Genomic DNA, 57,671 nt, shown 5'->3' on the forward strand with positions numbered 1-57,671 from the left:
CCGATCCGGTAGGCTGAAACCGGCTGCCATGGCTGCGGCCGAGCCAGCGAAACGCCGCCGAGACTAGACGGGGTTTCGACCGCCGCCAGAACTCCAGCGGCAGCGCCGGTATTCACGGTAATTGCTTTCGCGGATGATGGCTGCGGCAGGCTTGCGATCGCCATTGCCAGCAGGAGGAGCCTGAGCCCGGTTATTCCCAGGGCAGATTTTTCTTTTTTCATGACGCCCACCTCTTGACTGTGGACGGTACCAATCTTGTCTCAAATTACTGGAAAGGAAGGTGGATAAGTTTCCTTCAATCGGGAATACCTATTTTGTGTAAAACTTTATTCAAATTTATACTTCTGTTTACCAATCCAGCTCAGCCGGCGGATACCAAACGAAGCGCGGCGCGGCCAATGTATATCAGATTATATATTCCGGGTTTACCACACGTAAAAAATGCCGAGACTTGCATACCGGGATATATGAAATTGATTGCGGGACAGTTGCAAAGCAGAAGTCGTCACTGTCTCTATCCGGGAAATGCCGGAGGGGTTTGGCGATGACGACCAGTAACGATTTAGATACCGTCTCGAATTCTTGGGACGAGCACTCTTCACATGAACATGGCGGCTCGCCATCGCAGGCAGGCATCCAGGTAGCGCAGGCCGCTCAGGCGGCGCCTGCCGAGCCGGTGCCGGTCGATGTCGGCAGTGGCGCACCCGTTCAGCCGGCAGCACCCGCGGAGGCGAAAGCGCCGGCGGCAGCCGCGCCGCATGAATACGTGGCCGACGCCAGCAACATCGTGAAACTTCCGGCGGACGTCTCCATCGACAACATCAAGGTCGACGGCCACAATCTGTTGCTGGAACAGGCCGACGGTTCAGTCATCCTCATCAAGGATGGCGCGCTCAACGTGCCGACCTTCATCATCGGTGATGTCGAAGTTCCGCGCGTTGCCTTGCTGGCGGCGCTTGAAGCAAGCCATGTCGATGTCGCCTTCGGTGCCGATGGTTCCATATCGGCCGGCCCGGGCGGTTCGAACCCAAGCGCGGGCGCAGACTTCTCGGTTCCACCTGGCGGCATTGGCGACGGGTTCGGCCTTTCGGCACTGTTGCCGCCGACGGATCTGGCATTCGGCCAGCCGGATCATCGCGAGCTGTTCCCGTCTCTTATCAAGCCCAATTCCATGCCGTCGATCATCGACCTGACGCCTTCCGTCGAAGGTGGCGACACGATCGTCAATGAGAAAGGCCTGCCTGCGAGTTCCGGCTCAGAAGGCTCGGGCGAGGCGCAGGATCCTGCCCCCAGCACCGATCAGTCCGAGACCAACACCGGCACCTTTACCATCAACTCGCCCGACGGTGTCGGCTCGCTGACCATCGCCGGCCAGGTAATTTCGGGTGCCGCGCTTGCTAACAGCGGATCGACGCCGATCGAGATCACCACCACGCTTGGCACGCTGACCATCAGCGGCTACGACGCCGCCACCGGCCAGGTGAGCTACAGCTACACGCTCGCCCATAGTGCTGTTCACCCTGACCCGGGGACCGATTTCGTTTTCGACAACATGACGGTGACGGTGACCGACACCGATGGCGACACCTCGGCTCCCGGCACGCTGTCCGTCAAGATTGTGGACGACGTGCCGACGGCGCATGACGACGTTGCCACGCAGGCGACCGAGAACGCACCGGTAACGGTGAACGTGATCGCCAACGACGTGCCCGGCGCGGATGGCGTCAACATCGCCGATCCGTCTAAGGTCAGCTATGTGGTGAACTCGCTCAACGGCGGCACCGGCACGGTTGTCTACAACAATGACGGCACCTTCACCTACACGCCTACTGCCGGCGAAGAAGGAACCGTGACGTTCCAGTACCAGATAGTCGACGGCGACGGCGACGCGTCGGTGGCGACGGTGACGATCAACCTGAAGCCGGATTCCATCCCGACCATCGGTGTGACGCCTGAGAACCCCGATGCGTCCGGACACAGCGCGGCCAGCGAAGCCGGCCTTCCGCCGCATGACGGCCTGCCGGCCGGCTCGGGCGAAACCGCGGACGACAATCCCAACAACAACAGCGACACCAGCGAGACCACCACGGGCGCGCTGGCGATCACCACCGGCAACGATACGATCGGCCACCTCTATATGACCGACAAGGACAACACCCAGATCGAGGTGACCAACGGGGCCGGCGGCATTCTGGTGCACGGCCAGTATGGCGACCTGACCATCACCGGCACGCCGGCGACCGGCTACAGCTATTCCTACACGCTCAACGACAGCACCACGGGTAATGGCACGCACGACGACTTCGCCGTGAAGGTGGTCGATTCCGACGGCGACCCTGCCTCTACCACGCTGATCATCGACATCGTCAACGACGTGCCGACGGCGCATGACGACTCGGACGCAGCGCAGTCCGGCGAGAAGGTGACGGGCAATGTCGAGACCGGCGCGAGCACCCATGGTACCGGCGCGGCGGATACGGCCGGAGCGGACGGGATCGCATCGATCGCCTGGATCGGTTCGATAACGAACAGTGGCGTGACGACGGTAACGGGCGCGCATGGCGTGCTGACGGTCTTCGCCAATGGCGATTACAGCTACCAGGCCACCCCGAACACGCCGACCGGCACTGACGTCTTCAACTACACGATCACCGACGGCGACGGCGACACTTCGCCGGCGACGCTGACAATCGACGTAACCGGCAGCCAACCGCGTGTGGTGGCGGAGATTGCGGCGGTGAACGAGGCGGGCATCGACACGACGCCGCCGGCCGGCGACCTTGGCCCCGGGACGGTGGACGGCTCGCATGCGGGCGACGGCTCGGAGACGACCACAGGCAAGCTGACTTTCTCGGATCCAGACGGAGCGACGGTGACCGGTGTTCAGGCCGGCGATATCGGCAGCGACGTAAGCGGCAATGTCGGCACGAACATCAATGGCACGTACGGCATCCTGCACGTCAACGCGGATGGCACCTACACCTATACGCTGACGTCGCCGGAGGCGAATGTCCCGGCGGGTGACGACGGCGCCAATGTGCAGCCCGGGCAGGATGTGTTCACGTTCACAGTGACCGATAGCCTTGGCAATACGTCCACGTCGACCATCTCAATCAATATCACGGACGATGTTCCGACAATCTCGAACGCGGTCGTCGGCAGCTCGGTGACGCTCGACGAGACCAGCAACGGTCCGACGACGGACGGAGTGCTGAGCCCGGCGATCATGACGGCCACGAGCGCCGCGGCGATCGTGACGCTGACGTCGAACTACGGCGCCGATGGCGCCGGCACGACGACCTATGCGCTGTCGATGACGAACTCGGCCTCCGGGCTGGCCACCGCACAGGGCGACCATGCCATCACGCTGGTCCAGGTCGGCGCCACGGTGCAGGGCCAGTACACGGATGCCGGCGGCACGCACACCGCCTTCACGGTGTCGATCGCTTCGGACGGCAAGCTGACGGTGGTGCAGAACGTCGCGCTCGAACATCTGGTCGACGGCTCGACGGCCGCCGCCTATAACGACGCGCTGACCCTGGCGGGCAAGATCGCCGTGACGGCAACGGTGACGGATGCGGACGGCGACACTGCCAGCACCGGCGCCATCGATGTCGGCGGCGCGGTCACCTTCCTCGATGACGGCCCGACAATCTCGAACGCGGTCGTCGGCAGCTCGGTGACGCTCGACGAGACCAGCAACGGTCCGACGACGGACGGAGTGCTGAGCCCGGCGATCATGACGGCCACGAGCGCCGCGGCGATCGTGACGCTGACGTCGAACTACGGCGCCGATGGCGCCGGCACGACGACCTATGCGCTGTCGATGACGAACTCGGCCTCCGGGCTGGCCACCGCACAGGGCGACCATGCCATCACGCTGGTCCAGGTCGGCGCCACGGTGCAGGGCCAGTACACGGATGCCGGCGGCACGCACACCGCCTTCACGGTGTCGATCGCTTCGGACGGCAAGCTGACGGTGGTGCAGAACGTCGCGCTCGAACATCTGGTCGACGGCTCGACGGCCGCCGCCTATAACGACGCGCTGACCCTGGCGGGCAAGATCGCCGTGACGGCAACGGTGACGGATGCGGACGGCGACACTGCCAGCACCGGCGCCATCGATGTCGGCGGCGCGGTCACCTTCCTCGATGACGGCCCGACAATCTCGAACGCGGTCGTCGGCAGCTCGGTGACGCTCGACGAGACCAGCAACGGTCCGACGACGGACGGAGTGCTGAGCCCGGCGATCATGACGGCCACGAGCGCCGCGGCGATCGTGACGCTGACGTCGAACTACGGCGCCGATGGCGCCGGCACGACGACCTATGCGCTGTCCATGACGAACTCGGCCTCCGGGCTGGCCACCGCACAGGGCGACCATGCCATCACGCTGGTCCAGGTCGGCGCCACGGTGCAGGGCCAGTACACGGATGCCGGCGGCACGCACACCGCCTTCACGGTGTCGATCGCTTCGGACGGCAAGCTGACGGTGGTGCAGAACGTCGCGCTCGAACATCTGGTCGACGGCTCGACGGCCGCCGCCTATAACGACGCGCTGACCCTGGCGGGCAAGATCGCCGTGACGGCAACGGTGACGGATGCGGACGGCGACACTGCCAGCACCGGCGCCATCGATGTCGGCGGCGCGGTCACCTTCCTCGATGACGGCCCGACAATCTCGAACGCGGTCGTCGGCAGCTCGGTGACGCTCGACGAGACCAGCAACGGTCCGACGACGGACGGAGTGCTGAGCCCGGCGATCATGACGGCCACGAGCGCCGCGGCGATCGTGACGCTGACGTCGAACTACGGCGCCGATGGCGCCGGCACGACGACCTATGCGCTGTCGATGACGAACTCGGCCTCCGGGCTGGCCACCGCACAGGGCGACCATGCCATCACGCTGGTCCAAGTCGGCGCCACGGTGCAGGGCCAGTACACGGATGCCGGCGGCACGCACACCGCCTTCACGGTGTCGATCGCTTCGGACGGCAAGCTGACGGTGGTGCAGAACGTCGCGCTCGAACATCTGGTCGACGGCTCGACGGCCGCCGCCTATAACGACGCGCTGACCCTGGCGGGCAAGATCGCCGTGACGGCAACGGTGACGGATGCGGACGGCGACACTGCCAGCACCGGCGCCATCGATGTCGGCGGCGCGGTCACCTTCCTCGATGACGGCCCGACAATCTCGAACGCGGTCGTCGGCAGCTCGGTGACGCTCGACGAGACCAGCAACGGTCCGACGACGGACGGAGTGCTGAGCCCGGCGATCATGACGGCCACGAGCGCCGCGGCGATCGTGACGCTGACGTCGAACTACGGCGCCGATGGCGCCGGCACGACGACCTATGCGCTGTCGATGACGAACTCGGCCTCCGGGCTGGCCACCGCACAGGGCGACCATGCCATCACGCTGGTCCAGGTCGGCGCCACGGTGCAGGGCCAGTACACGGATGCCGGCGGCACGCACACCGCCTTCACGGTGTCGATCGCTTCGGACGGCAAGCTGACGGTGGTGCAGAACGTCGCGCTCGAACATCTGGTCGACGGCTCGACGGCCGCCGCCTATAACGACGCGCTGACCCTGGCGGGCAAGATCGCCGTGACGGCAACGGTGACGGATGCGGACGGCGACACTGCCAGCACCGGCGCCATCGATGTCGGCGGCGCGGTCACCTTCCTCGATGACGGCCCGACAATCTCGAACGCGGTCGTCGGCAGCTCGGTGACGCTCGACGAGACCAGCAACGGTCCGACGACGGACGGAGTGCTGAGCCCGGCGATCATGACGGCCACGAGCGCCGCGGCGATCGTGACGCTGACGTCGAACTACGGCGCCGATGGCGCCGGCACGACGACCTATGCGCTGTCCATGACGAACTCGGCCTCCGGGCTGGCCACCGCACAGGGCGACCATGCCATCACGCTGGTCCAGGTCGGCGCCACGGTGCAGGGCCAGTACACGGATGCCGGCGGCACGCACACCGCCTTCACGGTGTCGATCGCTTCGGACGGCAAGCTGACGGTGGTGCAGAACGTCGCGCTCGAACATCTGGTCGACGGCTCGACGGCCGCCGCCTATAACGACGCGCTGACCCTGGCGGGCAAGATCGCCGTGACGGCAACGGTGACGGATGCGGACGGCGACACTGCCAGCACCGGCGCCATCGATGTCGGCGGCGCGGTCACCTTCCTCGATGACGGCCCGACAATCTCGAACGCGGTCGTCGGCAGCTCGGTGACGCTCGACGAGACCAGCAACGGTCCGACGACGGACGGAGTGCTGAGCCCGGCGATCATGACGGCCACGAGCGCCGCGGCGATCGTGACGCTGACGTCGAACTACGGCGCCGATGGCGCCGGCACGACGACCTATGCGCTGTCGATGACGAACTCGGCCTCCGGGCTGGCCACCGCACAGGGCGACCATGCCATCACGCTGGTCCAAGTCGGCGCCACGGTGCAGGGCCAGTACACGGATGCCGGCGGCACGCACACCGCCTTCACGGTGTCGATCGCTTCGGACGGCAAGCTGACGGTGGTGCAGAACGTCGCGCTCGAACATCTGGTCGACGGCTCGACGGCCGCCGCCTATAACGACGCGCTGACCCTGGCGGGCAAGATCGCCGTGACGGCAACGGTGACGGATGCGGACGGCGACACTGCCAGCACCGGCGCCATCGATGTCGGCGGCGCGGTCACCTTCCTCGATGACGGCCCGACGGCAGTCGCGCCGGATTATGCAGTGGTGGCGAACGCAGCAGGCAATCCGGTGACGTTTGCCCTGGACGTAGACCATTCGTTGTCCACCAACTATGCAGCGGACGGCGCCGGCACGGCGATTTTCGCGGCGTCTCTCGATGGCGCGGATAGCGGCCTGACTTCGGGCGGCGCGCACATCATCTACGACGTGTCCCCGGATGGTCATACGCTCTATGGAAATGCTAACGGCGTGGCGGTGTTCACGGTCACGCTCGACCCCCAGCATGCCAACTATACTGTTGATATGGACGGAACCGTTGACAGTCTGACGCAGGTGACTTTCTCCAACGGCAGCTACGATTTCGACGGCGGCAATGGCGCGTGGGCCGGTTTCGTGCCGACCGGTCAGAAAGACTCGGGTACCCCGGTCAATGATAATTCAAGCGATGTGCTTTTCACGCCTTTCGGCACCGGCACGACCATCAACGGCAACGCGAACTCCTTCGGTGCCGGCGGCGGCGCCGGCGGGCAGAACATTGGCGCGCTCGAAGGCGTCCGGGTCGACTTCGTCCAGGATTTGACCGGCAACCCGATGGGAGCTGGCGGCTATGGCGACCCCACAAACCGCGATCACGTGTTCGACAATCACTATACTGCCAACGGCGCCACCTTCACCTTTGGCGACGGGAATACCGACACCGTACTTCAGATCACTGCCAAGGACGACAACACCACGACGGGCACCGACAACAACAAGATAGTCGGCGACGGCGTGCTCGATTCTGTCTCGTCGGTCGCGATCTCGTATGACGGGGAGACGCAGGTCGTCAGTCTCGCTGACATCGGCACCGCCGCAACGGTATATACCGTGGGCAATCCCGGCGGGCTGACGGACAGAACCTACACGGTTCAATTCGTTGATGTGGATCCCACCGCCGCAGTTCATTATGCCGTCCAGGTAACAGGCATAATGGACGACCATGTTTCCGTCGCAACGTTCACGGCCGACGGCTACAACAGCCTGGAATTGTTGAACAAGAGCGGCGACGATTTCGCCATTACCGGATTTGGCGCAGCCGTTCAGAGCACCAACCCCGTCAACTTCAACCTGCCGATCCAGATCGTGGACGGGGACGGGGACTTGGCGACAAGTCTGATCGGCGTGACCCTGAGCGGGAACACGATTGCGGATCACTCGGCGGACGCTGCCGGCGCTTCGCATATCTACACGTCGACGGCGGCGGCGGCCGATATCATCGGGTCTGCTTTCGACGACACCATAACCGGCAACGATGTCGGCAACATGCTGTATGGCGGAGCCGGAGCCGACAATTTGAGCGGAGCCGGCGGCAACGACACGCTCGTCGGCGGCGCTAGCAACGATACGCTGAATGGCGGGACCGGCAACGACCTCCTCGTCGGCGGCGCCGGCCAGGACACGCTGACGGGCGGCACCGGCGCCGACACGTTCCGGCTCGACCATCTCAACATCAAGGATCTGATCGCCGACTACAACGGCGCCGAAGGCGACAAGATCGACCTGTCGTCGCTGTTCGAGACGGCGGCGGGAGGCACCATCGCCGACTACGTGCACTATGACGCCGGCACGAAGATGCTGAGTGTCGACACCAACGGTACGGCCAGCGGGCCCAATTTCGTGGACGTGGCGCAACTTACGAACACGCCTGCCGCCGGAACGATCAACGTTCTCTACGACGACTCGAACCACGCGCAGCACACGGCCACGATTTAGCACTTATGCGTGGCCGTACTCTCATGCTACATATTAGCGAAACATAAAACCGCAGTTTGGAGAGGGACTTAAATGAAGCGTTGTGCAAGATTGCTGGCTTCGGCCGCGGCGCTGCTGTTGGCTGGATCCACTGGCTTCGCCGCCGACATCATCGAAGGGCCGGTGGCCGACTATTGCCGGACCGTCGGCACATCGAACCTGGTGCTGACCGACAACATCGTCGATCTTAAGGCCGAGGTGGTGAAGCTGATGGACGAGTCGGTGGCCGTCGCCAACAGCTCGGAATGGATCAATTCGTCCCGTCCTACCTTCGTCTGGGCATCGGAAGCCAAGGTCGCCTGCGGCATGGCCTATGGCTACCTCAAGACGAACTACAAGGACGAGGACACGCTCAACAAGTGCGAATGCTTCCACGACCGCATGGTCGAGTACATGAACTGACCGGAGGGGATCCGGCAGTGCCGGTTGGCTGACCCGATGGTCGGCGGACGATTGACGAGGGCGATCGCCGGAGCGATCGCATTGACCGGTTTTGGCCAGCTTGCCACGCAAGCCCGCGCCAACTGGCTGGAACGACCTAGCCTGGAGAGACCAGCACCGTTCGGCTTGAGGCGGCCGGTTCGCTGCGACGCCGCCTCCGAATGGACTCGCGCGACATTCAAGGCGTTTGCGACATGCCAGGCATCGCTCTACGGCTTGGAACCGGTGCTGGCGCACGCGGTGATGGAGATCGAAAGCGGGTTCGATCCCGATGTGCACGGCGCCGATGGTGAGGTCGGGTTGATGCAGGTAATGCCCGCGACGGCCCGAATGCTGGGCTTTCGTGGCTCGCTCGACGAGCTTGGCGCGCCGGCGACCAACATCGCGCTCGGCGTCAGATATCTGGCGCAGGCAAACAGCCTTGCCGCAGGCGATCTCTGCACCACCGTCATGAAGTATCGTGCCGGGCACGGCGAAACCCGGTTCTCCGAACTTTCGGTCCGCTACTGCCGGCGTGCGCGTGCAATCCTGGCGAGAGAAGGTTTTGCGGTGGCCGGGCCATTGCCGGTGGCGACGTTCGGATTCTCCGCATTCCCGACAGCAGGAGACGATGGTGCCCCTGCCCCGGCGAGGCGGATTTGTGTGCGCCGACTGTTCGTGCCGGGCCCGCGATACATGAAATGCGCGGACTATCGAAGCGCCGGGCAAGCCAGAATGATCAAGGCGCTCCGGGCAAGACTTTTCGACGGCTGAGCCATAATCCAGCAATTGCAAAGACGGCGAGGCAAGTCTGCCGTAAGATGAACGGATGAGACCGGGACAAATACCCGGCGGGATATGAGGGAGGCATCATGGATTCTGGCCGGCAGCGACACGGTTTGTGGACGTGGGCGATCGTCTTTGCGTTCGCGGGCATGGTGTCGGGCTGCCAGTCGAAAGGCAGCGTCTCGGACGCGCTCGATCCGGCGGCGATCGCCGCACCCGGAGCGCCGGCCGCCGGCACCGCTGCCAGCCCGGCCCAAGCCACGCGATCGCTCGGCACCGGGTCGACGAAGGTCACGATGCTGCTGCCTTTGTCGGCCCCGGGCAACGCCGGCGAAAACGGCCGGAAGATGCTCGATGCGACCAAGCTGGCGATGGCCGACCTTGGAAATGTCCTGCTCACGATTACGGTCGAGGACACCAAGGGCGACAGCGCGCACGCCAGCGAATTGGCTGTGAAGGCGATCACCACTGGAACCGCGATCGTCATCGGCCCGGTCGAACTCGCGGCCGCGCAGCACATAGCCAAGCTGTCGGGATCGAAGCGACCGCCGGTGCTGGCGTTGGCCGACAATTTCGCCGGCGGCCCGGGCGTCTATGCGGTGCGCCTCAACGAGGCCGACAGCGCGGCCGCGGGCGCAGCCGGCCTGGCGGCCAAAGGCAGCAAGAAGTTCGTGTTGCTCGTTGCGGCGGGCGCGAATGCCAGCGTGGTTGAAAAGCGGGTCGCCAACAGTCTCAGCATCTATGGCGCGACGCTCGCCGTCACCGTTCCGTATCCGGCCGGCGATGGCGGCACCAAAGTGGTCAATGATGTGGGCTCGCTGGTCGAGGCTCCCGATGCCATCATCATCGCCAGCGGCGACGACAATCCGGCGCCGATCCTTGCGGCGCTCAAAACGAAAGGCATTCCTGGAAAAGCAATTGCCGTCGTTGGAACCAACCGCTGGCTGGAACATCCGATGGAGCCGCTGTTTGAAGGCTCCTACATCGCCACGCTCGACCCAACGGAAACCGGCCCGATCGCCGACCGCTTCAAGACGACCTACAATTATCCAGCCGACGCCAATGTCGCCTACGCCTATGATATGGTCGCCCTGACAGCAGGAATTGCAAGTTCGGCCGGGCCTGACGGCTTCAGCAAGCAGGTGCTCGAAAATCGGAGCGGATTTCGCGGATCGACCGGCCTGTTCCGGTTTCGGGCGGATGGCTCCAGTGAGCGATCCATGCCCTTCTATCAGGTTCAAAAAGGTGCACTCAAGCTGGTCGCCAAATCGACATCGGGGTATTGAGGGGCAAGGAACCTTGCTTGAGTTGATGGGCTGGCTGAGGCACAATCGCTTGATAGCGCTCGGAAGCCTGCTCCTCCTGGCCGGGGTCTTGTTGATCATCCGGGCCGCAGATCTGCTTCCGAACAATCGGCCAGCGCCACGTCAATCCATCGATCATAGCCAGGCAATGCGACCACCTCCGAGCGCCGCCAATACGCCATGGCGGGGACGGGCACGCAAGATTGCTCAGGACCTTATCGCGCCGCCACAGCTTGATCCGGCGCAAATCGAACGGGTCGAGCCGCGCCTGCCGCTCAGCGACCTTGGTCTGGCTTCGCCTGCAGGGATGCGGATGCCAAAGGATTGGAAAGAGGTCCTGCTGTACCAACCGGTTGCCACCTCGTCGGCAACCTTCGAATCGATGGGGCGCAAGGTAGCCATCAGCGGGATCCAAGGCATTGACCTGGATGAGACCTGTTCCTTTCGTGGCATCGCCTGGCCTTGCGGCCAGCGTGCGCGCGCGACGTTCAATTCCTGGCTGCGCGGCCGGGCGCTGAAATGCGTCGTGCCGCCGGAAATCGATCGTTTTGCCATTGCGGCACCGTGCAGCTTGGGCAAGCAGGATGTCGGCGCGTGGCTTGTTTCCAATGGCTGGGCGACGGCCTTGGCGAGTGGCATCTATGGCAAGGCGGAGGCAGTGGCCAGAGACGCGCAGATGGGGATATTCGGCCCGCCGCAATAGCCGATAATTCGGTGTCGTTGCTTTTGCCGCCGTAGCCTTGCTTTTGAAGGGCTGATTTCGGGCCGATGGTAGGTGATTGCGCCATTACTAAAATTGTATGTTTCCTCGAAACTGAAAGTGCAGCACCTTGGCCTTATGACAGCCGATCAGGCGGGAGATTGGCTAATGATGACACCAATGGCGAATAGCTCGCCCCGGCAATGGAAAGATATCGCATGGCTGACTGCCCTGGGATCGGCGGGCATTCTGCTCCTCTCGGTTGGCCTAAATTATCTGCTTCTGTTCTCGGAAGCCTTGGCGCCCTTCGGCCGCAGCATGGTCACAGCGATCCTGTTGCCGGTCATCGTCGGTGGCCCACTTTTCCTGTTCATTGGACTGCAGCGGACCGAGCTCGTCCGTTATCGAAGAGAACTCAACAAGTCGGCGACCTTTGACAGCCTGACAGGCTGCCTCAACCGGACAGTCTTCACGTCGATGGTCGAAAGGAGAGCAACCAGGCCGGAATCGTCTGGTCCAAGATCTGGCGCCTTCCTGGTCATTCATCCCGAACACATCAGGTCCATCAATCTGCGCTTCGGCCTTGGCTGGGGTGACGAAGCCTTGCGGCTCATAGCCTCGACCATCCAGTCATCGGTACGCAAGGAAGATCTGGTGGGCCGGATCGGAACCTCCATGTTCGGGGTCTTTCTGCCCGGTGCGACAGAAGACGACGCCAGGGAGATCGGCGACCGTATCCGGGCGCGCGTGGCCCAAGCCTATTTCGCGCCAAAAGGAACCGCGGACACGCTGACCATCAGCGTCGGCGGCGTGGTGTTTGAAAACGAGTTGGAATTCGAGGACATGTTCCGATCGGCGGAATCGCTGTTATCCGGCGTCGAACGCCAGCCCGGATTTCAATTGTCGCACCTCCACAACTAGCTGAAACAAGTCGTTGCCGGAGGAACACCGCCGCAAATGTCTTGCCGAACGGCTGCGGCAGCGATCATCTTGGCCCTTGTTGCCAAACCGGACGATTGACCCATGGGCGGTTTCAACCCGTGGGAGGTCTGGTTCCTGACGGTGCTGACGGCATCGCCGCGCATCGCTGGCAGTATTTGCCGGACCGACCAAGTTCTGGCTGCCGCTGGTTGCAGCAACCTTGATCGCCTTGATGGCCGGCTATCGGACCATGCTGCTGCCGCCGAACTCCTGACAGGTCGAGACACCCGCCGCGCGAGTAGCATCAGGTTCGGCGCTCAGGGCACGAGCGACAAAGCTTGAGGGCGCACAGATAGCAGCTGGATCCCCACGGCTCTCTCTTCATCCGTGGGGATCACAAGCACGTCGACGTCGGAACCAGCAAGGCTGATGACCTCGTCGCCTCGTCCATTCAGCTTGTGGTCGATATTAACCGCAAGCCAGCCGGCCACAGCCCCGGCCCTCTCTCGAATATATTGGGCGTTTTGGCCTAGGCCTGCCTTGAACACCAGCGTGTCCAGTCCGCCTATCGCAGCGGCCAGCGACCCGATCTCGCGTGCGATACGATAGACGAAGAGATCGACTGTTTCGGCGGCAAGAGGATCATCGGAGTCGATTAGCGTCCGCATATCACCGGATATCCCTGACACTCCGAGCAGGCCGGATTGCTCGTAGAGAAGGGTGACCAATCGTCCGTCTGCAGCTTCCGGTCATTCAGCTGCGCGCTTTGCCCCAGCCAGCCCACGCGCCTTTCTCGTTCGCCGGGCTTTGGGCTTACAATTCCAATCTCGACATAACCAGCTGCACCATCATCACATGATCAACAGCCTCTCATTCTCTACCAGGCATACTATGACGCCTGGCTGGACCCGGGGACCAAAGGACCAGCCTCAAGACATTCTCAGCCACGACTTCGACGGTCAGCTGCAGTTCAACCGCGTTGGACGTGAGGTGAACACGAGCGCCGTCAACAAATTTCCCAACGACCATCCCGGCCTGGTCGGGCGGGAGCCGGCGACTTTTTCTGTTCGCCGAAATCGTCAAGCACGCCCCTGCTGGGGCGAAGCTTTCTAAAGCACGCTCCAACCACATATTTTAGGAGGGCAGGATGACAGAGCGTGAGCAAGAGATCGTCGCGAATGCATGGGCACTGGCTACGGGCGCACAACAAATCCTAGAGGCGCTTCTCATCATGCTGAAAAAGTCGGGAACGTCGCGCGACCTTCGATTGCCGGGTAGCCGGGAAGTGGACCATCAGTTAAGGGTCCGTAGCTAGAGCGTGATAAAGCAGCAAACACACTATCATAGAAACGGCGCTGCCTAGCAGCTGGTCTGCCGTCAGGCCGGAAAAATAGACAAGATGAAACGCCACCAACGCTCTACCAATCACGGTTCGGAACACTGCCGAAATAACCGTTAGTCGGCGCTAATGTTCCGGTCTGGACTCGCTACCGCTTTGGAAGCATTCTGCACTCGGGGGAGAGGGCGTGGGCAAAGTCCAGCGTCATCAAGGTGCGGATCAGGCCGACCGCTGGCGCAAGAACGCAAAGGGGCGGTGGATGTGGCGACGGCAATGTCTGCCGGCGCTGGTGATGGTTCCCTGACCGGCTCATCCCAGCTGGCTGGCTGAGTGGCACCCGCACGGCCGGCGCGGGGAGCTGCGATATCAAGGGCAACATTTCCACCAGTACCGATGAGCGATTTATCACGTTCCAGGGCAGGAGCATTACTGGAAGACGACGATCAGTTTCAGTACAGCGAGCGCTGGCTGTGCAGCGAGGCAGAGGCATGGGCCGCCGGCTGGCGCAAAGCAAGGCGGTAGCGCGGTAGCCACCACCATGTGCAGGCCCGCCAGCCCGTCATCATGGTCCGAACCTGATCGCACCCGCCGACCTTGGTCTCAACGTCGTTGATTGGCACTGCCACGCGGCTTTCCTTCATTCGCATGGTTCGCAGACATTAGCATGATCGCATACTCTCATCATCCGGCGTCGTCTCCCTCACAAAGCAGCGCCGGTAAGGCTCGGCGCCCTTCTTGTTTGTCCCATGTGCCAAAGGAGGTCGCCGGGCCTGCCGTTGCTCATCTTTGCGGGTTGCTCCTGATGGCTCCGCTTGGCGCCGTGGCCCTGCGTCTTCCTTCGGGTAAGGCCGGCGAGGCGCTTGTCAGACGGCCTGGCATGTAGGATTATGGTCCTCGTTGCGGCGACGCCCTCAATGGAGAGCGCCAATGGCCAGAACAAACCTTCCGAACAGCTTTCCCGGGCTGAAATCGAAGCGCTTCCTGGCGGCAGCCGAAGCGCTGCACAAGAGCATCGCCGGGCCGCTCCTGGCGTACCACAGGGAGCGCTGCCAAGCTCTACCTGAGGCCCATGGACCCCTGTTGAAGTCGATTGAGACGGTCACCTGCCAGCAGGCGCAGTTCATCCGCTGGAACGGGACAGGACCGGCACAGCCCCGGAGAAGCCTCCGGGCTGGTTCTCCTCGCGCAACTCTCGCGCCGCATCACCTCTAAGAGCAGTTCGAAGACGCTTTCGATTTCGCCGTTGATTTGGTCGGCAGGGATGCCAGGCTTCTCGGCCGCTGTCATCAATTGGTCTGCTAAGTCGCTGGCGGCGATCGGATCGCCCCGCGTCACAATCGCGGCGCGGAGGGGTTTTATTAGCTCCCCCTCATCTTGACGCCGGTGCCGGCTGCTCCAAAGTCTTGGGCATGGCTCGGGGAAGTATCAAAGTTGGCGACGAGGTCGCAGTCACGGCGATTGTGCGCGGCCGGGTGACGCCCGATCGCATAAGCGTGACGATCCCCTCCTACGACTTCCCGCATTCTGTTGTCGATTCGACTTCGAAGGCTGTAATTGGCCAGCATATGGAATTGATCGGCCCTGTCACACGCATCGACGGGGGACAAGGTAACCGTCAGCCTCCGGCCATTGGTGACTGTCGAGGCCGAGCACGTGCGCCTTGTCGAAAGACATGTGGCACTTCCACGCGGGCGAAAAAAGTCGCTGGTTGACAAGGCTTAAACTTCGTTGCCGACCCCAGGAACAGCCCACTGAAACTTTCCCCATCACATCGGCTCTGGTCGCCTCCCGCTAACTGCCGGCGCGTTGCGATATCGGCGCAGTAGACGGGTCGGCATTTTCCGAACTTTCCGACATCTCGTCGCGATGACGTTGGCGAAGGCGCTTCAGCAGTTCGCGTGAGGCTTGGATCGCCCTGCGCGATTGATCCATGTTCTGGCGAAACGTGGCGCGTTCCTCCATGGACTTCTGCCACTTCAGCAAGGTAGCCGTAGTCGCAGTGGCCGCTTGAGCGATATCTATGGGCGTTGCAACCATCGCATCCTCCCAAAAAGGCAATGGTAAACGCAATCTTTATAGGCCCGCCGAAACCCTTTCTTCAATCAAAAACGACCGTACAGATTCATACGCCAAATGGCTATTTGTCGGGGCGCTCGACGGCGGCTTCGTCGACCTCGGCCTCCATCTCGTCGTTGACGGTCTTGGTCTTGCCAAAACCGTCCATCGCCACACCGTCAAAGCCCTGCAGCATGTTCCTGCCAGTAAGCTGGCACCTCACGCTCCTTGCCATCCTTGCGCGCTTGGGCGCCGTACATCCAAGCGTAGGTGGCGCGTTCCTGATCTTTCTTAGGCATGGCCATTTGCATCATCCTCCCGGAAATCCAGCAGCCTTGCGTGCCGCAGCTTCTCTTCGCCTTTGAGGGTCTTGACCCAGCCAACCAGTCCGGGCTTCAGCCACTCGGCCTTGTCCTTTTTATGCCCCTTCGGGACCGGGCGGCCAACCTTGCCCTGGACGCGATCCCAAAGCGCTTGCCGCTCATCGGCATTGAAGTTGACGAGTGCGCCGCCTTTGTAGAGGCCCTTTTCAGCCATGATCACCTGGGTAGCTTTGCCGCGCTCGCGCTGTGCACCGATGATTTGCATTTCCTTTTCCTCAAAGCACTTGATCTTGCGCCAAGCGCTCGTTTGCCGCTGCGATATGACTGCCCTTGAGCTTCGAGACCATGCCTTCTAGCCCGTCTCGTCGACCAGGTGGCAAACGGCGTCACCAGTGCGGCATCGCTCCGCTGATTGAATGCGCCCGCCGGCAGGGATCATTTCGTGCAGGATCTCGCCGCGATCTTCGGTCGGCATCCCCGCGCAGGTCATGATGTGTGGAACCCTGCCGGTTGCTGACCGTTCTCCGTCAATGGAAGCCCCGAACCAACAGAGCCAAACGATCCTCGTGGTTGACGGCGACGTCATCGCCCGATGCGTCATCGCGGACTATCTCCGCCACTGTGGCTACAGGGTGATTGAGGCCCATTTCGCACGTGAGGCGCAACAAGCGTTGAACTATGCGGAGTTCGGTGTGGACACCGTCTTGTGTGACGTTGACCTGCCGGGCAACATGAACGGGTTCCAATTGTCGAAGTGGGTTCGCGAGAACAAGCCCGAGGTCAAAATAGTGCTTTCTGCCGCAGTAGAACGAACTGCGATCGCGGCGGGCGACCTTTGTCAGGAAGGCCCGCACCTTGCGAAGCCGTATGAGCCGGCCAACGTAGTGGACCATATCAGGCGACTGCAGCGTGTTTGGAGCTTACGATCCAGGAACCCTGGTGCAAAGCGCAATTGATCTCTGTCAGACGCCGAGAGGCTCGTCTGCATACCAATGGTGATTGGCCCTGCGAACTGGACGCCGCTCAGAGGAAGAACGGCGTATAAGCCGCAGTCCTGCGTGCGGCCGCAACAGTGGACGGTTGTCGCGCGCAGGACGGAGGAAATTCGCCCTCCTGCCGCGGGCGGTGAACGGGATACCGTAGGAGCGTCAGCATAGCGCCGGCCACAGGACGGGACGCGGCACCGACTGTCCCCGCCCGGTAGTCCGCATGTTTTGGTCGAAGCCGACCGGCTGGGATCGTACGCATTTTGGTTCTCGACGGTACGGCCGCTGATCGGCGATGATGCGAGGACCGAGTTGCCTGGAAGAAATCGATCTGGTCTTGCACCTTTTTTGCTTCCTCATTCGCGGGATAGCTTGTGATTTTCCAGCCTGACAGACTCTCCCCTGTCTATAAGAAATTCCCGACGCATGAGCGCACGTCCAACACAGTGCGGGCTCCAATGCTCACCGGCTGCGCGAGAATGGTAACCACCTACCTTGAGGGGAGCGCCACGTGCGTAATCAACGATGCAGGCGCTGCCAACCTCGGCATCCCCGGCAGTAGCAGGCTTATAAATGAATATGTCGTTGATCAACGCTATCGGCGCAGCCGCCGGGAGATGGACAGACCGCGTTTCAGCTAGCTAGGGTATCGATGTTCCAGGCTAAAGGCATTGGCATGTCCGAATTAGAAAAAAGACCTGAATCCCGTAAAGCAGCAACAAAATGCCGAAGGCTATCCAGAAGCCGGGTCGCGTAAGCAATGCCAGATCTTTTCTTAGCTGCTCCATTCACATCAACTAACATGGCCAAGCGTCGTTCCCGTCCGCTGGGGACAAATTTCAACTGAGCTGATAGGCTTCGTCGCATAGTGCCGCGCCACTGCGGATCGAGACACCTCAGCGCCCCGCGTGAGCACGCGCAACTCGATCGGAGGCGCAAGGAGAAAGTTCGGAACGGTTCCAAGAACCCCAAGCAAATTGAGCGCCGCAGCGGACGATAAGGTTCACGCATATCCCGGCGAACATCCGCACAGCAATGGTCAATATCAACGGCAGAAGGGCGTCCGAAAAGAAACTCATCTCTGCGTCACCGCCTCATCGAGAGTCACCGCTGCGGCATCCTGAATACAGGTCGGCGACCCGAAGAGCATGCATTGCGCAAGATTTTCCAGATGAACTGATGCCGAGACCGGCCCAAGCGTCCACCCTAGCCTCCAGCCGGTCATTGCATGAGACTTCGACAGGCTGTTCACAATTATCGTCCGCTCTCTCATTCCGGGACTGAATGCTATTGAGAGGAACTCGCCGTCGAACACTGTGCTGCGGTAAACCTCATCGCTGATGATCCACAGATTGTGCCGCTCGGCAAATGTGGCAATGGTTTCCAGATCCTCCTTGCCGAACACATATCCGCCGGGATTGTTTGGGGAGTTCAGCAAGATCGCCCGCGTTCGATCTCCTACCGCTGAACGGAGAATATCCTCGGATGCCTTCCGCCGCGCATTTTGCAGCGATAGTTTGACGGATCGGACCACTGCTCCATCGGCGCGTATTGCCGCTTCGTATGTAGATACCAAGGCTCAAGGCAAAGCACCTCGTCGCCAGCTCCGGCAACGGAAGCTTAGTGTGATTGAGCGGCCAGGCGGCCGGTCCCAATTCGTTCGAATGATGCGCTTGCCTCGCCAATGTCGCATGGTGAGTCAGCCGGCAAACCAAAACACTCAACCGCCGGTTAGGCCCGGCCGCCTGATGCGCCCCACAAGAGGCTGTGCCGGGCCGTTCGTCGGGGCTTCTGCACCTGAGTTGTTAATGTGCCCAGGCAACACACCATTGACGCCAAGACGATGGCAAGAAGGGGAGCCGCGCAGTCCTCAAGAATAAGTCAGCAGGCACCTAGACCGATGTAGGGCCTTCCGATCGCAGCTCTCGGCTCCTCGCGGCGCCGGCGCCCTGGCATCGTTTGATTGAACGAAGACGCTGAGTTGAGCTCTCGATACAAAAGCATCTCAGTCCTCGTGCCTCAATGGTTCCGGGCATGCGGCTGCAGGGGATGAAGTCATGAAGTTCAGGGATTTGATCAGACGCGCCGAGGACAATGTGGAGAGGTCGTTCGACGATCTCGAAGCTGACTTGGCTAACGCTGTCGACCAGTGCCTCGATTTGGAGGATGTCGCCGACGTGCCAAACATGGCAGGCGAAAACAACGAACAGGATGACAGCGTACCAAGCGAGGACGGTGCCGGCGACGACGATGATAGCTCGCCGATACCAGCGCATCGGATGACCTCACATACGCAGAGCCGAATTGCTGCCGTGAGCTCGTTTAACGGCTTGTTCCACGATGCCAAGCTCCATTTCGAGGAGATCAACGCAAAAATCTCCGAAATTACAAGTACATGTCAACTGACGTTCGAGTTTTTTCACATCCTTCACGCGGACATTCTCCGTGCCAACGAACTGGAGTTGGCGAATCAAAATCTGATCGCAGATCAAAGGAACTTGTCGGAAACACTCAATGACCTGAACAGACGGTACTGTGAGCGTCAAGGCACCGTCGAGACATTGCAGCAGCGCCAGGCAAGCCTTGTTCAGGAGTGCGAAGTGCTCCGTGGCGCGTTGGCCGCGGCAAGGCTGGAGCTGGTCGAAGCGGCGAACACCACCACAAAGAACGAAGCGGAATTTGGCGACCTCACGAACATGCTTGCCGCCGCAAATGTCGAGGCCGACAGGCGCTCCCGAGAGAACAAACAGCTGCGTGAAAAGAATGTGAGCCTGTCTATTGACCTGGAAAAGGCCATGAAGCGGGAGGAAGAGGCACGGCATAGGCTGGATGCCTTCTCCACGATCCATGCCAACGAAGCTGCGCGAAATTCCGAAATGCTGAGTGCGCTCGGCAAGAGCGAAAAAGAGGCAATCAAATTGCACACCTCACTCGAGGTTGCGCAGGCGAAGCTATGGGAGGTGACCGAAGCAGCCAGGATTATGCAGGCGGACATGGATGGCGAGCTTAAACGCTGCCAGGCTGAGAACCGAGGATTGCGCTCAGAAATTCAAAGTCTCCAATCGCGCTTCGAACTCGCCTCAAACGCAAACAACGAGGCCGCGGCCGAGATCGCCAGGCTCCAGCTACAATGGAGCGACGCCCTGGCCGAAAAACAGGTGACCGACGAAAGGTTGGCCGCACTCACCGAGGAGGCCGAAACCAACAAGGTGAACCTTTCGAAGATCGCCGCAGATTTTGCACAGCTGTCCATGCAGCAGGCGTCCGATCAGATTGAACTCGATGTGAGACGGCAGGAATGCGAGGACCTGCGGGTCGAAATTGCCTCGGTCAATGCTCGGGTCAGGGAATTGCTGCCCTACAAGAGGTCGCATGGAAGCGCGAACGCCTTGCCGCATACATCTGACGTGGCAAATGTAGCGGTGACTGCAGACCGAACGGTGCATGCCGCACGCCGTGTCCGCCGGAGGGCCCTCGCCGCGTCGTAGGGGCAAAGAACCTCTCCTCGTGAGGCAATTGCCCCTGTCGATGATCGTGGAACGGTATGCGCTCTTTGTTGCGCAAAAGATGACAGGACGCTAACGCTGTTGTCGGAGCAGGACTTGGTGAGGCGGCCAGGAAAATCCTGTTGGGGCCTTGTAGCCGGGACAATGTCCCAGACGAGCTCGCGCGTCGTCCGCCGGCGTCACCCCTGTCCGGCATCACGTCGCCTACCAGCCAGTATGTCAGCAAGCACGCCTGCAGTGTGCCCGCGGTCGACCGCCCACAGCCGCCATGTCATTGCCGGAAAGCCCTCGACATCTGGTCGGTAAGTGGCTTCAGCAGATAAGACCAGACGCTGTGTTCGTCCGTACTTATGTGAACCTCCGCTGGCATACCGGGTTTGAGCACTTTGGCATCGGTCAGACATGTGGACTTGTCTTCGACATTGATGCGCGCCGAGAAATAAGAAAGCTGGCGCTGTTGATCTTTTATCAGGTCCGCCGAGATGCGCTTGACAGACCCTTGGCAGGCAGGCGTGGTGCCGGCGTCGAAAGCCGGAAACCGGATCGAGACCCGCTGACCTGGACGAACGTCATCTATGCGCGACGGCGCAATCAGCGCGTCGACCACAAGGTTGCCGGTGTCAGGGACGATCATCATCAGAACTTCGCCCGCGGCAACCACGCCGCCGATCGTGTGAATGGAAGATTCCTGTACCGTTCCCGATTGCGGAGCGCGGATGGTGGTTTTGGCCAGTTCGTCCTGTGCCACAACCTTGCGCTCGCTGAGTTCGGTCTGCTTGGCTTCCGTTTCACGAAGTTCGCTCGTTACGTCACTACGCCTTTGTTCATCGAGCTGAAGTATCTGCAGTTCGGTCTCGCTGATCCTGGCCTGCGCCTCGGCAACCGCCGCCGCGAGGCGCCCTGATTCTCCGTGCGCCCGGGTGGCATCCAGTCTGATGTTGCTAAGTCGCTCTTTGGACACCAGCTTCTTTGTAAAAAGCGCCTGTACATCGACAAGATCGCCATCCAGCAGGACCACGGATTGTTCTTCCGCGGTCTGTTGCGCCTTGAGGCCCTCAACTTGGCGTTCGAGTTGCTTTGAGCGGCTTTGCAACTGTGCCTTCTGCCCGTTGAGGGCCGTAGCGCGGCTTTCGAACAGCGTGCGCTCACCGTTCACCAAGGCAGCCAGTTCCGGCTCGCCCATTCGCGCTTGAAGGCTGAACGGAAGCTGCATCTCCGACAGGCCTTGCCGCTCTGCCTCCAGCCGCACAAGCCGAACCGTTGCCCGATCAAGATCCTTGCTAATTATCTGCAGATTGGCCCGTGTCAGTGTGTCGTCCAACCGTGCCATCACATCGCCGGCCCGTACATGATCCCCGTCTTGCGCGAAGATGCCACCTATCGTGCCGCCCGTCAGATGCTGCACCTTCTTTATGTTGCTCTCGACCACCACGGTCGCCGGCGCAATTACCGCGCCAGCAATCTTGGTCAGACCGAGCCAGAGCCCGCCGCCGGCAAGCAACATAACCGTGACCGCCGCACCCAGGATCAGGTTGGCCCCGATTCCATCGCGCGTGCCCGAAATCGCGTTGCGCCGGCTCCCATTGCCGATCGGGGCCGATGGAGCCATCGTCGCCTCAGACAAAAAAATATCCCTCATGCATGACCGCTCACCCCTTTGTGCATCGCGACGGCCGCTGCCGGGCGTTCAACAGGCGCAGCAAAGGGGCGGATGACGTTGGCCAGGACCTCCTCGCGTGAGCCGAAGGCGTGAAGCATCCCATTGGACATTACGAGTACCCTGTCGATATTGGTAAGGGCAGAAGGACGGTGCGCAACTACGATGACGATGCCTCCACGTCTGCGCACTGCCAGGATCGCACCGGCCAAGGCGGTATCGCCATCGACGTCCAGATTTGAATTCGGCTCGTCCAGAACGACAAGAAACGGATCGCCGTAAAGTGCCCTTGCAAGCCCTACGAGTTGCCGCTGTCCAGCCGACAAGGCTGTTCCTCCCTCGCCCATGCGTGTTTGAAAACCGTTCGGCAATCGCAGGATCATTTTGTCGACGCCCGCTGCCTTGGCAGCTGCAAGCACGCCCTTGGCGTCGCCCTTCCCGCCAAATCGCGAAATGTTGTCGGCAACCGTTCCATCAAACAGTTCGACGTCCTGGGGCAGGTAGCCAATATGTGCGCCAAGGTGTTCTTGGTCCCATTGGTCAAGCGAGGCGTCGTCCAGCCTCACCGTGCCGCGAAGTGGCTGCCAGACGCCCACCAGCGCGCGCACAAGCGTGCTTTTGCCAGAACCGCTCGGGCCGACAACGGCCATTCCCGTCCCTGCAGCCAGGCGGAAGCTGACATTGGCTACCGTCGGTTTTTGCTGGCCCGGTGGCGCTATAGTCAGGTCCTCGACCGCAAGCTCCGCTTGGGGGCGCGGAAGTTCCATATGTTCGTCCCGGTCAGGAAAAGCGGCCAGGGCCGTTGCCAGTTGCGAATAGCTTTGCCGGAACGCGGCGAAGCCTCGCCAGTTCGCGATAGCGGCGTCAACAGGAGCCAATGAGCGGCCCAGCAAGATGGAGGATGCGATGATCACGCCTGGCGAGGCTTCGCCTCCTATCACCAGGTAGGCACCCAGTCCAAGAACGCAGGACTGCAAGGCCAAACGCAGTGCCCTAGAGAGTGCCCCGGTGGCGCCGACGACGTCGGAAAGCCTCTCTTGGTGCCGCAGATATGCGTTATTGATCTCGCCCCAGCGGTGGGCAAGCCGTGCGGAAAGGCCCATCGCGCGTACGACTTCCGCGTTGCGGCGTCCGGATTCGGCGAGATTGCGTTGCGACACCAGCGTCTCGGACGCGCGTGTCACCGATGTGCGGCCAAGAACTTCCGCCATGACCGTGAGCAGCACGACAATGATCGCACCGCTTGTGGACAACAGACCGAGCGCAGGATGCAGGAAATAGATGATCAGCAGGTAAAATGGAATCCACGGAGCGTCGAATATAACAGTCGGCCCCATTCCGGAAAGGAACCCGCGTAACTGATCGAGATCACGGAGGGGCTGTATCCGGTTCGCATCCTGCCCGCCAATGAGCGGCAAGGACAGCGAGAGGCCGAACACCCTCTGCTTCAAATTCCTATGGACACGATTGCCCACTCGAACCAGCAGGCGCAGGCGCACGAAATCCAGCAGCCCGTAGACCGCGTAAAGACCCAGCATTCCGATCGTGAACCCGACAAGCGTCGGAACGCTCTGCGAAGGTAAAACGCGATCGTAAATTTGCAGCATATAGACCGAGCCGGTCAGGGCGAGAAGGTTTATGACTGCCGAGAAGACGCCGACGCCTACCAGGCCAGGCACGGTCCCAAGCATTGCGCCTCGCAGATCCGACGAACTCCTTCCACCAGGGTTCATAGGCTTCGACCTCCCGTGAGAGATCGTTGCGCAAGCTCACTGGCCCCACTGGGCACCGACAATCTCTTGCTGTTCAGGAGCGTATCCCCTTAGCCTTCTAATATTACGCCCCACTAACATGCTTGGACTTTAGTCAAAATGTAGCAAAATCGTGGCGCTGCCCTCAGAAACCCGGAACCCACATGTCAAATCGGGGGAAAACTGCCGTTCCATGGTATTTGGGCGGGGCTTCATGCCGGGCGGAGCGGCCCAAGAAAACCACCCCCTGCCCTTTTTTCGGGACATTTTCGCGCTTTAGCGCTTCCTCGCAACAACCAGGAAGTGTTGCGCCAGCTGGCCAGGAACGCAAAGCCTTCTGCAGGCCTTCTCGACAGGCTGCATCATCATTTCACAGAACCCTGGCAACAGGTTTCCCGGCCGAGGCAGGTAACCGTACGGTATCGTCTGCTCGACGGTGAATCCCGAGGCAGTCAGGAGGGCCTTGAACCTCGCCGCGCTCAGCGTGTGGCGAATTGTGCGTCCAGACACTCGATTGAGCAGCCGGCACGCCAGGCCGACGGGCGACGTCGCATTCATGTGAACGTTGCACACAAGCCGCCCGCCATCTTTCAGGTGCTCATTGATCGCTTTCAGTGCATGCCATTTCAGTTCATCCTCTGCGTTCAGGAAAAAACGAAATGCGGTTACCACATCGAACGTCATACCCAAATTCTCCCTTGTCAGGTCGACGTGACGCAAACTCACATTGGGCGGTACTTGAGCGCTGTCGAGCATAGTTCTGGAAACGTCGGCGCCAACCACCTCGCTGAAGAGGCCGGCGGCTACCTCGGCGATGCGACCTGTTCCGCATGCGAAATCGAGGCAGTTTCGGCTCGCTCCGCTCAAGGGGCGAAGAACGTTGAGGATCAGGGGCTTTTCGATGTTCTCCCAAAGCGCGCCATAATAGCCGGAACTGTGCGTTTTGTTGTAATGTAGGCCGTAGCCGGGCGCGCAATGGCTGGTCCTATAGCCGTCCGACACCCAGCCGCCCTGCGCATTGCTCTCCTTGCTGGACGTAAATTCCTGCCAATTTCCGGACTCACCGGCGCGCGACCTGGACCGCACAATTCGCGCTGACGGCATATGGGAAGCATAACTTGCAGACTGCGTCATCTGATCCGCGTTCGTTGAGGGTGTCAGGGTCGCTCCCTGGTTGAAAATGCGCCTCACCTTGGATCTCCGTTCAGTTGGGTTCGCCCCCCCGATAGAACAGTAAGCTCCGCACGGACTGCGCTGACGCCCTATTGGACTGCCACACTTTGCAGTTCACTGCTGAATCTGGCTTCGAGAGTATCCCCCGGCAGCACAATCGCATCTTCGTCAACCAACAGCTTGCGCCATTCATTGCCGATCTTGCGCACGATGGTCACCTGGGCCCGTACCGTTTCGCCGGCAATCGGCAATGGCTGTGTGGATGCTCCGGTCGGCTGCAGCTTCTCGCTGGCGGCATGGAGCCTGGCGGTGACATCCGCTAGCCGAGCGTTGGTGTCCTTCAGATCCGTCAGCAAGCCAATCCTTCTTTGATTGTCGTTGCGTTCGTGCTGTCTGACAAAGTCCTCCTGCTGGCGTCGCGCCCTCATCAGCTCGACCGAGGTTTGGAGCGCGCCGCTTGAAGACAGAAGCAACGCGCGCCTGACATCCGCGAGCCGGGTGTTGGTCAGATTGCCTGCATCGAATGCCTTCGTCACTCGCGCCAAATCTTGCTCATCCGCCTTCACGCTCTCGCCCTCGACTCGTTCGCGTTTCTGCAAAACGCCAATTTGCTCGGCAGCGTCCGTCCGGCCCTTCTCCAGAAAATCCTGCTCTTGCCGGAAATCACTCAGCGCAACCTTTAGCGCCTCTGCTTCAGCCTGAGCCATCGCGGCTACAACGCTCGGCGAAAGAGGTGATCCCTGTGGTGTCTTCTTGTCGAAATCCGCCTGGCCCTGAAGCTCGGCGCGAATGCGGGCAGCGTGAAGGTATTCTTTCGTGTAATCTCCCCAGAGCATTTCGTAATCGCGCTTGAGATCGACCGGATCAGGCCCGGCCTGGCCCGCCCGTGATCGCAAAAAACTGAAGCCGCCGGAAACGGCCAGCGCCTGCCGTACAGTCATGAGCGGACGGTAGGCCTGTTGTCCTGGGGTGAGCACATCGCCCGTTACATAGATCGGGCGATAGTCCGCTATGATTGCTGTGACATCGTCGGGCTCGACAGTAACTGTCTGCTCCCGCCCGTCAGTCAGACGCACGTGAAAAATCTTGCTTGGCAAGAGCTCTTGCATTCGCCTTTGCAATTGAGACGCCGTCAGGCCTGCGACCATGATCATCCCCGCCTCCGGAAGGGCGATATTGCCATCCATCTGGACTATGGCGCGCTGCGTCCGATCAGGGATAGGCGCTATTCCTATCTCGACCGTATCGCCAGGTGAGAGTTGATAGGGCTCGACCTCGCCTGCGCAAGCCATCGAGGTTAGCGACATCATCACGACTGCGCCAAGAACGTATCGTCTACTGAAGATCATTTGCGACAATCTCCTTCCGGTCGAACACCGGCTTCAAAGGCCATTCAACACGAGTAACGAAATCGTATACCGGGCCACCGGGCACGCCCCAGTTGCTGGACCAGACCACCTGGGTGCCGTCTGGAGACGGAGAGGCATGCGTCTCGCTCCAGTAGTCGAAGGGCGCGTTGTGCGTGTCTGCGACACGGCGGACCTCTCCACTACCGTCTAGACGCAGCGCAATGACTTGCTGAGCGTAAGGCGCCCAATCCGGGTGCTGCGATAGTTCGGCTGGCGTGCCGCCATAACTCAGAAACACCCAGCCGGGCCTGCCGAGCGACCTGAGTGACGCATGCATGGCCTCGCCATATTTCATCAGCGAGGTAGCCTTGCCATCAGCCAAGCGGCGCTTGATCACCTGATATTTGTCAGGATCCGATTTGCTGATCCCGACATAGATTTCGCTTCCGTCGGAATCGACCGTCATGTCGCCATGGCCTGGTCGATGGTGCTCCATCCACTTCTGGCGCAATATGCCGTCTATGGAGAAGACGAAACTCGCTTCGATTCCGTCCGGTAATTGCTGGGAACACAATATGTTGATTCCGAGTGGTGAGATCGAGCAGGAGCCGGTTGTTCCCGGGAATTCGGCAAGATCGATATCCGGGAATTTCTGCCGTAGCTTGAGATCGTAGGCAAAGACCACCGCTCGGCCGTCATTGTTCGTTGCACGCACCGCAATCCGGCTGCCGTTGCGGCTCGGATTGCCTTTGTTGGGTCCAAATTTGAGGTTGGAGTACGCTCCGGAGGCGAACACGACGTCCTCATGATCGGTACGTGGCGCCCATGTCGCAATCTGCCGGCCCCCGACGCAGATCATCAACTCGGGATTAGTGGGATGCCATTCGCATTCGGTAGCGCGGTTGCGGTGGAACAAAGGCAAGTAGGTTTGTCCGTCGAGAAAGCACAGGCCACCGCAACCATTGGCGATCAGGAGCAGGCTCTGGTCGGCATTCCAAGCCTGTGCGCTTGAGTAACGGTGGGTGCAGTACTTCTTCCCGCATACACCTGCCCGGCCGAGAACGCCCGGTCTGGTGATCCGTGCGAAAACCATGCCAGACCAAGGATCCCTTGTTTCGTGCACATAGCCCGGCAGGTTGTCCACAACCGCTGTGGCCGCCGCCTCCGCTGCCTTGCTTTGACGGCCGCCGGCAACGTAGATGTTGGGAGATATGGCACCGGCAGCCAGCAACAGCGCCAACGCATGACGGCCGCCCAGGGTCATGTCATGTAACCCACTTCGCGCCGTACCCGGCCTTCACTAAGGCGCTCGCGCCACCACGTGATTGTTCGCTCCAGCCCATCGCGCAGGCTGGTCTGTGTCCGCCATCCAGTCTCACGTTCAAAGCGCGAGGAATCGGCGAGCAAGGCGCGAACTTCGGAATTTTGCGGCCTCAGGCGGCTTTCATCACGACGGACCGGCTTTTTGCAATCGGTCAACTCAAGAACAATGGCCAATACGTCCGAGACGGTCGCAGCGCGTTGGCTGCCAGCGTTGTAGGCGTGGCCGAACTCGAGCTGGGCGAGACCTGCGGTCAGGAACGCTGTCGCGGTGTCTTCGACATAGGTCAGGTCGCGGATCGGGCTGGTATCCCCGACCATGATCGCAGGACATTTCGGGTCGAGGACTTGCCGGATAATGGTCGGCACGATGGCGCGCTCACTCTGGCGCGGGCCATACGTGTTGAAGGGTCGCATGATGACCACAGGGACATCGAACGACCTGGCGTAGGACTCCGCCATCATGTCGGCGCCGATTTTGGATGCCGAATATGGTGACTGTCCCTGCAGGGGGTGTGTTTCGCCGATCGGCATGGTTTGGGCAGTTCCATAGACCTCGCTCGTCGAGGTATGGATCACCCGCTCCGTCTCCCATAGGCGCGCCGCTTCGAGGACATTCACCGTGCCTAAGATGTTGGTTTCCACATAGGACTGGGCAGCGGCGTAGGAGTATGGAATCGCAATAAGCGCCGCCAGATGAAAAACCGCGGCTTGGCCGCGCATGATCCGGTTAAGGAACGCACTGTCGCGGACGTCACCACGGACGAGCCTCAACTGGCTGCGGATGGTGTCCGGCAGATCGTCTAGCCATCCATGGCTGTCGAAGGAATTGTAAAGGGCAAGGGCTGTGACATCTGCCCCGTTGCGAACAAGCGCCTCCGTGACATGCGAACCGATGAATCCGTCCGCGCCGGTCACCAGGACTTTCTTTCCATTGTAGCTCATCACTGCGCATTCCTTTGGCTGTTTGGAACGCTTCCCTTGGATATTCAAACGTCGATCGGCGGTACCGGAACCCAACCGACCACTGCCAGCACTCCCCGCACCATCCACGCGAGGTCGGAGACGATGGTGCGTCGCGGATAATATGAGAGGTCCAGTGTTGCCTTGGCGGGGAACATGACCTCCCGGTAGAACACGATCGGATCTACGGATTGGGGGAAGTAATGCGCTTCGTGCCGAAAAACGACCTGGGCTGGTCCCAGCAGGCCTGGCTTGTATTGCAGCACGGCCCTAAGCTCGCCCCGGAAACAATCGGCGAAAGCCAGGCTCTCGGGCCGTGGGCCGACGATCGCCATTTCGCCTTTGAGGACATTCCACAGCTGCGGTAGTTCGTCCAGCTTCGTCGCTGCGAGAAAGCGGCCAACGGTGGTCATGCGTGTATCGCCCACGACCGTCAGCGCAAGGCCTTGAGAGCCGCAGTTCACACCGAATTTGCGAAATTTGTACATGCGGAAGGTTCGGCCGCCGGCCCCGATGCGGGTCTGAGCGAACAAGATCGAGCCACCGCCCTCGAGCAGAAGCGCTCCGGCGATCAGCAGCATCAATGGCGCCAATGCGACGGTAGCGATGCCCGCCACCGCAAGATCGATTGCGCGTCTCGCAAAGCCGTGATCAGGATTGGGAACGAACATCCGGTGAAAGGCAGGGTCTAACGCATTCATGCAGCAGTTCCTCTTTGGGCGCCTGCTTTGAGCGCGCCTGTTTTGAGCGCGGCTGCCAGGGCAGCCACGACTGATTCGGCGGCGGCGGAAGTGATCTGGGGGTGCAGCGGAATTGTGAGCTCTCGCTCAGCGAAATCCTCTGTTCGGGGCAAACTCACGCCGGGAAAGCGCTCGCGGTAGAACGTCATTTGGTGCACCGGCGGGTAGTGGATGGTGGTCTGTATGCCCTGTGTCCGCAGCTCGTCGATGACATCCTGCCGGCTCGCGTAGCGCGGCAGGACGATCGGCATGATGTGGTAAGCCGACGTCCGGGGTTCGCTAAATGGAATGACAATGGCTGGGCAACGGTCCGCGATCAGGCGTCGGTACAAGACAGCTATGATACGCCTGATTTCGTTCCACTCTTGCAGGTTCTGCAACTGAACCAGCCCTATTGCCGCTCGCATCTCGTCCATTCGGTAGTTGAACCCGAGCATCGTGACATCATATTGCGGCGTACGACTGTTCAGCCGCTGATGCGTCCCCGTGGTCATTCCGTGCCCGCGGGCCAGGCGAACCCTGTCGAGCAGATCGGGGTCACGTGCAATCACGGCGCCCCCTTCGGCCGTTGTCATGTTCTTGTTGCCATAGAAGCTGAACGCGGCCGCGGCGCCGAATGTCCCGACTTCCCTAAGCCCGGGCGCGTGCGCAGCGTCCTCGATGATATGCAGCCCGCGAAGCCGGGCGAACCGCTGCCATTGTTCCCGATCGGGGAGATACCCGGCGAAGTGAACGAGAATGACCGCTTTCGTGCGCGTCGTGCACCGCGCTTCGGCTTCCGCAACCGAGATCAACGGCACGTCGACGGACTCGATATCGACGAAGACCGGCGTCGCCCCTACATACAGCACCGCATTCGCCGTCGCCACGAACGTCAGCGAAGGAACCAGTACTTCGTCGCCAGGGCCGATGCCCAAAGCATGGAGGAGAAGATGGAGCGCTGCGGTGCAGGAACCAACCGCAACGCAATCTCGCGCGCCATGCATGCCGGCAAAGGCCTGTTCGAACTCTCGTACCCTGTCCCCCATCGTAAGCCAGCCGCTATCAATCACCTGCGACAGGGCTGCCTTCTCTGGCACGCCTAGGATCGGGGCGCTCACCAAGAGCATTTTGACCTCCTGAAAGCCTTGTTAGTGGCTAGACCTCTGCATCAGACTTTCATGCGGCTGCAGCGGCAGCCGCGACCTCGATTGAGGACGACTGATCTTCCCAGGCAATTGCCTGTGCATTCTGGAAGTCATCGACACGACCGATGTCGAGCCAAAGACCGTCATGCTTGTAAACATGCACGGTCGTGCCGCCCTGCATCATCTGCAGCATCAGGTCATCGAACCCAAATGGGATCCCGGACGGAATGAACCGCAGGACATCTGGGTTCATGCAGTAAATCCCCATGCTGACGAGATGGGAAAGCGTCGGCTTTTCCCGGAAGAGCTGGACGGTATTGTCGATCTCGTCGATGACCCCGAAGTCCATCTTGATATGACGGCACGCCGTGGCAATCGTAACGGGATCCCTATGCAAGCGGTGCGCGGCTACAAACCGGCTCAGGCTTAGATCTGTGAGGACATCGCCGTTCAGAACGACAAATGTTTCGTTCAGTTCATCCCTAATCAGAGAGAGAGGTCCGACGGTGCCGAGTGGCTCCATTTCCTGGGTATATTTGATCTTCAAGTTCCATTGCGATCCGTCGCCGCAGACGCTACGGATCAAATGTCCTAGATACCCTGTCGTAATATATACCTCTTCAATGCCGTTGCGCCGCAGCCACTTCAAAAGCAACTCAAGAACAGGCCGGGCCCCTATCGGCATTAATGGTTTCGGCAGGACCGATGTAAACGGTCGAAGGCGCGTACCCATCCCACCACATTGAATCACCGCTTTCATTCGATCCTCCTGATCTGCAGTTGGCTTTGTTCGGGATCGGTGTTCCATTGTCCGGCCAGGGCACCCCCTCAAATCCGGCCAAACCTCGGCGGCAATCCGAACATCATATGCGAAAAGGTATGTGACAGCCGGGGCGGCTGTCGTCGTGCATTCGAATGGTAGGGATTCAAAACGTTCAAGGTATTAGATGGCCACGAGATCAACAGCCTACAGAAGCGCGATTGGGCACTGATCATGACGCCGATAAAACGAAAGCAGTTGCTTTCAAGAAAGCTGCGATCCGCCAGGGCCGGACCGGCCTACAGGTCCGGCGACAGCGGGTGGCGACATAACAGATGCCACATGATTACGATGGTCCTGAACAGCTGGCTTGGACCCAGAGATGGGAAACCGGCATCGTTTTGCGGACAGGCACCGCACGCCAGGGTTAAAAATCTATGGATGAGCTTCGCAATTTAGTATTATATTAGACGTTCTGGATGTGCGTGGATGGGACGCTGCGGACATCACTGTGATGCGTTGACCAGTGGATGGCCGCCATTTTAGGACCACCACGGATTGTCGATCATAGGCGAATGGGAGGTTCCAGCGGGTTTTCTCGTCGGGAACCGAGTAACGCGTTGGGGTAGTTGCATGGCTCGGATCGTCATTGCCGACGATCACGGCTTATATCGGCGTGGTCTCCGGCTGGCACTCATGGCTGGAATTCCAAGCGCCGAAATATTCGAAGCTTCGTGTTTCGATGCCGCGGTCAATCTTTTAGAGGAGCAGGCGTCCATCGATCTTGCGATCCTCGATCTGAACATGCCTGGGCTGTTCCATCAGGAAGTGCTCAGCGACTTTATGGCTGCCTATCCTGACACTCGCTTTGCGATCGTTTCCGGGGATGATTCCCGCTCGGAGATACTGACCGCGCTTTCGATCGGACTTCACGGGTATATCGTCAAATCGCAGAGCGACGAAGAAGTCGTGCTGGCTGTAAACGAAATCCTCGCTGGCCGGATCTATGTGCCATCTCTCCTATCTCGAACGTCTGCCGACCAGAGATCGCATGCCCCCCCACCTCCGGTTCAAAATGCCAGCCGCCGGCACGAGGGCTCGGGCGACGTCGCTAGGCTGACGTCTAGACAGAAGGACGTCCTCAAGCTGATGGCAGAGGGGTACTCGAATAAGGAGATTGCCCGCAATCTGGACATTGCCGAGGCGACAACGAAAATCCATGCCGCAGCCGTGCTGCGTGAGCTTGGGGTTAGAAACCGTACCGAAGCAGCTGTGTTGCTCCAAAGCTGGCTTACGAGACAGGCGAGTTGACGCATGCCCCTCGAACCGGCCCGAGTTTGCTTGCAGGAAATCGCAGCAAAGGGCCCACACCATCGGTTAATTGGTCGGCTTCGACTTGGAGGGGCTCTATTGCAGTCCAAATTCCTCAATTTCTTTGCGCGATACACGCAGCGAATATCGAAGGCCATCTTCGGTTATTTCCATATTCGGGGAATGCCCGACAAGCGGCGTGCTGTCCACACCGATTATCAGTGACCCGAACCCGCGGCGTACGACTTTTGAACTCTTCCGTCGGCCCGATTCCACCCAATCGAACACGAGGTCGTCGCCTTCGTCCTCGGATGCAAATCGCCACTTAACTTCGACCTTGCCATTCGGGTCACCCAGCGCACCATGTTTCACCGAGTTTGTCGTCAACTCGTGAAGGATCATCGCCAAGCCCTCGGCGGCGCCGCTTGGCACAGTGAGGGAAGGTCCACTGATCGTAATGTCGCGTGTCTCCTTGAAGGGCTGCAATTCCCGGTCCACGAGTTCATGGAGCATCCCTGACAGGTTGGCATGACGAGAAAGGATGCGATGGGTCGCCTCCAGTGTTCGAATCCAATCGATCAACATCTCCTTGTATTTGGCAACATCATTGTCGGGAGTATCGATCATGTTGACCAAAGCTCTAATCACTGGAAACACATTGCTGAACCGATGGCGCTCTTCGCGCATTATGCGCTCGCGTCTCTTTACGGCGGCGCGAAGCAAAGTTGTTTGTCGACGTTCGGTCAGATCCGCCGCCACCCCGATGCGCATTTTGCGGTCGCCGTGCTCTTCCTGCCGTCCACGCAATGCAATCCAGCGTGTGTGACCATCCACTTGCCGGACGCGAATCTCGACGTCAAAGTTCAATGCCGATGAAGGCTTTGCCGAGGCGGACAACTTCGGCCAGTCGACGGGATGGATTACGGCCGAGAGTTCTTCCAAGCGGCGGACTGGGGCCGGAGGCAGACCAAGGATGTCCCAGAACTTGCCGGAGCCGGCGACTGTCCCATCCTCAATGTCTATTTGCCATGTGCCCAGGCGCCCGGCAGATACGGCGAGATCGAGCCATTCCTTCTGAGCCCGAAGGGCCTCGCGTGCCGCTTGTCGCTCGGAAATATCGTCAACCACCACGAATACGCTCTCATTTGGCGCCTCGTCCGGCCGCGACGAAGACAGGGCCAGGTGAGCCCAAAATGCCGTGCCATCCTTGCGCAAAACGCGGATATCCGTCGCCGACGCGGTCCCATTGCCCAAATCTTGCAAAAGCTTCCGCACAGTACCTCGATCGTCGGGGAAAATGAGTTCCTCCAGCTCCAGTTGGGCAAGTTCCTTGTGCGCGTAGCCGGTCATCTCCAAAAGCCGTCTGTTCGACTGCAGCAGTTCGCCATGGCGATTGGTATTAGCAAAGCCCAAGGCGGCAGCATCGATGGCAGCGAGCCTCGCTTCTGCCACCCTGAGCGCGCCGTGCAGATCTTGTCGCAGGCGGTGGAACACGGTTGCGATCAGGCTACCCGAACCCAGAAGGAAGACGGCCCCGGTCCAGTCTCGACCAGTGAGGTGACCGTCCAACAGGTGTCGCATCCACAAGCCGGCGACCGCCATCAGAAGCGTTGCTGCGATGGCAACAAAACGGCCCTCAAGATACACGATGACAACGGTTATGGGGATAAACGCAACAAGCGGCAACGGCTGGCCGCCATATACCGTACTTATCGCCTCGAATGCTATCGATGCTGCAAACACCAAAAGCGAAGCTAGATGAGCCCACGTAGTGCTCGACACATTCGATTTGAGCCAGCGCAGGTCCGAACCCATGCGCAAAGACTACAACTTTCGGTCTAGTCCGTCGAGACTAGGCCGAAGAGGTGGCACCTAATCCCAATGCCCGATTGCCATGACTTTGCCGGCGAATAAAATCATGGTGTCAGGAGCGCTCTTCAGAAAGATATATCCAAGAGACGCTGCGGAAAAACCATTCGCAGATTTCTCGCAGTATGTGGAAATTCAAGTTGAAGCAGCAACTTCATCAGATTTGATTTGCGTCAGTAGCAATGGGTTGGGTGGAAGCGATGACACTGATTGAAACGCGAAACGATGCGCTTGCAGGCAGGCAATACATTGTATTGAACGATATCCGCCACGAAAGGCCGATAAGCCTTGTGGACCGACCGGACGCAAGGGTCGGCGGATCTCGACGACGCAGCCTGGAATCCATCACCGGCATGCTTGATCGTATGGGTTGCGGCTATCTCGTCCTGGACCGAGACAAGAAAGTAATAGAATGGAACGCTGCCGCTCGGGACACCCTCGCACGCCAGGGCGAAGCAACTGATACAGCCGTCGAGCTTGCTGCCGGGTTGAGGCGGCTGGTCGCGAATGTTCCGGTCCACCTCCAGCCGGGCTCACTCTCATGGGTAGTGATCCACAGCAGAGGCGACAGGCCGGTGACCATGAACGAGACGGGGGTCGTTACACCGGACGGGACAACCGTCGTCGCATTGCTGGACCGGGATAACAAATCGGCGGCCAACCCTCGCACGTTGCAAAGGATGTTCGGTTTGACCAGCGCGGAAACGCAGTTGGCGCTACGCCTGGCCCATGGCGACGCGCCCCTGGAGATCGCCCGCAGCTGGCATCTCAGTCGCACGACTATCCGCTCTCAGCTCGCCTCGCTGTTCGCCAAGACCGACACGAGGCGTCAGGCGGAACTAGTGGCTCTTTTGGGGCGCATTTCGGTTTTGCCATGAGAAATCGACTGCTGTCTGCATCCGCTTTGATTCAGACAGCGGCGGCCCGCATTGAGCGCGCTGTCGCGTAGATCACAAGGCCGGCGGCGCCATTTCCGATCGTTCAGGCGCTGCCGAGATAGCGCGGAACGCGGAACCTGGAAACGGGAGTGACTTGCCATGGCCGAGGCAGATTCGAAGGTCAACAAGCTGGCGGATATCGTTCACGCGCTGCAGGATGGTGCTGCGTCGAACCTTACGCACACGGGGCCGATCATCGTCACGGGCGCCGCTGGGTTCATCGGATTTCATGTTGCGTCACGCCTTTTGCGGCTCGGCGCCGAGGTCATCGGCGTCGACAACTTCACGCCTTACTACGACCTGAAGCTGAAGGAGGCGCGATTTACACGGCTCTGCGCCGAGCCGAGGTTCACGCCGATGCGCTTCGACCTGGCGGACCGGTCGCTGGTGAAAGCGCTGTTCTGCGAATTCCAGCCATCGCACTTCGTGCATCTGGCCGCCCAGGCCGGGGTACGTCATTCGCTCGTCGACCCGCATGCCTATGTGGAGTCAAACATAGTCGCATTTCTCAACGTTCTGGAGGGCTGCCGACACGCCGGCGTCAGCCATCTCGTTTATGCCTCGTCGAGCTCCGTATATGGTGCCAATCGACGCATACCCTTTTCCGAGCATCATGGTGCCAATCATCCGGTGAGCTTCTACGCCGCCACCAAGGCCGCCAACGAGTGCATGGCGCATTCCTACAGCCATCTGTTCGGCTTGCCCGCAACCGGACTGCGCTTCTTCACCGTCTATGGTCCCTGGGGCAGGCCCGACATGGCTGTCTATACTTTCACCCATGCCATCGCCGAGGGCCGAACGATCGAAATCGCCAATGCCGGGCGCGTATGGCGGGATTTCACCTATATCGACGACATCGTAGAGGGGGTTGTTCGCGTGCTCGCCAAACCACCGTGTCAGGATCCCGGTTGGGACGGTCGCGCTGCCGATCCTGCCACCAGTTCGGCGCCATATAGGCTCTACAATATCGGCAATGATCGGCCGGAAGAAATCAACCATCTGATCGCGCTCATCGAGACGGCCCTTGGTCGCCGCGCCGTTCGCGTCAACGTACCTTTACCGCCAGGTGACGTCCTGGAAACCCGCGCCGATGTCAGGGACCTCCGCCGCGCCGTTGGCTTCGCACCGGCGACAACACTGGAGGACGGCGTGCAACGTTTCGTGGAATGGTATCGGGAATTCCATGCACGCCCTGTGGGGCAGGTGCGACCAGCTGGCCTTCCGGCAACGGCATAGTGAGCACAACGCCGCCATTTCCTTGGTGTGACAGGGTCGCGGCTCGCCTTCAATCTGTCTTGGGATACGCCGGCACTGGAAGGGGCCCAAGCTGCCGTCCTGTACTGTGCCCGACCCCCAAAAGGCGCCGCGCATAGCGGGTGAGCGGCTTCTCGAACAGACGATGGGTGATAAATGCCACGCCGAGGGTTATCGCCAAGGCCGAACCGATGAAGGCCCACGGGCCGAGCACAAAGATCAACCCTGTACGCCAGAACAATATGCGCATGGCGCGGATCACGAATGGATGCATGAGGTAAAGAGCGTATGACGCATCGCCAACGCCAGCGGCCCACCTCGCCGCCAGGCTGTCATGCCTCAGTTTACCCGGCGGTGCCAAGGCAGCACTCCAAACAATTAGAGACGCCGGAATGCCATACACGACAGAGCGACCAAAGCCGGCCGAGATATCGGGAAACGCCGCCGCAAGCATCAGGGCACCCAGTCCCGTTGCGGCCATACAGGCCCTGATTGGGCCGGAAGGCCGCAGGCCTGAGGCGCACATGACCCCGATCATCGCGCCGAAAGCGAATTCGAGGATGATCGGATTGGTCCAGAAACCCCAGGGCTCAGGCAAAGGAGCCCCAAGAGCGCCCGAGAGCACCATCCCAACCAGGATCGCGAGCAGGACCGTAACTGCCCACCGCATGGGCAGCACGATCGTCGCCGTGAACAGCACGTAAAACAGCATCTCATAATTGAGCGTCCAACCCAGCTCGTAGACCGGCTGAACGACGCCGTCAGGGCGACTGGCCGGAACGAATAAGTAGGATTCGACTACAAACCTGAAATCGACGTAGCTCTGGTTGAGAAGATTTGGGGCGGCCACCGCTACCGCAATGTAGAGCGAGGTGAGCGCCCAATATAGCGGGACAATTCGCGCGATCCGGCGGGAAATGAAGAGACGCGCGCCCCCGGGCTTTGCGAACAGCTGTCGCGACGTATGCACCATGATAAGCCCGGAAATCACGAAGAAAATATCGACTCCAGCGCTCCATGGTATCGGATTCCAGCTCTGAAAGGTGCGGCCGGCCTGTAATTCCAGGGTGGCCGCATCATGCTGGGCGTGTCGCAGCGCGACCGAACTAGCCGCGAGGGCGCGCAGGACCTGGACCTGGGTGAGGGTTTCGCGTTGGCTGCGCTCGACAGGCGTCGATCTCTCCGAGCGACGCACTGCAGGCGCCGAGGCGCTCGCCATTCGGGCTTGTTCCATGGATGCTCCGCAGATTGTGAGCACACCCTGGGGCGCCTCCGAAACTGATGCATCCTTCAAATGACGGACACAGCCCGCGAAGTATCGGCTGCCCGCGCGGGTGTCCGGAACAGAGATACGCCGAAGCGTCTGTGCAGCCCTATGGCCTTTGTGCGATCCGGGCTTCGTGACTTCCTGCCCGAACGACGGCAATCACCGTAGCGAAAACAGTGCTCTCATTTGCTCGCCCTCAAGAACCAATGCCATTGACGGGCATCGACCGCGCTCGGCCTGATCGACAGCAAGGCAAAAACCAAGCCTGGCATGATTTTCAGTCGCTTGCGGATATAGACGGCCATGGCAATGCTCCAGATGCTCAGTGCAAGTGCCACACCCACCGCAGCGCCAAGCAGGCCGTACACCGCAACTCCGGCTGCACAGGCAATTATATTGGCCACAGCACCCGCTACCATCGTCGTTGCCGCAGCCCATTCATTTCCAGTCATGGTCAGGAGATTCTGTTGGGGCCCGCACAGCGCGACAAAGACATATCCCAAAATCAGAACCCGTGCGATCGGCGCTCCCGCGCTATAACCCTCACCGAAATAGCTCAAGAACGGCTCGACTATCACCATCATTGGGACGGCCACCAGGATGGCACCGCCAGCAGAAAGCAGGGTTGCGCGCGCGAACAGCTGTTGTAGGCCTCTGCGATCGCCTCTGACGTAGAGATCGGCTGCTGTTGGCGAAAACATGGTTGCCACGGCGATACGGGACAGGCCCACGAGCATCGCGACATTCAAGGCCAGCGCGAAAATACCCGCTTCAGCAATATGGCTTGTCCAGCCCAAAACCAGGACTCCTGCCCGACTGACGAAAACATCGAGCCCAGTGATGAGCATGAGCGGGGGGACGGCAAGCCACCATTCCCTCGAGGCATAACTTGGCTTGGCGTGTCCCAGGCCGGGTGGTTCAAACCTCCTAGCGATGATGAACACCAGCGCCGCTGTGAAAGCGGAACTCACAAGCACCGCCAGCGTCACCGAGGGCGCATCCACTGTTCGAAATCCCGACAATGCCAGGAGCGCTACCAACACGAGCAGGAGCCCGTCTCGCATGATGCGCTCCGGCAACAACGCCGAGACAACGCCGCCGAAAGCACGCACAAGCGTGGCTCCGAGAGCATAGGCCGTAACCAAGGGCACAGCCATCATGCCGAGCACGATGCTTGTCTCAAGCCCTCTTTCCGTTGGATCTGAAAGGAACAGGACGGACGCAGCGCCGATCATCCCGAACAAGGTTGCCGCTATCAGCGATCTCTGCAGCGCGAATCTTATCACGCCGCGGGCCAGATCAAGCCTGCCACTGGCCCTATAGGCCGGGAGGAAACGCAACAATGATACATTAAAACCAAGCGTTGCCAGATAGGCGAGCACTGACGTCCAAGCCTGAACGTAGGAATAGATGCCGTAGTTGTGAGGTCCGATAAGGCGTGCAATTGCCAACTGGGCAAGACTGGTCAAACCAGCGCCACCAATATAGATCAGCAAGGCGAATATGCTTGCCCAAGCGAGCCGCGAGCCCATGTCCTTGTTGCGCGGCGGTGCGGTTGCTGAACCAGTTACATCTGCGCGATGAGCCGGCAACTCAATTTGCTTTTCGCCGACCGCCCTATCGAAGCGCGACAATGCAGAAAGTATTTGTCTCTCAATCCGACAAATACTTTTAAAGGTCGATGGACCATCGGTGTTTTCGACGGAGATGATTTCCCGGCCAGATGTTGTCAGGAGGTCATGCATCGCTTCAAAAACGGCGAACGAGCGCATGTTCACGTTCAAGTCGGCCTCGAAAATCCGTTCCGCCGGCGGCTCAAGCTCCATCCGCCGACGAAGGCGACTTTCCACGACCGCAGCTGGCACCAAGAGCCTGACGGTGAGATCGGCCGCCGGTGCGAGGCTGAGCGCCTTTTCCAGCGCTCTGGGGTTGGTGCTCCCATTAAACATCGCAAGCGAACCAATCGCTTGAACATATCCTTGATCGAAAATTATAATTTCGGGCGATTGCTCAGCAGACTTCCAGCAACGCGAAAGGTGCAGGATGTATCGCCAGATTCGCGCGCGCCAAATTCGGTTTCTTGGCGGTATCATCCTCACCATTGCAAAGGAATTGGAAATATCATCGGCTCGCCCTGCCGAAAAAAGCAGTATTCTGGAGGTTGAAAATATCGCCGATACGATCCGTGATATGAATAGAAAGATTCCGAGGTCATATTTGGCGGCCCTGGTGCTTGGCTTGTAGCTGAGAGCGACCTTGGCGTGATAGCCTTTCCCGCGCAGCTGCTGCGCAAGCGCATGTGCGAAGGTTGTTTTGCCGGATCCTGGAGGTCCGAAAAATTCAATGATCATCGTGTAGCTGGCTCGATTTAGGGGCGCGATCGCTCCCTGGAGCTTCTGTTGAAGATCGCACACGCATCTTCAAACCCTCTCCAACAGAAGATCGGCGTTGTCTCCGAGCCTGGAGCCGGCTAGCCTCTTCAGGTTCACCCGGGTGAGCACACTCCCTACTGGAACGGTGGCGGATCCGCCGGCCCCTATTGCATCCAGAGCACCACGGGCAATGCTGCGCCTCGTCCTTGCCCAGCGAACGGCAAAAAGCACCGAATCGGCCCAGCGCTTAAGCAGCCTGGTTTCAGGCCCCCCGAGGCCCAGGGGACCGTTCATGATGACCACGTCGTAGGCCGAACGCAGCTCCTCGGTGAACTGGCATTTGTCGACGGTGGACAGAAGCGTCAGGAGATCATCGGAAGGTGCTGGAGCGGCCATGAGGTCGATACCGATTTCCGGCATCCTCGTAATTGCATCCTTCAGCACGCAACGTTCATTCACATAGTCGCCGAAGGAGTTCCGGGCCTTGTCGGTGCTGAATTCACCACGAAACCCGTTCGTGAGCCGTACATCCTTGCGATCGAGATCGAGGAAAAGCACTCTTCCTCCCAGCCGCGTTGCCGCCAGCGCCAGGCTCCATGCCAACTCGGTCTTGGCATCGTCCTGGATGCTGGACGTCACGAGAATGATATGCGGCGGCTGCCCCTTCCCCTGAGTTGGCGCCGCAGTGACGAGCAGCGAAGTCACGGCGCGGCTGAACGGCAAGTTCTGCTGGCTCAGAACCAGATGCCGCAGCTTTCTGGCATTAAGTCCCGCAACCCTGGGAAGCAGTCCTACGCACGGGACCCCAAGCTCGGCCTCGGCTTCGGCTTCACTGCGCAAGGTTTGGTTGAAACCGTTGCGGACCAGGACAATGACCGCCCCCATGAGACCAAAGACGACCATGCCGGGGGGAATCAGGAAAATCGGCGACAATGTCACGGGGGTCGACGGCGGCCAGGCGGTCGAAAGGACCGCTACGCCTGGCGAAGGAGCGGCGATGCGACGTATCAGATCCTGCTGCCGGCTCAGGAGTTCGTTGTAATGCTGCGTCACGATGGCTACCCTAGGCTCAAGGGAACGCAGCCCCGAAAGTTGGCTCGCCGTGTCGGCCACGGCCGCGTCGAGCATCGCCTTGCGACTTTCAAGAGCCGTAGCCTGAGACCGGTAGACATTTGCCTCGGCAGCGATTCGGGCAACGCTTTGCTCCATTTCGCGGGCGATCGCGTTGCGCAGATCGCCGTCGGCGGCGGCACCCGACTGGCGTGTCACCAGGTCCGTCAACACGGGCGACCCGATTTCTTCAGCGATGGCCGTGACCGGGGCGCCCGCCTTGCGCAGGTCCTCAATACGGCGAAGGCGCGCTTCCGACGCGGAAAGACTGGCTTTCGATAGGAATATCTGCCGGCCGAGTTCCGCTGTCTCACTGGCTGCGTTGTTGGCCGCAGTCTGATCGACGGCGCCATGCGTGAGCCGGTATGTCTCCAGCCGATCTGTCGCTTCGACAAGATCCCTTTGTACTTGCGGAAGGCTGGCGACTATCGAATCCAGATGAACCTGATCCGATGCCCGGCTTTTTTGTACCAGATCTTGAATGTAGACCTGGGCAAACGTGTTCGCGACAAGTGCCGCACGCGCCGGATTTGGATCGGTGAAGCCGATGGTGATGACGCGCGATCGCAGCTCTTGTCCGACCCTCATTCCGTTGCGTAGCGCCTTCAGCTCGGGCGCGTCCGCTGCGTCCGGATTTTCCGCCACCGTGTTATCCTGTCTCCAGGCCCTGTTCAGGAGATCGATGAGGAACGAGCCAGCCGCGGGCGGGACGGCATTGACGACGGTCTTTCCGTTACCGTCGACTGGTTGGGCTTTGCGCAGTGCTGCCAAGACCCGACGCAGGTGGCCTTGCGAGGAGAGCATCGTCAGATGATCATCGATGTTCGATTCCAGCGAGTCCTGGGCGGATGCCACGCCGCCCGAAGCACTGCTGCTCGGGGCATCGATAATGACCTGGGTCGTTGCCTCGAACAGCACCGGGCGGGTGAAGCCTGCCAGTCCGGCCAGGATGCCGCCCAGAAGGGCCATGGCAAGCAAGAACCATTTTCGCGTCGTCAGGATGATGACGAGCTGGTGGAAGGGTGACGATTGCGTTGGCTCGCGTGGCGGCCGCATCAAGCGCAGATTGGTTTCAAGCGTCCCAACTTCCATCTGCTTGGCGCGCGGACGCCGGGCGCGGTTGGCTATGGAACCTTCCATCTCAATCCCCTGTCAGTTCGATATGGTAAGAAGGGTGCGTGGCGACCGTCGATGGCCGCATGGCTTCGTTGCGCCACGCCTGAAACATGAGCACCGGCCACAGGTCGCGGAAATTATCTTGGCTTCCATGCAGATGATTGCGCCAGCATGCGTCGACCTTCTCACGGTCGATGACCCCGTCCCCGGAGCGGCCGATCGTGGCAATGATATCGGTTGCCCAGCCGCGCAAGGGCCCTTTCAACCAAGTCCCGACCGGAACGTCGAAACCTTGCTTGGGCCGGTCGACCAGTCGGCGTGGTACATAACGATCAAGCAGTCGGCGAAGCAACCATTTGCCCTTCCCGTTTCGGACTTTGGCACGGGCTGGCAAGCGCCAGGCGAATTCAACGACGCGATGGTCCAGGATCGGGCATCGCCCCTCGAGGCTGTTGGCCATGGTGGCTCGATCGAGCTTCACCAAAATGTCGCCCGGTAGATAGCCTGTCATGTCGGCGAATAGGAGACGCGAGAGCAGGCCGTCGAGCTTTGTGGTGTCGGTAGGTGCTGTCGACGGCTTGCGATGAACAAGGTCGTTGGCTGAAGATTTTGTCAGTTGCAGAAAGAGTTCGTCCTCATCTCGCGCCGCGAGCAGGCGGGCAAGGCGAGCCAGGCGGTCACCGCGCAAGCCATGCCGCATATTCGCCGAAAGCGGCAGATTGCCGAAGATATCTTTCTGAGAGGCTTGGGCCAGCAACCCAGCCCCCGATGCCAACAGCCGGCGAAATGACAATGGCAGCTCATGCTGCTTTGTGAGGCGGGTTGCCAGGAAGTGTCGAGAATAGCCTGCGAAGCACTCGTCGCCGCCATCGCCTGAAAGCGCCACGGTTACGTGTTGCCGCGCGAGGCGCGACACCAGCAGCGTCGGTATCTGCGATTCATCGGCAAACGGCTCGTCCCAAATCCGGGGCAGCTCCGGAATGACCTCAAGCGCGGCAGCCGGCGAGAGATGAAGTTCCGTATGATCGGTGCCCAGATGCCGAGCAACCGCGGCCGCATGGGGAGCTTCATCAAACCCACCTTCCCCGAACGCTATGGTGAACGTCCGAACGGGGTTTCGGGACTGTGCCTGCATCAGGGCGACGACAGTCGAGCTGTCGATCCCGCCCGACAGAAAGGCGCCCAGCGGCACATCTGCAATCATTCGTTGCTTGACGGCCAGGCGGAGCAGGCTGTCGAGCTCGGTCGCGAGGTCCTCGTCGCTGGCGGCTATCGGATCGCGCTGTCCCTTGCTGGCGACATCGGCCAGCGACCACCAAGGGTGAATGCGATGCTCAAGCGAACCGGTGCCGCGGGCGTCGGCGAATTGCGCCGCAGTGACCGACAGGATTGAACCAGGCGGCAGCTTGAACACGCCCTGCCAAATGCAACGGTCATCCGGCACCCAGCCGTTGGAAACCATCGTCGTCGCCGCATCGACATCGAGTTCCGGGGTGAACCCTGGGAAGCAAGTGATCGCCTTCAACTCCGAGGCGAAGACAAGCGCGTCACGTGTTAAGGCGACATAGAGTGGCTTCTTGCCCATTCGGTCGCGGGCAAGCTGAAGCGTTCGGTTCTTCAGGTCCCACAGCCCGAAAGCAAACATGCCAGCGAAGCGCGCGAGGGCTGCATCAAGGCCCCAGCTTTCGATCGCGCACAGCATGACCTCCGTGTCGCTGGCGCCGCGGAAATGATGGCCCGCCCCTTCCAGTTCACGGCGCAGATCGCGAAAATTGTATATCTCGCCATTGAAGGTGATGACATACCGACCGCTCGCGGAGAGCATTGGCTGGCGACCCGCTTCGGACAGGTCGACGATGGCCAGTCGCCGGTGGCCGAAGGCTACCCCCCCTTCACGGCTCACCCAGAAGGCCTCACCGTCAGGTCCGCGATGACGAAGCGCCGTCGCCATCGGTCCGATGGCCCTGAGCGCACTTGCGTTGGCTGCATCGGGCGCCAACAAAATTCCGGCGATCCCACACATTCTAGCATCTCCTCTGGCGAACAATCGCGGGGATCGCTTCCGGCGTCCCAGCGGCAAGGCAGAGGGTCAGACAGAACCACACGATCGGATGGCGGATGACCAAATGCGGAGCACTGAAAACGGCGATCGATGCCACGAGCGCCACCAGAGCGTCCAGCTTCGCCCGCCAGGCGGACAACGCAGCCGAGCCGAAGATCCACATCAGGGCTAGAACCGAAATCAGGCCGCCCTGAGTGTAGAGATCCAGGATGGTGCTGTGCGCCTCGAAGGGCCGCGGCAAAAACTGTTGATTGACCACGGGGGGACTATCTAGGTGCGGGCCCGGACCCAGTCCAAGCGATCCCGATCGTGCCCCCTTCTCCAAGGCTGCATTCCAGAGGTAGAGGCGAAGCGCCGCGGTTTGGGCAGTCGCTTCCCCGCCCTTGTCTTTGGTCAGGCTCTTGGCGAAGTCTTCGGCGCTGGAGGCCTCGCTGAGGGCATAGGGCGCTATAGACAGGGCCAGCGGCAGGAAGCCAACGGCCATCAGGACGGCAAGCTGCCTTGAAAGGCTCGCCTTATTGCCGTCGCTCGTCAGCCAGGCCCGGACCCGCAGCCCGAGAAGGATCAGACAAGCCAGGACCGTGGTATAAAGGTAGGTATCGCTTTTTGTCAGCCTTCCGACGTAAACGGTGAATATGAGGCTGCATAGGGCAAGGCATCTTCCCCATTTATTGCTGGTGGTTGTGGCAAGATGCAAGGCCAGTGGACCGAGCAGGGCGCAGTAGAGCGCAAGCTGGTTCGGATTGTCGGACCATCCGCAGAAGCGGTCCCAGTACCAGGGCTCGACCCCAGCCTGATGGAGCCAGCCGAAGCCAAGCCCTACCTGAATGATGAAGCCCGCATTCGCGATAGCAACCATCCACCAGGCGATACGACGCAAACGGAAAGACGCGTTGGGCTCCGCAGCGGCCAGACAGGTGACGCACGCCAACAGCACATAGGCCAGCGTGTCGTGCAACAACGGATCCAGGAACAACGTGGTTGTCAGAAAACCGATGATGTAACCCACGCCCATGGCAAGCGCCAGGATCAGCCAGAAAAGCCCAAGCTTGGCCAGGGCCGGCGTAACCTCCAGTTGGCCGCCAGCAAGGATTCGCGTCATCGACAGCATTATCCAGAGCGTGAGGCACAGTTCGCTGTAGCCGAAGGGCAGCCCTGGGATGCTGAGTTGCGCCGCGTAGGACATCGCGACGCCGAAGGCCAGAAGCGCATCACGCATCATTGCCGCGCCTCACCCAGTCGATGGGGGCTTGGCACCGCCTCTTCCCTCGGATTCGCCTGCGCAGCTTGAACAAGCCTGCTGCGATATCTGCCACCCAGTATTGTCTTATACAGGTCGCAATACTGGTCGATCACCCACGACAGCGAGAACCGCTCCCGCACGAATCCGACGGAACGGCTGCCCATCGTCTTGCCACGGGCGGGGTCGGAAAGAAGATCGACTATCCGGGAGGCCAAGCCATCCGCATCGCGCGGCGCCACGAGATAGCCGTTCCAGCCATCCTCAACCACATCGTTGCAGCCCGGCATATTCGAGGCGACGATCGGCAATCCGGACAATCCCGCCTCCAGCAGGACACGCGGAATTCCCTCGCGATATTGCGTCGGAAACGCAAAGATATCCGCCATGCCAAGGAGGGCTGGAATGTCGCGCCTTGGCCCCAATGCGACAACGTGGGGAACATGGCGCTCGATATCGGCTCTGCTGACGGCAAACGGACCTTCGGAGTCTTGCGGGCCGACAAGTACGAAACGCGCGTTGGGCCTCTCGCGGATAACGCGAGGAACCGCCTCGATGAGGGTTGGAATCCCCTTCTGCCGCGTGAGCCGACCGACAAATATTATGACCTGGGCCGATTGTAGGCCAAGTTCCTCGCGCATCGTGGCAGCCGAAGGACCACGATACCTTGCCATCGAGAATGCATCGGGGTCGATGCCAGAACTCCGGATCAGTCGCCCTTTGCCGCGAGCCACCAGCCGATAGCGCTCGAAGAAGGCCTGATCATCACTATTCTGGAAGACGGTCATGGCTGTCCAACGAGACGCCACCCCCTGAAGGCCGCAAAAGAAAGGACGCAATGCCAGGGCCCGCGGCTCCCGCGACGAGAATGTCCAACCAAGCCCGTTGATGGTGCGAACGACGGGAACGTGCCCGCGCACCGCCAGTGGAGTTAGGAGATTGGGCTTGGTGTCGAAACTTTGAATGATGTCCGGACGCAGTTCGGACATCAGTTCACGGATCGCGCCGACAGCACCCCATTCTGCACCGCCGCTGCCAAAGCGGTCGAACCCGAATCGGCGATGGGCAATGCCATGGGGTGAAAAGGCGGCTCCGAGATCACTCGAAACGGCAGTGACTTGAAAACCCCTTTCGCGAAGCGCCAAAAGAAACGGGATTCTTAGTCTATGATCCTCGCCGCCAACGCAAACCAGATGCGGACTCATCCTGTCGCTCCTGGATGCGATCCCAATCTCGTAAAACAGCTGACCCTATCCGCGGTTTCCATGGCCGGTTTCATCGCCCCTGAACACACAACAGCCAGTCCCACGCTAGGAGCAGGCTTTCGTGCTGTCCTCGTCTGTTTGCATGAAGCAAGCTGATCAACGATGCGGCAATGCAGCCACAATCGCTGTCGCCTCGGTCAGTGCGTTGGATCATCCGGTCTGACGGTGCAACGACGACACGTTCGCGTACGACACGGCGGGCCGGATATTTAGAAAAAGAGGGCTGTGTTCGACGGGGTCCGCGCGCTCGCGTTCTCTGCCCGCCTTCTCACGCCGGATCAACATCGCACCCAGATGGTGTGATGACTCGCACCGGCAGTTCTCCCGACCGCTTCGTCTGGAACAGGCTTTCACCCGGTCTTTGGATACGGTCGGACCACCAGCCGCCTCTTCCTGCGGATGGGCGACCGCGTTGCCATGCTCCCCGTCATTCGGACCCGCACGCCCGCCTTTCGGTTGAACCCGGCGGGATCCAGTTCAGTGCCTCTCCGCAATTGCCAGCGGCGAGCGCCTCGCATGACCTTGCGGACATTTGGCGCCGAGGCTTTGCTCACGAGGAGCATTGAGCGGCTGCAATGGGAGGGCTTCGCCAGGACGCGATTCTTTTGCGGTCTGAGCTCGAATAAATCCTGCGGAAGCGCGCATTTGGGCGGTGGCTCGCGCAACCGAAGCGCGCATTGGCCGATTGCCGCCACTGCAAATGCGCAGGCGCTCCGGCAGACTTCGCTGCAACGCTTTCGTTGCAGGCTTGAGCGCCCGACATACTTGGATCATCTACAAACCTCTGACGCAAGCGTAGCATCGAGGCTGTTGTGTTTTCCGGACGATGATCAAAGATTCTATCAAGGGACGCCGGTATTTGATTTGTCGCTAATGGATCCTTTCCCTAGGCAGGTGTGGGGCGCCTACCGAATCGGACGAAGGGTATGTCAATGACAACACTCCATTACGCCTCGGGCGGGTCGGCCTCCGAGGTCGCGAAAGCCGGATTCAATCTTGTTGATGTATCTTCCTTGGACCAGCTCAACGCCTTGCCGGCCGGCCAGAAAGGCCTGGTGTGGCTCAATGAGGCAGATGGTGCAACCTCCTCCTTTATCCAGAAGGTCACGCCCTTCATCGGCAATCCGAAAGTGTTTGGCTTCTTCCTCGTCGATGAGCCGGACCCGACCGGCAAATGGGGAACTTATGCCACCGCCGCTGATCTGAAGGCGGAGTCAGACTGGATCCACAGCCACCTGCCCGGCGCCAAGACCTTCATAACAATGATGAACATGGGGTCTTCCGCTAACCCCGACTTTTCAAACACCTTCAATCCTGCCAACACGCATATCGACTATTACGGCTTGGATCCCTACCCGGTACGGACCGGAACAAGCACGATTGATTACAACATGATCGACAGGACTGTGGCGGCGGCCGTCGCCTCGGGCATCCCGCTCAGTCAGGTCGTTCCCGTGTATCAGACCTTCGGCGGCGGCGACTGGACGACCGACACGGGCGGTCGCTATGTCCTGCCCAGCGTTGCTCAGGAAAAGACCATGTTGGACCACTGGGCCAAGGTAGCGCCTTCGCCGGCCTTCGACTATGCCTATGCTTGGGGTTCTCAACAGGGCGACACGGCGCTTGAGAGCTCGCCGACGCTGCAGGCTCTGTTCCTTCAACACAACCAGAGCACCGCAAGCGGTCCTTCGGCCAGCGAACCGACGCCGCCGCCTACCAGCACAGCGCCTCCGCCCACAAGTGTCCCTCCGACCAGCACCGGCGATCACATTTTCTACGGCACGGGTAGCGCGGATGTGCTTCGCGGCACCGCTGGCGCGGACACGATGATGGGCCGCGGCTACAACGACACCTACTATGTCAACAACGCCGGCGACAAGGTGGTGGAACTGCGGCACAGCGGCAACGACAGCGTGCTGGCATCGGTGAGCTACGCGCTGTCGGCCGGCTCGCAGGTCGAGCATCTTGCGACCACCAGCAAATTGGGAACTGCCGCCATCAAGCTCACGGGAAACGAATTCGCCCAAACCATCGATGGCAATTCCGGGAGCAACACTATCAACGGCGGTGGCGGGAGAGACGTTCTGACCGGACATGGCGGCAACGACGTCTTTGTCTTCGATTCGGCTCTCAAGGTCGGCAATATCGACAAGGTCACCGATTTCAAAGTGGGCCACGACAAGATCCAACTCGACCACACCGTGTTTGCCGGCCTGCATACAGGCGCCCTTCCCTCTTCGGCGTTTTACGCCGGCAGGGCCGCGCACGACAGCGGCGATCACATCGTCTATAACAGCACGACCGGCGCGCTTTCCTTTGACAGCGACGGCTCGGGCGGCGCACATCAGATCCAATTTGCCACTCTATCGCCACATCTGGCTCTGACGGCGTCCTCGTTCATCGTGACGTGACCGTGGGACGTCAGCCTGAGCAAGATGGTCTGACGTTCTTGAATATGGCTGACGGAACCAAGAAGCCCCGCCGAGCTTGTACTTGGTATGAGCGCGCGCGGCATCGAATTCCTGCAGAAATGGGTAGAGGATAAGATCCCACTCTACACCAAGGCCGATCCGGCTCTTGCGGCGAAACTTGCGGACCAAGCAACGGCGGATGCCATCAGAGCGGGAATCCGCCCCGAGGAAATCTCTGAGGAAGTCGGAAGCATGTTGACGACCATGCTCGAAGTGCTCGATCAGCACGATTCGACATGATTGCGCGCTTGGCGGCAGATGCTGCCCGGCTTGGCGCCAAATGCATAAATGTGTCATGGATCATAGGTCATGGGCCAGCCTAGGCAGCATGACCAACATGCTCTCCCAGAACGCGCGCGACGACCCCGTCCACGTCGTGAGGTTCAGCACCATTGACTTGTATCAACGGCCATCGGTCCTGGCGCAGGCACTCGCCGACCTCTCTTGAGATTTCGGCCTGCCTTAATCCTTTGTCCACGCCAAGTTCGAACAGCATAACCTCGAGGAGCGGTTGCTGCGCATGCCTATCCACAAGACGGCGGCGTAACGTTTCCTGGGGCGCGTCGAGTTGCACAACGAGATCCGGCCGCGGCAGGAACGCCAGGCACTCGCGGACCGCGTCGAGGCTTGGAGTTCTAGCCAGCACACCCAGCGCACACAAAGCCTGAATCATGCCCTCTTCGAAGATGAAGCAACCGGGCGACTCCCGCGCTTGGCGCCAGGACTGGCACAGTTGGGCGATGTCGACCTTCATTCGCCATGACCACACGCGGCTTCGAAGAGGGATCGATGCCAGAAGCCGGGCCGCGACACTGTCCTTTGGCAAGGTCGACAGCAAGATAGGACCGGATGTGGCAATCTTTTTGCCAATTCTTCCTATGCCATGGCGGATTTCCGGAGCGTCATCCTGAGCCGATCCAGGTTCAATCAGGCGATACCCATTTACTGTCTTCACATTGATGCCGTGTCTCGCCAGCCCTTGGCAGAGGCCGCGAAGCAGCGTGGTTTTACCCGCGCCAGGCGGCCCAAACAACTCGATGATCATATGCTCAAGCGTCTCCGAACGAGCAGTCATTCCCCTACGGATCAAGCTTAGCCGGATTTCAGATCACACCAACGTTCATTTGAATGATTGTTCCAGTCAGTGAATCTGGGCACCGAGCCCGGATTCTAGCGGAGATGCCGATCGCTCCGTTCGCCTGGGCAAGCCGTCTTGCGCTCGACGGAGCTTGCAAGGAAAAACGACCGGTGCTGGACACAGATGGCAAAACTTCTGAAGGACGCTCGGGAAGCGCTGGCTAGGCAAGATCGAGGCATCATCCGAATGATTGATGAAAAGATCTCCGCGGCGAGCGATGTTCGACCGTCAGCTTGGCGGGGCCCTGAATGTCCTCAGTGTGTTTGCATTCGGAAGTGGCAAATCAAAACCTACAGGTGGATCTGCGACCCACCCGAAAGTGGTCAGTCGTTCCCGAATATGATCTTGACCAAGGGGGGCCAGTCTGGCGCCGTTACCGACAGATGGGTGCCAAATTTGCGGACACTCCAATCTTCGACCACCTTGGAGATGTCGCCAGGCGGTATCCTGACAAGCTCGCAATCAGCGACGGCGCGAACCGCCTGACTTTTTCTGAGCTTTTCCGGGCGGTCGAGACGCTGGCAACTCATATCGCTGCCGTCGTCCCCGAAGGGCAGGCCATCGGCATCCTGCAAGCAAACTCCGCTTGGTATCCTGTGGCGATGTTGGCGACCATGGCGGCGGGACGGCCTTCGGTCCCGCTCAACACAAGAGATCCCGCCTCTCGCATTTTCGATATAGTCAGTGCCGCGGGGCTCGGCGCGATTATAGGCGCCGAAAATGTTCGCCCGGTCGAATTGGCCCAAGAGATCGTCTGGATCGAAATTGCGGCCGCCGTGGCGTCCAACGATCAACACCCAGAACAGCAGCATAAGCCCCCTATGGTTTCGGTCGATGCGCCCGCATTGGTGCTTTACACTTCGGGCAGCACCGGGCGCCCCAAGGGAATCGTCAACAGCCAACGCAGCCTGCTATGGCGGGTCCGGCAATATGTCGATGCGTGCCATATCAGCGCGGATGACGTTTTCCTGCCGCTGACCGGGCCAGCCACGATCGCCGGTTGCCGGGAGATCTTTGCGGCGCTGCTGACGGGCGCCACGTTGCATCTTCTCGAGGTGGAGGCTGTCGGCCTGCGCGCTACGCGCGCTCGATTGCAGTCCGAAGGTGTGACGATCGCCTATCTTGTGCCGGCACTGCTTCGAGCCCTCCTGGCTGAGGCGCCCGCCGACGCTTCCTGGCCGCTCAGAGTGGCCCGGATCGGTGGGGAGAAAGTGTCATGGATGGACATCGCTTTGCTGCGCAAAGCCGTTTCGGACCAGTGTCTGATCCAGATCGGCTACTCATCGACTGAAACCATCGGTTCGCAATGGTTCTTGCCGCCTGACTGGCCCGAGCAAGACGCGTCGGTTCCCGTCGGCAGGCTGCTCCCTGGTATGACATTCGCTATCGTCGACGAAGCGGAGCGCAATGTAGGGCCAGGCGAAAGTGGAGAGCTTCTGATCAAAAGCCGCTATGTCCTGCTTGGTCATTGGGAGAACGGTGTGGTCGTTCCCGCGCAGCCGGACCCCGACGATCCCGAGGCTCGGCTTTTTTCGACCGGGGACCTCGTTCGGCTCGACGATGATGGCATCTTGAGGATCGTCGGCCGCAAAGGGCGCCAGATCAAGATCAATGGTCGACGCATCGAGCCCGCCGAACTCGAACGGGTCTTGCGTTGCGCGCCTTCGGTGGCGGATGCCGTGGTGATGGTAACGGCCGCGCAGGAACTCATCGCCTTCGCGGTTCCCCAGCGCTTCGCAGGCGGCGCTTTTGCAGACGACCTTCGCCAGCTCCTCAGAATGACCTTGCCGGCACCATTGCGTCCCTTGCGATTGCACCCCGTTGACGCAATCCCACGCCTGTCGGGAGGTAAGGTCGATTTGGCAACACTGGCCGAGATAGATCGTTCGCACGGAAGGAGGGCGCGAGTCGCCCGGTCGTCCACTCTCGATGCTCCGCCCGCCGGAGGAGCAAAGGACACACGTCAAATAGTGCAGCACGCGTGGACGCAGGTTCTCAACACAGGCACTGCCACGGGAAACTGGGATGATGCTGGAGGAGATTCGCTGCAGCTGCTGCACTGCGTCATGGCGATCGAAAACGCCATCGGGCAAGAGCTGGGCCTCGAAGCATTCACCGTCGGCATGAGCTTGGACGAGATGGTTGAGGCGGTCGTCTCTGCACGGTCGGGCGAAGGGCGCGAAAAGAAGCACCACCCCCCGGTTCTTTTCCTGTTTCCAGGGTCCGTTGGCTATGGTCCGAGCCTGGCTGCGTTCGCAGCCGCCATGGCGAAAGTCGCCCGTGTAAACCCGATCCGATATCCGAGCCTTGCGGCGATACTGGACGGACACAACAGCCTAAGCGCCATGGCTGGCGCCGCACTCGAGCAGATAAGCCGCATCCAACCTGCGGGCCCCGTGCGACTTCTCGGCCATTCTCTGGGTGGCGCGGTTGCATTCGAGGTTGCCGCACGGCTCATGAAGGCCGGGCGAACGGTGCGGTTCCTGGGCATCCTCGACACGAGCCTCCTGCACGAGCCGAGCAACCACTGGGAGACACTTACCCGTACGTTCTATCGTATTCGCACCAACCGCATATCCGCGCACCGGATGGCTTGCAGAGCCCTTGCGAAGATCACCGTCGCCGTGGGCGGCGAAGCGCGTCTGGCCAGGATTCTAGACAGATTTGCCAATGGAGAGTTCAACCCGACGATCTTCAGGACCAAACTGGAACTGCAGGAGGTTTTAAGGGCGAAGTCATTCTTCCAGTGGCTTGAGGCACCGAAACCGGCTCTGCCCCTCTCCGGTACCTTGTTCCGATGTCGCAGGGAGGGAATGCCGCGGGCCTTGGGCTGGGACAGCGTCTTGGCACACCTGGACGTCATTTCGATCAAGGGCAGCCACATCGACCTTGTCGTCGAACCAAACCTTGCCACCAACCGTCCGCTTATCGAGACGGCCATCGTGCAGACCTATTCCCCCGCCGAATCTCGCAAAAGGGAGGACTTGTCATCGACATAATTCCGGAATTCAGCAAGGACATGCTGGCGCTCGATGCCGGCGCGGAGGTCGATCGCATCGTTGACACCTTGCGCACTCAGGTTCTCGGCACCCTGCATCGTCGCGGCGTGGTTGTCGGTCTTTCCGGCGGTATCGACAGCTCCGTCGTCGCGACCTTGTGCATGCGCGCGTTCGGGAAAGACAAGGTCCTGGGACTGTTCATGCCGGAGCGGGATTCTTCCGGTGACTCCCTGAGACTTGGCCGCCGCGTCGCGGCACAGCTTGGCATTGAAAGCGTCCTTGAGGACATAGCACCGGCACTGGAGGCCATTGGGGCCTACCGCCGGCAGATCGAGGCGATCCAGACCGTCGTTCCCGATTATGGGGAAGGGTGGAAATGCAAGCTGGTGATCGCGTCGGTTCTGGAGAGCAGCGGGCTCAATATAACCCGCCTCACGGTCCAGGATCCGCAGGGTAAAGTAGATACCGTGCGTCTGCCGCCAGCTGCCTATCTGCAGATCGTTGCTGCGACAAACTACAAGCAGCGCCTGCGCAAGATGACGGAATACTATCACGCCGACCGCCTCAAATACGCGGTTGTCGGCACTCCAAATCGCCTCGAGTACGACCAGGGCTTTTTTGTCAAGCAGGGCGACGGAGCCGCCGACGTGATGCCGATCGTTCACCTTTACAAAACCCAGGTTTATCAACTCGCGGAATATCTCGAGGTGGATGATGAAATCCGGCGGCGGCCACCGACCACCGACACTTTTTCCATGGCCCAAAGCCAGGAAGAATTCTATTTCGCGCTGCCCTATCACCTGATGGATGTATGCCTCTACGGCCTGAACCACGGGGTCGCCAGCAATGAGCTCGCGGCGGTTGCTGGCCTCACCGAGCCCGAGCTTCAGAAAGTGTTCAAGGACATCGAAGCGAAACGAAGGGCGGCCCACTATCTTCACGCGCGGCCTTTGCTGTCCGCCGAAGGCGGAGATTGACCGAGCATGTGCGGCATCGGTGGAATCGTGGCGCTGAATGCCAAAGCGGCTTCTCCTTCGCGGCAGGCGCTGATGCAGATGATGGGCGCGCTGGCGCATCGCGGGCCCGACGGGCGCGGTCTCTACCGGGACAGACGCGCGGGGCTGGCGCATGTGCGCCTGTCCATCGTCGATCTTTCCGGTGGCCAGCAGCCGATGGCGGATACAGGCGATACGACGTGGATCGTGTTCAACGGCGAGATATTCAACTACGTCGAATTGCGTGAAAAACTCACGGCGCTCGGCCACCGCTTCCGAACCCGCAGCGACACGGAGGTCGCGCTGCACGCCTATCGTGAGTGGGGAGAAACGGCCTTCGAGCGGATGAACGGCCAATGGGCAATTGCAATCTGGGATTCAGTGGCCAATCGTCTCGTATTGTCGCGCGACCGCTTCGGCATTTGCCCGCTGTATTTCAGCGAGCATGCGCACCGGCTTTATTTCGCCAGCGAAGTGAAAGCCATTTTCGCGGCCGATCGAACCATCCCTCGCGCCTTTGATCCCGCCGGCATCGATCAGACGTTCACGCTCTGGACGGTCGTTCCGCCGCAAGGAGTTTTCCACGGAATCAACGAACTCGAGCCGGGTCGTGTCCGCATCTATCAGGATGGCACCGTTCGTGAGCGGATTTTTTGGCAGCCTTCCTATCCCGACAATTTCGGATCGCGGCAGGGCGAGTTCCCCGGGTCCTCCAACGACGCGGTGGACCGCGTGTCTAGCGCTCTTGAGTCCGCGACGGCGCTCAGAATGGTGCGCGCCGACGTGCCTGTCGGGTGCTACCTCTCCGGAGGGCTGGACAGTTCGCTTGTGGCCGCGCTCGCAAGGCGCTTCGCGGGCGATCGCTTCCAAACCTTCTCCTTGCGTTTTGCCGACGCCGAATATGACGAGACCCGCTTCCAGCGAATGGTTGCCGAGACGATCGGCAGTGAGCACCATGAAGTGGTCGTTTCGCGCAGAGATATAGCCGGAATCTTTCCGGAGGTAATCCAACACACCGAACGCCCGATCCTGAGGACTGCCCCGGCGCCACTCTTCCTGCTCTCGCACCTGGTGCGCGAGCGTGGCATCAAGGTCGTGCTGACCGGCGAAGGCGCTGACGAAATGTTCGCCGGCTACGACCTGTTTCGCGAAGGCAAGGTCCGCCGCTTCTGGGGGCGCCACCCGACTTCGACACGACGCTCTCGGCTCCTGGAACGCCTTTACCCCTATCTCACCCGCTCGCCGGTGCAACAGCAGGCGATGGCGCGTCGGTTCTTCGGGCGAAATATTCAGGCTTACGACGCGCCGGGCTTTGCTCATGAAACGCGCTGGCAAACCACCAGGGCCATCAAGCGCTTGTTTACGGCCGACATGCGCGCTCAAACGCAGGGCCGCGACGCCGTGTCCGAGTTGCTCGCCCGTCTGCCCGCGCAGTTTGCCCGTTGGGGCCCTCTTGCGCAGGACCAGTATCTCGAGGTCCAAACACTGATGTCGGGCTATCTGCTCTCCTCGCAAGGCGACAGGATGCTGATGGCTCACTCCGTCGAGGGCCGCTTCCCGTTCCTGGACGATGAACTTGTGAGGCTCGCGAATTCGCTGCCGCCCTCCTTCAAACTCCGCGGCCTCGACGAGAAGCACGTGCTGAAGCGCATGGCGGCACCCATCCTGCCCTCCGAGATCGTAGCCCGCAAGAAGCAGCCCTTCCGCGCGCCCAACGCGCTTTGCTTCGTCGGCGCAGACGCTCCGGATTACGCTCGCGAGGCGGTTTCGCAGACGGCCCTGCGCGAGGCGAATGTCTTCGATCCAAAGGGGGTCACGCACCTGCTTGCGAAATGCCAGGCCAGAACTGGCGATGGCGACCTGTCCAATGCCGACAACATGGCGCTGGTCGGCGTGTTGTCGACCCAACTTCTTCATCAGCAGTTCGTCGCGGGTTGTCCCAGTGCAACGCTCGAATGCACGCTCAGCGTCGACGTCGACTGCGAACATCGGGAAGAGCGCCTGTATGTTGCATGATGCCGTACCATTGCTGCATGACTACCTCGCCCATTCCGCCGTCCGACACGGAAGTAAGGTGGCGCTGGTGTGCAACAGGCAGCGTGTCACCTACCTCGAACTCGAAACGCGAGCCAACGCGATCGCCTGGGACCTGTCCGCATCCGGAGTCGTTCGCGGTGATCGCGTGATGATCTTCGCAGACAACACCGTCGAGACGGTGGTTAGCTTCTGGGCGGTGCTAAAGGCGAATGCGGTGGTGTGCATCGTCAACCCGCTCACCAAGAGCGACAAGCTCGATTATCTGCTCAACGACTGCCGGCCGACGGCGCTCATCACGGACAGCCATCTGCAAGCGATCTTCCGCGAGCCGGCGCGCGGCTGCCCGTCACTTCTGCGGGTGATCGTATCGGGACCTATCGACGACGTCGAACTCGCCCAGCTGCCGTTTGCCGTGCGCTGGGACGCCGCCCTCGCCAATGGCGCGGATAAGCCGCCGGCACGGCAGTGCATCGATGTTGATCTGGCAGCCATCATCTACACGTCCGGGTCGACGGGCGAACCCAAGGGCGTGATGCTGACGCACAGA

Annotated in this window: 40 protein-coding genes and 1 pseudogene (2 of these 41 cut by a window edge); 18 read left to right on the forward strand and 23 right to left on the reverse strand. The window is 60.5% G+C overall.

The features are described 5' to 3' along the window. On the reverse strand, positions 1 to 221 hold the 5' end (the start) of the coding sequence (locus NKK52_RS15885; protein ID WP_023681068.1) for a transglutaminase-like cysteine peptidase. It extends 718 nt beyond the left edge of the window; the window shows 221 of its 939 coding nt (coding positions 1-221); the start codon lies at positions 219 to 221; its stop codon lies off the left edge, out of view. A 323-nt stretch (positions 222 to 544) separates the two neighbouring features. Here NKK52_RS15885 and NKK52_RS15890 point away from each other — a divergent pair, with 323 nt between their 5' ends. The 6 genes from NKK52_RS15890 (at position 545) to NKK52_RS15915 (ending at position 12,631) form a co-directional block, all read left to right on the forward strand. After that, positions 545 to 8,461 (forward strand): DUF5801 repeats-in-toxin domain-containing protein, encoded by a 7,917-nt coding sequence (locus NKK52_RS15890; protein WP_352629325.1) that lies wholly within the window; start codon positions 545 to 547, stop codon positions 8,459 to 8,461. A 72-nt stretch (positions 8,462 to 8,533) separates the two neighbouring features. Next, the gene (locus NKK52_RS15895) at positions 8,534 to 8,902 is read left to right on the forward strand and encodes a hypothetical protein (RefSeq protein WP_023681064.1); all 369 of its coding nucleotides are present in this window, start codon (positions 8,534 to 8,536) and stop codon (positions 8,900 to 8,902) included. An 81-nt stretch (positions 8,903 to 8,983) separates the two neighbouring features. Beyond that, the gene (locus NKK52_RS15900) at positions 8,984 to 9,694 is read left to right on the forward strand and encodes a lytic transglycosylase domain-containing protein (protein ID WP_245263024.1); all 711 of its coding nucleotides are present in this window, start codon (positions 8,984 to 8,986) and stop codon (positions 9,692 to 9,694) included. Positions 9,695 to 9,792: 98 nt separating this feature from the next. After that, positions 9,793 to 10,992 (forward strand): ABC transporter substrate-binding protein, encoded by a 1,200-nt coding sequence (locus NKK52_RS15905; protein WP_023681062.1) that lies wholly within the window; start codon positions 9,793 to 9,795, stop codon positions 10,990 to 10,992. 13 nt (positions 10,993 to 11,005) lie between these two features. Continuing rightward, entirely contained in the window at positions 11,006 to 11,713 is a 708-nt protein-coding gene (locus NKK52_RS15910) for a thermonuclease family protein (protein ID WP_245263023.1), read from the forward strand. Between the two features lie 165 nt (positions 11,714 to 11,878). Next, positions 11,879 to 12,631: a GGDEF domain-containing protein gene (locus tag NKK52_RS15915; protein ID WP_023681060.1), complete on the forward strand. Its 753-nt coding sequence runs from the start codon at positions 11,879 to 11,881 to the stop codon at positions 12,629 to 12,631. 317 nt (positions 12,632 to 12,948) lie between these two features. Here NKK52_RS15915 and NKK52_RS15920 read toward each other — a convergent pair whose 3' ends face one another. Further along, the gene (locus tag NKK52_RS15920; RefSeq protein ID WP_023681059.1) at positions 12,949 to 13,359 is read right to left on the reverse strand and encodes an acetate/propionate family kinase; all 411 of its coding nucleotides are present in this window, start codon (positions 13,357 to 13,359) and stop codon (positions 12,949 to 12,951) included. Between the two features lie 798 nt (positions 13,360 to 14,157). Between NKK52_RS15920 and NKK52_RS15925 the strand changes: the two are divergent. Continuing rightward, positions 14,158 to 14,492, forward strand: a pseudogene (locus tag NKK52_RS15925) (sunset domain-containing protein). Here NKK52_RS15925 and NKK52_RS15930 read toward each other — a convergent pair. The 3 genes from NKK52_RS15930 to NKK52_RS15940 all read right to left on the reverse strand — a co-directional run bounded on the left by NKK52_RS15930 (position 14,420) and on the right by NKK52_RS15940 (position 16,613). Next, on the reverse strand, positions 14,420 to 14,611 hold the full coding sequence (locus NKK52_RS15930; RefSeq protein ID WP_023670919.1) for a hypothetical protein: 192 nt from the start codon (positions 14,609 to 14,611) through the stop codon (positions 14,420 to 14,422). The pseudogene NKK52_RS15925 and the gene NKK52_RS15930 overlap by 73 nt on opposite strands. Positions 14,612 to 15,761: 1,150 nt before the next feature. Then, positions 15,762 to 16,007, reverse strand: a complete 246-nt coding sequence (locus NKK52_RS15935) for a hypothetical protein (RefSeq protein ID WP_023714697.1) — start codon at positions 16,005 to 16,007, stop codon at positions 15,762 to 15,764. Positions 16,008 to 16,316: 309 nt separating this feature from the next. Next, on the reverse strand, positions 16,317 to 16,613 hold the full coding sequence (locus NKK52_RS15940; protein ID WP_023681052.1) for an ATP-dependent DNA ligase: 297 nt from the start codon (positions 16,611 to 16,613) through the stop codon (positions 16,317 to 16,319). A 151-nt stretch (positions 16,614 to 16,764) separates the two neighbouring features. On the opposite strand from NKK52_RS15940, the gene NKK52_RS15945 reads away from it, so the two are divergent. Next, the gene (locus tag NKK52_RS15945; protein WP_245263022.1) at positions 16,765 to 17,304 is read left to right on the forward strand and encodes a response regulator; all 540 of its coding nucleotides are present in this window, start codon (positions 16,765 to 16,767) and stop codon (positions 17,302 to 17,304) included. Between the two features lie 1,105 nt (positions 17,305 to 18,409). On the opposite strand, the gene NKK52_RS15950 is transcribed toward NKK52_RS15945, so the two are convergent. Beyond that, positions 18,410 to 18,910 carry a pyridoxal phosphate-dependent aminotransferase gene (locus tag NKK52_RS15950; protein ID WP_084627197.1) on the reverse strand — a complete coding sequence of 167 codons (501 nt, stop codon included), beginning with the start codon at positions 18,908 to 18,910 and terminating at the stop codon, positions 18,410 to 18,412. A gap of 481 nt (positions 18,911 to 19,391) precedes the next feature. On the opposite strand from NKK52_RS15950, the gene NKK52_RS15955 reads away from it, so the two are divergent. Next, on the forward strand, positions 19,392 to 20,822 hold the full coding sequence (locus NKK52_RS15955; protein WP_023681049.1) for a coiled-coil domain-containing protein: 1,431 nt from the start codon (positions 19,392 to 19,394) through the stop codon (positions 20,820 to 20,822). Positions 20,823 to 21,111: 289 nt separating this feature from the next. On the opposite strand, the gene NKK52_RS15960 is transcribed toward NKK52_RS15955, so the two are convergent. The 9 genes from NKK52_RS15960 to NKK52_RS16000 all read right to left on the reverse strand — a co-directional run bounded on the left by NKK52_RS15960 (position 21,112) and on the right by NKK52_RS16000 (position 31,680). Continuing rightward, positions 21,112 to 22,449, reverse strand: coding sequence for an HlyD family type I secretion periplasmic adaptor subunit (locus NKK52_RS15960; RefSeq protein ID WP_023670911.1), 1,338 nt, complete (start codon positions 22,447 to 22,449; stop codon positions 21,112 to 21,114). Between the two features lie 26 nt (positions 22,450 to 22,475). Then, complete coding sequence (locus tag NKK52_RS15965) at positions 22,476 to 24,188, reverse strand: type I secretion system permease/ATPase (protein ID WP_023681048.1); 1,713 nt, start codon at positions 24,186 to 24,188, stop codon at positions 22,476 to 22,478. Between the two features lie 336 nt (positions 24,189 to 24,524). After that, positions 24,525 to 25,439 (reverse strand): class I SAM-dependent methyltransferase, encoded by a 915-nt coding sequence (locus tag NKK52_RS15970; protein WP_023727376.1) that lies wholly within the window; start codon positions 25,437 to 25,439, stop codon positions 24,525 to 24,527. A 71-nt stretch (positions 25,440 to 25,510) separates the two neighbouring features. Further along, on the reverse strand, positions 25,511 to 26,770 hold the full coding sequence (locus tag NKK52_RS15975; RefSeq protein WP_023681046.1) for a polysaccharide biosynthesis/export family protein: 1,260 nt from the start codon (positions 26,768 to 26,770) through the stop codon (positions 25,511 to 25,513). Further along, positions 26,757 to 28,034: a hypothetical protein gene (locus NKK52_RS15980; protein ID WP_023681045.1), complete on the reverse strand. Its 1,278-nt coding sequence runs from the start codon at positions 28,032 to 28,034 to the stop codon at positions 26,757 to 26,759. Before NKK52_RS15980 ends, NKK52_RS15975 begins: the two co-directional genes overlap by 14 nt. Beyond that, the gene (locus tag NKK52_RS15985) at positions 28,031 to 29,035 is read right to left on the reverse strand and encodes an SDR family NAD(P)-dependent oxidoreductase (RefSeq protein ID WP_023681044.1); all 1,005 of its coding nucleotides are present in this window, start codon (positions 29,033 to 29,035) and stop codon (positions 28,031 to 28,033) included. Before NKK52_RS15985 ends, NKK52_RS15980 begins: the two co-directional genes overlap by 4 nt. A 44-nt stretch (positions 29,036 to 29,079) precedes the next feature. Further along, on the reverse strand, positions 29,080 to 29,754 hold the full coding sequence (locus tag NKK52_RS15990) for a sugar transferase (protein WP_023681043.1): 675 nt from the start codon (positions 29,752 to 29,754) through the stop codon (positions 29,080 to 29,082). After that, positions 29,751 to 30,902, reverse strand: a complete 1,152-nt coding sequence (locus NKK52_RS15995; RefSeq protein ID WP_023681042.1) for a DegT/DnrJ/EryC1/StrS family aminotransferase — start codon at positions 30,900 to 30,902, stop codon at positions 29,751 to 29,753. Before NKK52_RS15995 ends, NKK52_RS15990 begins: the two co-directional genes overlap by 4 nt. A gap of 49 nt (positions 30,903 to 30,951) precedes the next feature. Continuing rightward, positions 30,952 to 31,680 (reverse strand): nucleotidyltransferase family protein, encoded by a 729-nt coding sequence (locus NKK52_RS16000; protein ID WP_023681041.1) that lies wholly within the window; start codon positions 31,678 to 31,680, stop codon positions 30,952 to 30,954. A 633-nt stretch (positions 31,681 to 32,313) separates the two neighbouring features. Here NKK52_RS16000 and NKK52_RS16005 point away from each other — a divergent pair. Further along, on the forward strand, positions 32,314 to 32,991 hold the full coding sequence (locus tag NKK52_RS16005) for a LuxR C-terminal-related transcriptional regulator (RefSeq protein ID WP_023681040.1): 678 nt from the start codon (positions 32,314 to 32,316) through the stop codon (positions 32,989 to 32,991). Between the two features lie 96 nt (positions 32,992 to 33,087). Here the strand turns inward: NKK52_RS16005 and NKK52_RS16010 are convergent, their stop codons facing one another. Beyond that, entirely contained in the window at positions 33,088 to 34,806 is a 1,719-nt protein-coding gene (locus NKK52_RS16010; RefSeq protein WP_023689782.1) for a sensor histidine kinase, read from the reverse strand. 254 nt (positions 34,807 to 35,060) lie between these two features. On the opposite strand from NKK52_RS16010, the gene NKK52_RS16015 reads away from it, so the two are divergent. Both NKK52_RS16015 and NKK52_RS16020 read left to right on the forward strand, forming a co-directional pair. After that, positions 35,061 to 35,738 (forward strand): helix-turn-helix transcriptional regulator, encoded by a 678-nt coding sequence (locus NKK52_RS16015; protein WP_031203606.1) that lies wholly within the window; start codon positions 35,061 to 35,063, stop codon positions 35,736 to 35,738. 159 nt (positions 35,739 to 35,897) lie between these two features. Then, positions 35,898 to 37,034, forward strand: a complete 1,137-nt coding sequence (locus NKK52_RS16020) for an NAD-dependent epimerase/dehydratase family protein (protein ID WP_084633776.1) — start codon at positions 35,898 to 35,900, stop codon at positions 37,032 to 37,034. A 49-nt stretch (positions 37,035 to 37,083) separates the two neighbouring features. Here NKK52_RS16020 and NKK52_RS16025 read toward each other — a convergent pair whose 3' ends face one another. The 6 genes from NKK52_RS16025 to NKK52_RS16050 all read right to left on the reverse strand — a co-directional run bounded on the left by NKK52_RS16025 (position 37,084) and on the right by NKK52_RS16050 (position 47,424). Next, on the reverse strand, positions 37,084 to 38,286 hold the full coding sequence (locus NKK52_RS16025) for an acyltransferase family protein (protein ID WP_023714707.1): 1,203 nt from the start codon (positions 38,284 to 38,286) through the stop codon (positions 37,084 to 37,086). Between the two features lie 215 nt (positions 38,287 to 38,501). Continuing rightward, positions 38,502 to 40,670, reverse strand: coding sequence for a polysaccharide biosynthesis C-terminal domain-containing protein (locus NKK52_RS16030; RefSeq protein WP_031197871.1), 2,169 nt, complete (start codon positions 40,668 to 40,670; stop codon positions 38,502 to 38,504). A gap of 69 nt (positions 40,671 to 40,739) precedes the next feature. Further along, entirely contained in the window at positions 40,740 to 42,941 is a 2,202-nt protein-coding gene (locus tag NKK52_RS16035; RefSeq protein ID WP_023681033.1) for a GumC family protein, read from the reverse strand. Position 42,942: 1 nt separating this feature from the next. Further along, entirely contained in the window at positions 42,943 to 44,940 is a 1,998-nt protein-coding gene (asnB, locus tag NKK52_RS16040; protein ID WP_023681032.1) for an asparagine synthase (glutamine-hydrolyzing), read from the reverse strand. Between the two features lies 1 nt (position 44,941). Beyond that, the gene (locus tag NKK52_RS16045; RefSeq protein ID WP_023681031.1) at positions 44,942 to 46,201 is read right to left on the reverse strand and encodes an O-antigen ligase family protein; all 1,260 of its coding nucleotides are present in this window, start codon (positions 46,199 to 46,201) and stop codon (positions 44,942 to 44,944) included. After that, positions 46,198 to 47,424, reverse strand: coding sequence for a glycosyltransferase family 4 protein (locus tag NKK52_RS16050; RefSeq protein WP_023681030.1), 1,227 nt, complete (start codon positions 47,422 to 47,424; stop codon positions 46,198 to 46,200). The genes NKK52_RS16045 and NKK52_RS16050 overlap by 4 nt, the downstream gene beginning before the upstream one ends. A gap of 992 nt (positions 47,425 to 48,416) precedes the next feature. Between NKK52_RS16050 and NKK52_RS16055 the strand changes: the two genes are divergently transcribed. Continuing rightward, positions 48,417 to 49,895, forward strand: coding sequence for a M10 family metallopeptidase C-terminal domain-containing protein (locus NKK52_RS16055; RefSeq protein WP_023681029.1), 1,479 nt, complete (start codon positions 48,417 to 48,419; stop codon positions 49,893 to 49,895). Between the two features lie 87 nt (positions 49,896 to 49,982). After that, the gene (locus tag NKK52_RS16060) at positions 49,983 to 50,195 is read left to right on the forward strand and encodes a DUF768 domain-containing protein (protein WP_023670889.1); all 213 of its coding nucleotides are present in this window, start codon (positions 49,983 to 49,985) and stop codon (positions 50,193 to 50,195) included. Between the two features lie 79 nt (positions 50,196 to 50,274). Here the strand turns inward: NKK52_RS16060 and NKK52_RS16065 are convergent, their stop codons facing one another. After that, positions 50,275 to 51,000: an AAA family ATPase gene (locus NKK52_RS16065; RefSeq protein ID WP_023670888.1), complete on the reverse strand. Its 726-nt coding sequence runs from the start codon at positions 50,998 to 51,000 to the stop codon at positions 50,275 to 50,277. Between the two features lie 341 nt (positions 51,001 to 51,341). Here NKK52_RS16065 and NKK52_RS16070 point away from each other — a divergent pair, with 341 nt between their 5' ends. The 4 genes in view from NKK52_RS16070 to NKK52_RS16085 are tightly spaced (at most 6 nt apart) and all read left to right on the forward strand, a layout consistent with a single transcriptional unit that may run on beyond the window. Further along, entirely contained in the window at positions 51,342 to 54,092 is a 2,751-nt protein-coding gene (locus tag NKK52_RS16070) for a non-ribosomal peptide synthetase (RefSeq protein WP_023681027.1), read from the forward strand. Next, positions 54,083 to 55,069 carry an NAD(+) synthase gene (gene nadE, locus NKK52_RS16075; RefSeq protein ID WP_502903004.1) on the forward strand — a complete coding sequence of 329 codons (987 nt, stop codon included), beginning with the start codon at positions 54,083 to 54,085 and terminating at the stop codon, positions 55,067 to 55,069. The genes NKK52_RS16070 and nadE overlap by 10 nt, the downstream gene beginning before the upstream one ends. A 6-nt stretch (positions 55,070 to 55,075) precedes the next feature. After that, a complete protein-coding gene (gene asnB, locus NKK52_RS16080) occupies positions 55,076 to 57,103 on the forward strand; it encodes an asparagine synthase (glutamine-hydrolyzing) (protein ID WP_023681025.1) in 2,028 nt (675 codons plus the stop codon). Continuing rightward, positions 57,093 to 57,671 carry the beginning of a class I adenylate-forming enzyme family protein gene (locus NKK52_RS16085; protein WP_031203603.1) on the forward strand. 978 nt of this gene lie beyond the right edge of the window, so only the first 579 of its 1,557 coding nucleotides appear in the window; it begins with the start codon at positions 57,093 to 57,095; its stop codon lies off the right edge, out of view. Before asnB (NKK52_RS16080) ends, NKK52_RS16085 begins: the two co-directional genes overlap by 11 nt.

The sequence above is a fragment of the Mesorhizobium sp. C277A genome (assembly GCF_040324395.1).
Lineage (GTDB): Bacteria > Pseudomonadota > Alphaproteobacteria > Rhizobiales > Rhizobiaceae > Mesorhizobium.

Coding starts and splice junctions, on each gene's coding strand:
- NKK52_RS15890 (WP_352629325.1), top strand. CDS start 545: ATGACGACCAGTAACGATTTAGATACCGTCTCGAATTCTTGGGACGAG.
- NKK52_RS15895 (WP_023681064.1), top strand. CDS start 8,534: ATGAAGCGTTGTGCAAGATTGCTGGCTTCGGCCGCGGCGCTGCTGTTG.
- NKK52_RS15905 (WP_023681062.1), top strand. CDS start 9,793: ATGGATTCTGGCCGGCAGCGACACGGTTTGTGGACGTGGGCGATCGTC.
- NKK52_RS15915 (WP_023681060.1), top strand. CDS start 11,879: ATGATGACACCAATGGCGAATAGCTCGCCCCGGCAATGGAAAGATATC.
- NKK52_RS15930 (WP_023670919.1), bottom strand. CDS start 14,611: ATGAAGGAAAGCCGCGTGGCAGTGCCAATCAACGACGTTGAGACCAAG.
- NKK52_RS15935 (WP_023714697.1), bottom strand. CDS start 16,007: ATGGTTGCAACGCCCATAGATATCGCTCAAGCGGCCACTGCGACTACG.
- NKK52_RS15940 (WP_023681052.1), bottom strand. CDS start 16,613: ATGCAAATCATCGGTGCACAGCGCGAGCGCGGCAAAGCTACCCAGGTG.
- NKK52_RS15945 (WP_245263022.1), top strand. CDS start 16,765: ATGCGCCCGCCGGCAGGGATCATTTCGTGCAGGATCTCGCCGCGATCT.
- NKK52_RS15955 (WP_023681049.1), top strand. CDS start 19,392: ATGAAGTTCAGGGATTTGATCAGACGCGCCGAGGACAATGTGGAGAGG.
- NKK52_RS15960 (WP_023670911.1), bottom strand. CDS start 22,449: ATGGCTCCATCGGCCCCGATCGGCAATGGGAGCCGGCGCAACGCGATT.
- NKK52_RS15965 (WP_023681048.1), bottom strand. CDS start 24,188: ATGCTTGGGACCGTGCCTGGCCTGGTAGGCGTCGGCGTCTTCTCGGCA.
- NKK52_RS15975 (WP_023681046.1), bottom strand. CDS start 26,770: ATGATCTTCAGTAGACGATACGTTCTTGGCGCAGTCGTGATGATGTCG.
- NKK52_RS15980 (WP_023681045.1), bottom strand. CDS start 28,034: ATGACCCTGGGCGGCCGTCATGCGTTGGCGCTGTTGCTGGCTGCCGGT.
- NKK52_RS15985 (WP_023681044.1), bottom strand. CDS start 29,035: ATGAGCTACAATGGAAAGAAAGTCCTGGTGACCGGCGCGGACGGATTC.
- NKK52_RS15990 (WP_023681043.1), bottom strand. CDS start 29,754: ATGAATGCGTTAGACCCTGCCTTTCACCGGATGTTCGTTCCCAATCCT.
- NKK52_RS15995 (WP_023681042.1), bottom strand. CDS start 30,902: ATGCTCTTGGTGAGCGCCCCGATCCTAGGCGTGCCAGAGAAGGCAGCC.
- NKK52_RS16000 (WP_023681041.1), bottom strand. CDS start 31,680: ATGAAAGCGGTGATTCAATGTGGTGGGATGGGTACGCGCCTTCGACCG.
- NKK52_RS16005 (WP_023681040.1), top strand. CDS start 32,314: ATGGCTCGGATCGTCATTGCCGACGATCACGGCTTATATCGGCGTGGT.
- NKK52_RS16010 (WP_023689782.1), bottom strand. CDS start 34,806: ATGGGTTCGGACCTGCGCTGGCTCAAATCGAATGTGTCGAGCACTACG.
- NKK52_RS16015 (WP_031203606.1), top strand. CDS start 35,061: ATGACACTGATTGAAACGCGAAACGATGCGCTTGCAGGCAGGCAATAC.
- NKK52_RS16020 (WP_084633776.1), top strand. CDS start 35,898: ATGGCCGAGGCAGATTCGAAGGTCAACAAGCTGGCGGATATCGTTCAC.
- NKK52_RS16025 (WP_023714707.1), bottom strand. CDS start 38,286: ATGGAACAAGCCCGAATGGCGAGCGCCTCGGCGCCTGCAGTGCGTCGC.
- NKK52_RS16030 (WP_031197871.1), bottom strand. CDS start 40,670: ATGATCATTGAATTTTTCGGACCTCCAGGATCCGGCAAAACAACCTTC.
- NKK52_RS16035 (WP_023681033.1), bottom strand. CDS start 42,941: ATGGAAGGTTCCATAGCCAACCGCGCCCGGCGTCCGCGCGCCAAGCAG.
- asnB (WP_023681032.1), bottom strand. CDS start 44,940: ATGTGTGGGATCGCCGGAATTTTGTTGGCGCCCGATGCAGCCAACGCA.
- NKK52_RS16045 (WP_023681031.1), bottom strand. CDS start 46,201: ATGATGCGTGATGCGCTTCTGGCCTTCGGCGTCGCGATGTCCTACGCG.
- NKK52_RS16050 (WP_023681030.1), bottom strand. CDS start 47,424: ATGAGTCCGCATCTGGTTTGCGTTGGCGGCGAGGATCATAGACTAAGA.
- NKK52_RS16055 (WP_023681029.1), top strand. CDS start 48,417: ATGACAACACTCCATTACGCCTCGGGCGGGTCGGCCTCCGAGGTCGCG.
- NKK52_RS16060 (WP_023670889.1), top strand. CDS start 49,983: ATGAGCGCGCGCGGCATCGAATTCCTGCAGAAATGGGTAGAGGATAAG.
- NKK52_RS16065 (WP_023670888.1), bottom strand. CDS start 51,000: ATGATCATCGAGTTGTTTGGGCCGCCTGGCGCGGGTAAAACCACGCTG.
- NKK52_RS16070 (WP_023681027.1), top strand. CDS start 51,342: ATGTCCTCAGTGTGTTTGCATTCGGAAGTGGCAAATCAAAACCTACAG.
- asnB (WP_023681025.1), top strand. CDS start 55,076: ATGTGCGGCATCGGTGGAATCGTGGCGCTGAATGCCAAAGCGGCTTCT.